This window comes from Selenomonas sp. CM52 (assembly GCF_000292955.1).
Lineage (GTDB): Bacteria > Bacillota > Negativicutes > Selenomonadales > Selenomonadaceae > Selenomonas.
The window spans coordinates 1-57671 of the sequence record NZ_ALNM01000013.1 but is presented as its reverse complement, the minus strand read 5'-3'; the positions used below and the strand labels follow the sequence as shown (position 1 = coordinate 57671).

At 59.3% G+C, this 57671-nt stretch carries 49 protein-coding genes and 1 riboswitch (1 of these 50 running past the window's edge); of the genes, 2 read left to right on the top strand and 47 right to left on the bottom strand.

Going from position 1 to position 57671, the window contains the following annotated elements:
- The 4 genes from HMPREF1153_RS03065 to HMPREF1153_RS03050 form a co-directional block, all read right to left on the bottom strand.
- Window positions 1–2077, bottom strand: partial view of a glycosyltransferase gene (locus HMPREF1153_RS03065; protein WP_009645471.1) — the 5' portion only. It extends 896 nt beyond the left edge of the window; only the first 2077 of its 2973 coding nucleotides appear in the window; it begins with the start codon at window positions 2075–2077; its stop codon lies beyond the left edge, outside the window.
- A 147-nt stretch (window positions 2078–2224) separates the two neighbouring features.
- The gene (locus HMPREF1153_RS13005) at window positions 2225–2404 is read right to left on the bottom strand and encodes a hypothetical protein (protein WP_037369628.1); all 180 of its coding nucleotides are present in this window, start codon (window positions 2402–2404) and stop codon (window positions 2225–2227) included.
- Window positions 2405–2597: 193 nt separating this feature from the next.
- The gene (locus tag HMPREF1153_RS03055; RefSeq protein ID WP_009645482.1) at window positions 2598–5630 is read right to left on the bottom strand and encodes a glycosyltransferase; all 3033 of its coding nucleotides are present in this window, start codon (window positions 5628–5630) and stop codon (window positions 2598–2600) included.
- A gap of 61 nt (window positions 5631–5691) precedes the next feature.
- Entirely contained in the window at window positions 5692–7038 is a 1347-nt protein-coding gene (locus HMPREF1153_RS03050) for an amino acid permease (protein WP_009645478.1), read from the bottom strand.
- Between the two features lie 225 nt (window positions 7039–7263).
- Here HMPREF1153_RS03050 and HMPREF1153_RS03045 point away from each other — a divergent pair, with 225 nt between their 5' ends.
- Complete coding sequence (locus HMPREF1153_RS03045; protein ID WP_009645509.1) at window positions 7264–7680, top strand: hypothetical protein; 417 nt, start codon at window positions 7264–7266, stop codon at window positions 7678–7680.
- Window positions 7681–7771: 91 nt separating this feature from the next.
- Here the strand turns inward: HMPREF1153_RS03045 and HMPREF1153_RS03040 are convergent, their stop codons facing one another.
- The 3 genes from HMPREF1153_RS03040 to metG form a co-directional block, all read right to left on the bottom strand.
- Window positions 7772–8506: a G5 and 3D domain-containing protein gene (locus tag HMPREF1153_RS03040; RefSeq protein ID WP_009645475.1), complete on the bottom strand. Its 735-nt coding sequence runs from the start codon at window positions 8504–8506 to the stop codon at window positions 7772–7774.
- A 209-nt stretch (window positions 8507–8715) separates the two neighbouring features.
- Window positions 8716–9486: a TatD family hydrolase gene (locus tag HMPREF1153_RS03035; protein WP_009645487.1), complete on the bottom strand. Its 771-nt coding sequence runs from the start codon at window positions 9484–9486 to the stop codon at window positions 8716–8718.
- Entirely contained in the window at window positions 9486–11450 is a 1965-nt protein-coding gene (gene metG / locus HMPREF1153_RS03030; protein WP_009645466.1) for a methionine--tRNA ligase, read from the bottom strand. Before metG ends, HMPREF1153_RS03035 begins: the two co-directional genes overlap by 1 nt.
- 577 nt (window positions 11451–12027) lie before the next feature.
- Here metG and HMPREF1153_RS03025 point away from each other — a divergent pair.
- A complete protein-coding gene (locus HMPREF1153_RS03025; RefSeq protein ID WP_009645428.1) occupies window positions 12028–12282 on the top strand; it encodes an AbrB/MazE/SpoVT family DNA-binding domain-containing protein in 255 nt (84 codons plus the stop codon).
- A gap of 58 nt (window positions 12283–12340) precedes the next feature.
- Here HMPREF1153_RS03025 and rsmI read toward each other — a convergent pair whose 3' ends face one another.
- The 40 genes from rsmI to thiS form a co-directional block, all read right to left on the bottom strand.
- The gene (gene rsmI, locus HMPREF1153_RS03020) at window positions 12341–13225 is read right to left on the bottom strand and encodes a 16S rRNA (cytidine(1402)-2'-O)-methyltransferase (protein ID WP_009645454.1); all 885 of its coding nucleotides are present in this window, start codon (window positions 13223–13225) and stop codon (window positions 12341–12343) included.
- A gap of 1 nt (window position 13226) precedes the next feature.
- Window positions 13227–14051 (bottom strand): PSP1 domain-containing protein, encoded by an 825-nt coding sequence (locus tag HMPREF1153_RS03015; RefSeq protein WP_009645485.1) that lies wholly within the window; start codon window positions 14049–14051, stop codon window positions 13227–13229.
- 48 nt (window positions 14052–14099) lie between these two features.
- Window positions 14100–15110: a DNA polymerase III subunit gene (locus HMPREF1153_RS03010; RefSeq protein ID WP_009645453.1), complete on the bottom strand. Its 1011-nt coding sequence runs from the start codon at window positions 15108–15110 to the stop codon at window positions 14100–14102.
- Window positions 15110–15562 (bottom strand): YaaR family protein, encoded by a 453-nt coding sequence (locus HMPREF1153_RS03005; RefSeq protein ID WP_009645461.1) that lies wholly within the window; start codon window positions 15560–15562, stop codon window positions 15110–15112. Before HMPREF1153_RS03005 ends, HMPREF1153_RS03010 begins: the two co-directional genes overlap by 1 nt.
- An 84-nt stretch (window positions 15563–15646) precedes the next feature.
- Window positions 15647–16513 (bottom strand): lysophospholipid acyltransferase family protein, encoded by an 867-nt coding sequence (locus HMPREF1153_RS03000; protein WP_009645504.1) that lies wholly within the window; start codon window positions 16511–16513, stop codon window positions 15647–15649.
- Window positions 16510–17538, bottom strand: a complete 1029-nt coding sequence (gene lpxD, locus HMPREF1153_RS02995) for a UDP-3-O-(3-hydroxymyristoyl)glucosamine N-acyltransferase (protein ID WP_009645494.1) — start codon at window positions 17536–17538, stop codon at window positions 16510–16512. The genes HMPREF1153_RS03000 and lpxD overlap by 4 nt, the downstream gene beginning before the upstream one ends.
- Window positions 17539–17552: 14 nt before the next feature.
- Window positions 17553–17996 carry an OmpH family outer membrane protein gene (locus HMPREF1153_RS02990; RefSeq protein WP_009645492.1) on the bottom strand — a complete coding sequence of 148 codons (444 nt, stop codon included), beginning with the start codon at window positions 17994–17996 and terminating at the stop codon, window positions 17553–17555.
- A gap of 16 nt (window positions 17997–18012) precedes the next feature.
- Complete coding sequence (locus HMPREF1153_RS02985; RefSeq protein ID WP_009645491.1) at window positions 18013–19065, bottom strand: hypothetical protein; 1053 nt, start codon at window positions 19063–19065, stop codon at window positions 18013–18015.
- A 95-nt stretch (window positions 19066–19160) separates the two neighbouring features.
- Complete coding sequence (locus HMPREF1153_RS02980) at window positions 19161–19622, bottom strand: OmpH family outer membrane protein (RefSeq protein ID WP_006191103.1); 462 nt, start codon at window positions 19620–19622, stop codon at window positions 19161–19163.
- A gap of 120 nt (window positions 19623–19742) precedes the next feature.
- The gene (locus HMPREF1153_RS02975; RefSeq protein ID WP_009645476.1) at window positions 19743–21044 is read right to left on the bottom strand and encodes a hypothetical protein; all 1302 of its coding nucleotides are present in this window, start codon (window positions 21042–21044) and stop codon (window positions 19743–19745) included.
- On the bottom strand, window positions 21044–22966 hold the full coding sequence (locus HMPREF1153_RS02970; RefSeq protein ID WP_009645459.1) for a BamA/OMP85 family outer membrane protein: 1923 nt from the start codon (window positions 22964–22966) through the stop codon (window positions 21044–21046). The genes HMPREF1153_RS02975 and HMPREF1153_RS02970 overlap by 1 nt, the downstream gene beginning before the upstream one ends.
- Before the next feature lie 113 nt (window positions 22967–23079).
- Complete coding sequence (locus tag HMPREF1153_RS02965; protein WP_009645467.1) at window positions 23080–23649, bottom strand: hypothetical protein; 570 nt, start codon at window positions 23647–23649, stop codon at window positions 23080–23082.
- An 18-nt stretch (window positions 23650–23667) separates the two neighbouring features.
- Window positions 23668–24294: a sigma-70 family RNA polymerase sigma factor gene (locus tag HMPREF1153_RS02960; RefSeq protein WP_009645444.1), complete on the bottom strand. Its 627-nt coding sequence runs from the start codon at window positions 24292–24294 to the stop codon at window positions 23668–23670.
- Between the two features lie 17 nt (window positions 24295–24311).
- On the bottom strand, window positions 24312–28646 hold the full coding sequence (locus tag HMPREF1153_RS02955) for a translocation/assembly module TamB domain-containing protein (RefSeq protein ID WP_009645456.1): 4335 nt from the start codon (window positions 28644–28646) through the stop codon (window positions 24312–24314).
- Window positions 28647–28715: 69 nt separating this feature from the next.
- Window positions 28716–30287 carry a TolC family protein gene (locus tag HMPREF1153_RS02950; RefSeq protein WP_009645425.1) on the bottom strand — a complete coding sequence of 524 codons (1572 nt, stop codon included), beginning with the start codon at window positions 30285–30287 and terminating at the stop codon, window positions 28716–28718.
- A gap of 11 nt (window positions 30288–30298) precedes the next feature.
- Window positions 30299–31582: an MlaD family protein gene (locus HMPREF1153_RS02945; protein ID WP_009645450.1), complete on the bottom strand. Its 1284-nt coding sequence runs from the start codon at window positions 31580–31582 to the stop codon at window positions 30299–30301.
- On the bottom strand, window positions 31579–32328 hold the full coding sequence (locus tag HMPREF1153_RS02940) for an ABC transporter ATP-binding protein (RefSeq protein WP_037369624.1): 750 nt from the start codon (window positions 32326–32328) through the stop codon (window positions 31579–31581). The genes HMPREF1153_RS02945 and HMPREF1153_RS02940 overlap by 4 nt, the downstream gene beginning before the upstream one ends.
- 18 nt (window positions 32329–32346) lie before the next feature.
- Window positions 32347–33114 (bottom strand): MlaE family ABC transporter permease, encoded by a 768-nt coding sequence (locus tag HMPREF1153_RS02935; RefSeq protein WP_037369670.1) that lies wholly within the window; start codon window positions 33112–33114, stop codon window positions 32347–32349.
- Entirely contained in the window at window positions 33114–35459 is a 2346-nt protein-coding gene (locus HMPREF1153_RS02930; protein WP_369791795.1) for a SpoIVB peptidase S55 domain-containing protein, read from the bottom strand. Before HMPREF1153_RS02930 ends, HMPREF1153_RS02935 begins: the two co-directional genes overlap by 1 nt.
- A gap of 78 nt (window positions 35460–35537) precedes the next feature.
- Complete coding sequence (locus HMPREF1153_RS02925; protein ID WP_009645435.1) at window positions 35538–35837, bottom strand: hypothetical protein; 300 nt, start codon at window positions 35835–35837, stop codon at window positions 35538–35540.
- A 65-nt stretch (window positions 35838–35902) separates the two neighbouring features.
- On the bottom strand, window positions 35903–37330 hold the full coding sequence (locus HMPREF1153_RS02920; RefSeq protein WP_009645436.1) for a phosphodiester glycosidase family protein: 1428 nt from the start codon (window positions 37328–37330) through the stop codon (window positions 35903–35905).
- 196 nt (window positions 37331–37526) lie between these two features.
- The gene (gene ftsZ / locus HMPREF1153_RS02915) at window positions 37527–38642 is read right to left on the bottom strand and encodes a cell division protein FtsZ (protein ID WP_037369620.1); all 1116 of its coding nucleotides are present in this window, start codon (window positions 38640–38642) and stop codon (window positions 37527–37529) included.
- Between the two features lie 157 nt (window positions 38643–38799).
- A complete protein-coding gene (locus HMPREF1153_RS02910) occupies window positions 38800–39135 on the bottom strand; it encodes a small basic family protein (protein WP_006191080.1) in 336 nt (111 codons plus the stop codon).
- Entirely contained in the window at window positions 39132–39833 is a 702-nt protein-coding gene (locus HMPREF1153_RS02905) for a DUF881 domain-containing protein (RefSeq protein ID WP_009645448.1), read from the bottom strand. Before HMPREF1153_RS02905 ends, HMPREF1153_RS02910 begins: the two co-directional genes overlap by 4 nt.
- A 74-nt stretch (window positions 39834–39907) precedes the next feature.
- A complete protein-coding gene (locus HMPREF1153_RS02900) occupies window positions 39908–40696 on the bottom strand; it encodes a cell division protein FtsQ/DivIB (protein ID WP_009645443.1) in 789 nt (262 codons plus the stop codon).
- A 34-nt stretch (window positions 40697–40730) separates the two neighbouring features.
- Window positions 40731–41669, bottom strand: coding sequence for a D-alanine--D-alanine ligase family protein (locus HMPREF1153_RS02895; RefSeq protein WP_009645421.1), 939 nt, complete (start codon window positions 41667–41669; stop codon window positions 40731–40733).
- 4 nt (window positions 41670–41673) lie between these two features.
- Window positions 41674–43047 (bottom strand): UDP-N-acetylmuramate--L-alanine ligase, encoded by a 1374-nt coding sequence (murC, locus tag HMPREF1153_RS02890; RefSeq protein ID WP_009645419.1) that lies wholly within the window; start codon window positions 43045–43047, stop codon window positions 41674–41676.
- Window positions 43048–43059: 12 nt separating this feature from the next.
- Window positions 43060–44169, bottom strand: coding sequence for an undecaprenyldiphospho-muramoylpentapeptide beta-N-acetylglucosaminyltransferase (gene murG, locus HMPREF1153_RS02885; protein ID WP_009645442.1), 1110 nt, complete (start codon window positions 44167–44169; stop codon window positions 43060–43062).
- 45 nt (window positions 44170–44214) lie between these two features.
- Complete coding sequence (gene murD / locus HMPREF1153_RS02880; RefSeq protein ID WP_009645511.1) at window positions 44215–45597, bottom strand: UDP-N-acetylmuramoyl-L-alanine--D-glutamate ligase; 1383 nt, start codon at window positions 45595–45597, stop codon at window positions 44215–44217.
- Window positions 45598–45670: 73 nt separating this feature from the next.
- Window positions 45671–46645, bottom strand: coding sequence for a phospho-N-acetylmuramoyl-pentapeptide-transferase (mraY, locus tag HMPREF1153_RS02875; RefSeq protein WP_009645481.1), 975 nt, complete (start codon window positions 46643–46645; stop codon window positions 45671–45673).
- The gene (locus tag HMPREF1153_RS13215; protein WP_369791794.1) at window positions 46642–49548 is read right to left on the bottom strand and encodes a UDP-N-acetylmuramoyl-L-alanyl-D-glutamate--2,6-diaminopimelate ligase; all 2907 of its coding nucleotides are present in this window, start codon (window positions 49546–49548) and stop codon (window positions 46642–46644) included. Before HMPREF1153_RS13215 ends, mraY begins: the two co-directional genes overlap by 4 nt.
- Window positions 49549–49570: 22 nt before the next feature.
- On the bottom strand, window positions 49571–49942 hold the full coding sequence (gene ftsL / locus HMPREF1153_RS02865; RefSeq protein WP_009645447.1) for a cell division protein FtsL: 372 nt from the start codon (window positions 49940–49942) through the stop codon (window positions 49571–49573).
- An 84-nt stretch (window positions 49943–50026) separates the two neighbouring features.
- Entirely contained in the window at window positions 50027–50962 is a 936-nt protein-coding gene (gene rsmH, locus HMPREF1153_RS02860) for a 16S rRNA (cytosine(1402)-N(4))-methyltransferase RsmH (protein WP_009645510.1), read from the bottom strand.
- A 9-nt stretch (window positions 50963–50971) separates the two neighbouring features.
- Entirely contained in the window at window positions 50972–51403 is a 432-nt protein-coding gene (gene mraZ / locus HMPREF1153_RS02855; RefSeq protein ID WP_009645462.1) for a division/cell wall cluster transcriptional repressor MraZ, read from the bottom strand.
- Between the two features lie 245 nt (window positions 51404–51648).
- Window positions 51649–52455, bottom strand: a complete 807-nt coding sequence (locus HMPREF1153_RS02850) for a polysaccharide deacetylase family protein (RefSeq protein WP_009645434.1) — start codon at window positions 52453–52455, stop codon at window positions 51649–51651.
- Window positions 52456–52466: 11 nt separating this feature from the next.
- Window positions 52467–53990 carry a flotillin family protein gene (locus HMPREF1153_RS02845; RefSeq protein WP_037369664.1) on the bottom strand — a complete coding sequence of 508 codons (1524 nt, stop codon included), beginning with the start codon at window positions 53988–53990 and terminating at the stop codon, window positions 52467–52469.
- Window positions 53991–54090: 100 nt separating this feature from the next.
- The gene (locus HMPREF1153_RS02840; protein WP_009645418.1) at window positions 54091–54750 is read right to left on the bottom strand and encodes a thiamine phosphate synthase; all 660 of its coding nucleotides are present in this window, start codon (window positions 54748–54750) and stop codon (window positions 54091–54093) included.
- On the bottom strand, window positions 54743–55999 hold the full coding sequence (gene thiH, locus HMPREF1153_RS02835; RefSeq protein ID WP_009645479.1) for a 2-iminoacetate synthase ThiH: 1257 nt from the start codon (window positions 55997–55999) through the stop codon (window positions 54743–54745). Before thiH ends, HMPREF1153_RS02840 begins: the two co-directional genes overlap by 8 nt.
- Complete coding sequence (locus tag HMPREF1153_RS02830; RefSeq protein ID WP_009645470.1) at window positions 55996–56793, bottom strand: thiazole synthase; 798 nt, start codon at window positions 56791–56793, stop codon at window positions 55996–55998. Before HMPREF1153_RS02830 ends, thiH begins: the two co-directional genes overlap by 4 nt.
- 87 nt (window positions 56794–56880) lie before the next feature.
- The gene (thiS, locus tag HMPREF1153_RS02825; protein ID WP_009645463.1) at window positions 56881–57075 is read right to left on the bottom strand and encodes a sulfur carrier protein ThiS; all 195 of its coding nucleotides are present in this window, start codon (window positions 57073–57075) and stop codon (window positions 56881–56883) included.
- Window positions 57076–57125: 50 nt separating this feature from the next.
- Window positions 57126–57230, bottom strand: a riboswitch (TPP riboswitch).
- Between the last annotated feature and the right edge of the window lie 441 nt (window positions 57231–57671).

Below are 57671 nucleotides of genomic sequence, written 5' to 3'. Positions count from 1 at the left end.
CTGCGAGCAGCTTCTTCAGCATCTTCGGCCCCGCTGCCGGCAGCCACTTGCCTGCTTTCGGCGAAAAAGCGAAAGTGACTCGCGCGGGACTCCCTTCGGCGATGCAGTAAGCAGGGATATCCTGCTGCACACAACTTCCCGCGCGCACGACGCTGCCGCGCCCGATGCGCACAGCGCCCTTGATCAACACGTTCTCCTCAATGCGCACGCCACGCTCAATATGGACGCCTCTCTCTTTTGCGATGATCTCGCAGTCTTTGAGCGATAGTCCGATGCCGTTGTCATCGTACGCAAAATCCTTGATATGGACATTCTCCGCCACGCTCACAGCGTTTTCAATCTCGATGCACTGCGCCGCCGTGAGCGTACTACGATCTCCGATCTCACAACAATCACCGATGATGATGCGCGGCTTTCCCGCGAAGTTGGACATGGCAAGACGGCACAAAGCCGTCTTGTGGATATGCGTCTCCTTGCCAACAGCGATTCCTTCAGGATGGGAAAAATCCTGCCAGGAGCAGACCTCGCTTCCTTCGCCGCATGCATAGAGCATGCTGATTTCCTTCGGCTCTGTGCCGTCGAGGTATGCATGGTATTTTCCCAAAAACTTTTTCCGATCGACTTCATCAGCATCGAAGGAAATGCTTTTCATCTGGCAGGCACACCAGATGTTCTCGGGCAAGGGAACGACGACGCGCACACCAGCGTCCTCCATCGCACGGCAATGATCCAGCACGGCGTAATACTGCTTTTCGTAGGCTTCGTCCCAAGGAACGTCCCGCTGCGTCGCAAAGAACGACGGCAGGAGGCCGCGAACGTCCGCAGCTTCTCCTGTCGCATCTCCAAAACGCAGCTCGGAGAAGTCGTCTTCCGACGGTACATAGACGGTGCCACGCTTATACGGTGAATCCATGAGATTGCCGCTCACGGGCAATGATTGACTGCCGAGAATGCCAACCATGCCGATGCTTTCATCTTGAAAAATCGCCAGCATCTCCTCGATCACTTGCGGATGAACGACGCACATCTCGTCATTGATGTAGACTTTGTACTTGGCATCCGTTTCCGTCAAAATTTCGTTGACCTGCGCTGCATAAGGCTTTGCCGCATCCAGAGTGAACGCCTGCACATCATATCCTTGCGGCCACTGCACATTTTTTAGGGTCTCCATGCAAACTTCATAGCGTCCCGCGTGACTTTTGCGGATGATTACGGCGATCTTTTTTTCTTTTGAGGGATAGTGCTCATAAACCGGTTTCCCTGCACCTTCTTGATTCTGCAGGCAGCGGCGAAGTTCTTCCACATCCATAACCTTATACATCTCAGATACATGCCATTTTTTTAAAAACAAGGCTGCGTTTCGTTCATTCAAAGCTTGAAAGCGTTTGGCTTTTTCTGCCTCATCTTGATCGTCGTATCCTTGGGAAAAACTCGCATGACCAAAATGATGGATGAAAGTATCGCGGCAGACGAGCAGATCATAGCCCTGCTGCAAGATACGCAAAGAGTAATCATCATCCTCGAAGTTACCGGAGCTGAACTGTTCATCGAGGAAGCCTATCTTATGGAAAATTTCTCTCTTGAAGAGATAGCAGAAGCCCACAAGTGTTGTTTTTTTCTCCCAAAGCATGGGATTCGACTTATTGTAGTCTGCGGCGAACGCCTGCATATCCTCTATGCTTTTATAGCTTGTCTCAATCTGTTGGCCGTTGGAGCAGCAGTTCGTAACGCAGCTCACAGCACCGACCTTGGGGCTGCTGTAAAGGGCGCAGCGCAAATTCTTCAACCAGTTCTTCGTGACGACGGTATCGCTCTTAAGAAGCAGCAGATCCGTCCCCGTCGCAATCTCAAGCCCTTGATTGCACCCCTTGGGGAAACCTTGATTCTCCTCGTTGTAAACGCCTTTAATATCATCCTGTTCCTTGAGCCACTCGGCCGATCCGTCCTTCGAGCCATTCTCGATGACAACGATTTCATACGTTCCTTCCTCAGTATATTCGCGTATGCTTTTGATGCAGAGCTGCAGAAGGTCCAATGTGTTGTAACTCAGAATAATAATGCTCGTCTTATGACTCATTTTTTCTCTCCTAAACAAATCTGTCACTGATTCCATGCCGTCATCAGATGAATGTTTCCTTCTGGGCTGATATTCTTCTCGTAAGGCAGCTTCCGTTTCCGGTCCTTGCCGTATGCCAAACAGCAAAGCTGTCTTGTCTGCCGAATGCTACGCTTTCAGATAATTTTCAAACACCCTTTGCCAGCCCCGCTCCTGCACATCAAAGTCAGCGATGCAATAGCAGATCGTATAGCCTTGCGACTGCAGTTCCTTCATTGAAGCCCTCAGTTCCGCATCCTCGTCATCCTCTTTCATGTCTTCGCTAAATGTATCGACAAAGCGCCACACATCCTTCAGTTTCGACAGTAAGGACAGAATTTTTTCCTCGAGCCAGTTCCACCACTTGATTTTCTGCAGCTTGTCAATGATTTCTTTTAGAAATCGATGCTTGATGCCGCGCGCCAGCTTCCTTTCGTCTTCTCCTCGTCCTCGAAGATATTTTGCTCCGCAAGAGCAAACTCCGTCATACTGAGTCTTTTTATCATTTTTGGTTCACCGCATCTTTCTTTTCTGCGTCCGCTTGACCTCCTGCATCTCCCGCTTCCTGTAATATCTCCTTCATCTTCGCCACGACTTCTTCGTAGTAAGGCTCCTCACCGTAATACTCATGCATGATGTCAAAAATTCCATCCAAAGGCAAATCGTAATGATATTTCGTAATCTTCTGCAGACGATCATAAATCATATCTTCTGCCAGCCGCTTCTTTTCCTGCGACAGGAGATATGCCGGTATACCTGCCGCCATCAATATATCGAGATAATTCTTAATAAACACCTCGCCGAAGTTGAATCCTGATGCCATGCGCTCTCCCGAGCCTTCCGCCAGAACACGCCCGTAGAGTACAGCAAACTCAGGATTTTGTTTCAACATCTCCAGCTGCAGATAGACCTGCGGTATGCGTGTATCGTCATCTTTCTGCGGTTCTTCGACAGAAAGATAGAGATCGCGCCGCATAATGATGCCGCTGATCCATGTCATCAGGAAACCTACATACGAGATATATTCCAGTATTCCCGTGCCCCGCCGTACCCAGCGTGGCACGGCCTCCTTTTTCAAGCAAAACAGCGCGACGCCACGGTGCTTGACGATGGCGGAAAGCACGAAACGCAGGACGCCATCGAGGATGTAGTCATCGTCACCCGCTACAATCACATATTCGCCGCGGCTCGCCCGCATGGCGCAATGAATGTTTCCCTCTGCACCAACATTCGTCTCGTTGCAGTGATAGCGCAGGTTCTTGAACCTTTTTTGTTGTTCCTCTACGAGGCTTCGCGTCTCATCCGTCGAGGCTTTGTCCGAGACGAGAACCTCGACAAGCGGATCGTTTCCGACCTGCTGCAGCACACTTCTGAGCGACTTCCTCAGATACCGACTGCGATTATATGTGATGAAAGCATAGGTAAGGAGCGGATCCGTCTTCTTCCGCTCTTCCAAGAGGCTCGTGAGCACCCCTTCATCGGGTGTCGCAAGCCATTTCCCTTCACGCGAGGAAAAGGTCTTGACGATGCGCGCGGGATTGCCCTCGGCGATGCAGTAAGCGGGGACGTCGCTCTTTACGACACTTCCCGCACGGACGCGTGCGCCGCAGCCGATCTGCACAGCGCCCTCGATGACGACGTTCGCTCCGATCTCTGCCGCACAGCCAATCCGGATGCCGCATGCATGCCCGAGAAGCTCGCGATCCTCGGCGGCAAGGCCAAGATCCTCTTCTGCGCGAATGTAGTCCTTAATCTGAACGTTCGCACCCACAGTCACAAGGTTTTCAAGAACGATGCGATTGTGTGCCGTCAGAGTGCTGTAAGCGTCAATCGCACAGTCGTCGCCGACAGAGATACGCGGCTCGCCCACGAAGTTGTCCGAGAGCAGCCGGCAAAGCGCCGTCTCATGTATCCTCGTCCGAGCGCCGACGGCGATTCCCTCAGGATGAGAAAAACTCTGCCAGCCTTCGACGTGTGCATCCTTGCCGCACGCATAGAGAGCCAATCGCGCCCCAGATGACAGCACATCATCCAGTCTGGAATGATAGGCTGCAAAGTAGCGCCGACGATCTCCCTCGGCAGAGTCAAACGATATATTTTCCATCTGATAGGCGCACCAAATCTCGCGCGGCAGCGGCACGACCATCTTCTGTCCGCCCTCCTCCATAGCACGGCAATGCGCAAGGACGGCATAATACTGCTTGTCGTAGTCTTCATTCCAAGGAATATCAACCTGCGTCGCAAAAAAGGACGGGCAGAGGAATCGCACGCCCGTCGTGAATTCGTGAGTGGCTGCCTTGCCGAAGCGGATTTCCTCAAGGCTTCCCTTCATCGGCATATGGACACTGCCCCATACATCGGGCGCCTCCAAGAAGTTGCCACTCACGGGCAGCGAGCGACTGCCCATGAAGCCGACCATGCCAATATTTTCCTTGCGGAAGATTTCCAGCATCTGCTCAATTGCCAACGGCGAGACAAGGCAGATCTCATCATTGATGAAAATCTTAATCTTCGCATCCGTTTGGGAAAGTATCTCGTTCACCTGTGCCGCATAGGGCTTGTTCGCAGCCAACGAGAAGATTTCCAACGCATATCCTGCGGGCAGCCTTGATGCGCGTAAAGACTCCACGCAGAGGCCGTAACGCTTCTCCTGCGTCTTACGCACAAGGACGGCAATCTTCTGCGCCACAAGCCCTGCGCCAGAACTTCCCTCTTCTTTCTCCACCACCTGCTGTCGCAGGTAAGGCAACAGTTCCTCGGGAGCCATCTTCCAGCAATCCCTCGACACATGCCACTTTTCTTCAAAGAGTTTTCCGTTTCTCTCCAAAAGGGAATTGTAACGCTGAGCTATTTCATCGACGTCCTGCGTACTGAGATTCTTCTTGAATGATGCCTTCCCGAAATGATGGATGAACGTATCCCGGCAAAGAAGCAGATCGTATCCCGCCTGCAGGATACGCAGCGAGTAGTCGTCATCTTCGTAATTGCCCGGACTAAACCGATCATCAAGAAATCCAACCTTTTCAAGCACCTCGCGCTTGAAAAGATAGCAAAAGCCAATCAGCGTCGTTCTCTTCTCCCAAAGTTCAGGATTAGACTTATTGTAATCTGCAGCAAAATCCTGCATGTCCTCAAGGTTTTCATAGTGCGTAGCAATCATTTGATTGTGCGGGCAGCAGTTTGCCACGCAGCTCACGGCGCCAACCTTCGGACTGCTGTAGAGAGCGCATCGGAGATTCTTGAGCCAATTCTTTGTGACAACGGTATCACTGTTCAAAAGCAGAAGCTCCGTTCCCGTCGCGATCTCCAAGCCTTGATTGCAGCCCTTGGGAAACCCTAGATTCTCTTCGTTATAGATGCAGCGAAGATCCTTCTGCTCCTTCAACCACTCAGCAGAGCCATCCTCCGATGCATTATCGACGACGATGATCTCATACGTCCCCGACTCCGTGTACTCATGGATGCTCGCGATGCAAAGCTGCAGCAGTTCCAACGTATTGCAGCTCAAGATGATGATGCTCGTCTTACGGTGCATGTCTTCCTCCCCAACGCTTTTTCTCATCATATCATAAACACGCGATAAAAACCAATTTTTTCTAGGAAATACCGCGCTTCTTCCTGCGATAGCCGAGCCACAGCACGAAGAGCCAAACGGGCAGGACGAGGACGGCGAACTGCATGTCGGGAATCTGCGTCATGAGGGCGTACATCATGACGAGGAACGCTAGGCAGATGTAGTTGACAACGGGAAAGAAGGGTGCACGGAATTTCGCCCTGCGTCCTTCTCTCGCATAGAGGCGACGGAATTTCAAATGCGTGATGACGATCGTGCCCCAGCTGATGATGACGGACGCCATGGCGATGGAGAGAAAGAGCATGAATACCTGTCCGGGGAACAGGTAGTTGAGGAGTACAGCGAGAAGCGTCACGCCCGAGGAGATGAGGATGCCGACGACGGGCACGCCCTGACGCGACAGACTCGCGAGAATTTTCGGCGCATCGCCGCCCGCAGCGAGTCCGTAGAGCATGCGCGAGTTGCTGTAGATCGCCGAGTTGTAGACGGATACCGCAGCGGTCAGGACGACGAAGTTCAGGATGTGCGCGGCGGCAGGGATGCCGACGTTCGAGAAGATCTGCACGAAGGGGCTTGCCTCCATGCCTACCTCGTCCCACGGCCAAAGCGCCATGAGCACCGCCATGGCGCCGACGTAAAAGATGAGAATGCGCCAGATGACCTGATTGATGGCGCGCGGAATCGAACGATCAGGGTCGGCGGCTTCTCCCGCCGTGATGCCGATCAGCTCGATGCCGCCGAAAGAGAACATGACGACAGTGATCGAGAGCAGCATGCCCCAAACGCCATTCGGAAAGAAGCCGCCGTGCGCCCAGAGGTTGGAGAAGTTCATCGGAAATGCCTCGGGGCGTGAAAAGACGAGATACAGCCCGAGGACGATCATCGAGACGATGGCGGCGACCTTGACGATGGCAAGCCAAAATTCCATCTCGCCGTAAGCCTTGACAGCCGCGAGGTTCAGCGCCGTGATGACGACGAGAGTGACGAGCGCCGAGAGCCACTGCGGCAGGTCGGGCAGCCAGTAGTTCATGTAGATGCCAATGACGGAAAGCTCCGCCATGCTGACGATGACGTAGTTGAACCAGTAGTTCCAGCCTGAGAGGAAACCCGGAAAAGCGCCCCAATACTTCGCGGCGTAGTGACTGAAGGAGCCGGACACCGGCTCTTCGACCGCCATCTCGCCGAGCATGCGCATGATGAGAAAGATGACGACGCCGCCCGTCAAATAGGCGAGCATGACGGAAGGTCCCGCGAGCTTAATGGTCGACGCAGAGCCATAGAAAAGCCCCGTGCCGATGGCACCGCCGAGCGCGATCATCTGCAAATGGCGATTCTGCAGACCGCGCCGCATTTCTTTTTGTTTCTGCATGGTATCATATCACCTCAAAAAATTACACGCACAAACGTCCACTTTGTGAACAAAAGTGCGCCACTCTCAATGAAAGTTGCCCAATCCGTCTGCGCCCTTCGGCTTGACTTCTTGGACTTTTATAGAAAATTACTCTTTTTATTATAGACTGTGCATCCTACTCTGTAAACAAAAACGGAATGATGCTATACTAGGGAAGTCCGAAGTGAGGAAGGAGAGGCAACTATGGCAGAAGAAATCCACCACGAGAGTATCGACTACACGCTCTTTGAGAACATCAAGATGAAGATGCTCGGCATGATCAACAGCGCCGCCAGTCCCTATGACATCATCTACGAGATTGCCAAGGAGCTGGAAGCCGTCACGCACGAGGCGGGCTATGCGCACGAGGTGCGCCAGGGGCTGCGCTCCGTCTACGGACTTGCCATGCACGACCGAAAGCTCCTCGCCGACGAACTTGCCGACGTCGAGGAACGTTTGAAGCGCATCGAGGAATCGCACGAAACGGGCGACTTCACGGACGAGGAGAGGACGCGCATCGAGTTCGCCATCGTGCTGCACAAGAAGAACATCGAACGCCTCAAGGGCCTCATACAGCATGCCGAAGCCTTCCACGAAGAGCCGTATATCGAAAAGATCTGACCGCGCGAAGGCACACGTCATACGTTTTCGCAGGTAATGCACATACGAAAAGAGGACTGCCGCTTTCGCGTACAGTCCTCTTTTTATGTCGTTATTCCAAGACATAAACCTTGACCCAACGGCGGCCGAATTCCATCGCCTCACCGTAGGATTCCATACACAGGTCGATGCGCTCGCCATTGATGGCGCCGCCCGTATCCCCTGCGATGGCCACACCGTAGCCCGGGATGTAGAGGCGCGTTCCCAAGGGAATCACGTCCGTATCCACAGCTACGACGCCCCGCTCTGCGAGCATACCAGAAGCCGTGATGCCACTGCCGCCGCCGTCGGTCGGCAGGTAAGCCGTCGCTTCCATATCGTACTCACGCACATAGCGCATAGCGCCGCGCGATGTTTCTACAGACTGGGCACGTCTTGCTTCTTCTTCTCTTTCTTTTTCTGCGACCAAATCGTGTATCTTGATGTTGAGATTTTTTTCAAGTCGTGTTGCCCCGTCCAGCTCCGCCGAGAAGCGGTCGCCGACGTATCCGTAGTCCTTGAGTACCTCGCCCACATTGCTGCGAGTCGTATAAACCTTCTGCCTGTCGCCCTCGAACTCAATGACGACCGGCACGGCACGTTGCACAATAATTTTTTCTTCTTTGTCCGATTTCTTTAACTGAAACTCATCCTTGTGCCTAATCTCGACGCCTGCCTGATGCAAGATCAGCTCCGGGCTCGAGTATCGGGTGCTTACCTCCAAAGTCTTGCCATCGACGTCGATGCTGACATTGCGCATCGCGTCCGTAAAACCTGTCGTGAATACGACTCCGAGGATCAACACCATGCAAAGTGCTAGTTTCCTTAAAGTCATTCAATCCCCCCTTAGAAATCTAACGACAGGCTTATTCTAGCACCTTTTTCCCCCCTTGTCAAGATATGCCCCACTTTGGCAGAATTAACCACCATATTTAGGGAAAAGAGAAGTGGTGAAAGCCCTTTTACGACAGGCTTTCACCACTTCTTTCTTTGTGTCATATTAAATTAAATTTTCTCTCAAATCCCGTACAGATCGCGCGTATTCTCGCGCGTCGCCCGTGCGAAGGCTTCAAGGCTCTCGCCGCGCAGTTCCGCCGCCTTCTTGGCGACGTAGAGTACATGGGCAGGCTCGTTGCGTTTGCCGCGAAACGGCATGGGAGAAAGGTAGGGGGAATCTGTCTCAACGAGAATGCGCTCCGCCGGCAGGCGCTGCACGATTTCGGGCAGCTTCGCGGCGTTCTTGTACGTCAAAGGCCCGTCGATGCCGAAGTACCAGTCGCCCTTCAAGAGTTCCGCCGCCATCTCCCAGCTTCCCGAGTAGCAGTGCAGCACGCCGCGAAGCCCTCTGCCCTCCGTCTTGAGAATCTTCATCATGTCGCCGTGCGCCTCGCGGTCGTGGATGCAGACGGGCAGCCTGAGCTGACGCGCGAGATCGAGCTGGCGCACAAAGATCGCACGCTGCAGCGCACGCTTTTCCTCGTCCTTCTCCCAATAATAGTCGAGCCCGATCTCGCCAATGGCGACGACCTTTTCCTGCGCCGTCCATGCGGCAAGCTGGTCGTCCGTCGCCGCCGTCATCGGCTGCACCTCCTCGGGATGGATCCCGACCGCCGCATAGACCGGATCGAACTCCTCCGTGAGCGCGACGCTCCGCGCCGAGGACTCGAGGCTGTCGCCCATCGTGATGATCTTCACGACGCCGGCTGCCAGTGCACGCTCAACGACAGCGGCGCAGTCGTCCGCGAACTTCTCGCCGTCGAGATGCGCATGAGAATCGATGAGCTCCATCACTTCACCTTGCTCCCTGCGGATGCGGCAGGCTCGACGAGGCGCAGTCCGCTCTCGTCCGCCGTGCACAGGATCATGCCGTGCGAGCGAATACCACGAATCTTCGCGGGCTTCAAGTTCGCGACGAGGACGACCTTCCTGCCGACAAGCTCGTCTGCCGCGTAGAACTCAGCGATGCCCGAGACGACCTCGCGCTCCTCCGTGCCGAGGCTCACGGTAAGGCGCATAAGCTTCGCCGTATCGGGCACGCGCTCCGCCTTTTGAATCTCGGCGACGCGCAGATCGACGCGATTGAAATCGTCGATCGTGATGACGCCGTCCGCAGGCGCAGCAGCGTTCGTCTTTTCCGCTTTCCCCTGCTTTTTCTGCGCCTCCTGGGACTTTGCGGCAGAGCCTTTCCTCCCCTGCATCGTAGGCTTTTCCTCTGCCTCGACCTCGATGCGCGGGAAAAGCTGCTCGGGGCTTCCCACATGCGTTCCCGCTAGGAAGCCGCCCCACGTGCGCACGTCAACAAAGCGCACGCGAGAGAAGTCTCCCTCAAGGCCGAGCTGATGCCAGATCTTCGCCGCCGTCTCCGGCATGAACGGCTCGATGAGGACGCTGATGCGGCGCAGACTCTCGGCGAGATTGTAAAGCGTATTCGTCAATTCCTGCTTCTTCGCCGCATCCTTGGCGAGCGCCCACGGCATCGTCTCGTCGATGTACTTGTTCGCACGGCTGATGAACGCCCACGTCGTCTTGATGGCGCTCTGCAGCTTCATCTCTTCCATCTCGCGCTCGTAGGCGGCGATTGCACTTTCCGCGTCCGCAAGGAAGGCGCGGTCAATCGCGCTCTCTCCCTGCGCCTCTTCCACGACGCCGTCCTGGAACTTGCCGATCATGTTCAGCGTGCGGTGCAGGAGGTTGCCAAGGTCATTCGCAAGGTCAGCGTTGATGCGCGTAATGAGAGCGTCGCGCGAGAAGTTGCCGTCCTGTCCGAGGTTGATCTCGCGCAGCAGGAAGTAGCGGATGGCGTCGGCGCCAAACTCATCGATGAGCTGCACGGGATCGATGACGTTGCCCTTCGACTTCGACATCTTGTCCCCGTCGACGATGAGCCAGCCGTGGCCGTAGACCATCTTCGGCAGCGGCAGATCGAGCGCCATGAGGATGCACGGCCAGATGATCGAATGGAAGCGCACAATCTCCTTGCCGACGAGGTGAACGTCGGCCGGCCAATACTTCTCAAATTTCTCGGGATCATCCAAGAAGCCGATCGGCGTCAGGTAATTCGTCAGAGCGTCGAACCAGACGTAGATGACATGATCGGGTGCGATCGGCACGGGGATGCCCCAGTCGAACGACGTGCGCGAGATGCACAGATCTTCAAGCCCCTGCTTGATGAAGTTGATCATCTCGTTGCGCCTTGAGACGGGCTGTATGAAGTCGGGATTCTCCTCGATGTATGCGAGGACGCGGTCGGCATAGTGCGACATCTTGAAGAAATAGGCGTCTTCCTCGACCTCCGCCACCTCGCGCCCACAGTCGGGGCACTTGCCATCTATGAGCTGACGCTCCGTCCAATAGCTCTCGCACGGCGTGCAGTAAAGCCCCTTGTACTTGCCCTTGTAGATGTCACCCTTCTCGTAGATGCGGCGGAAGACCTCCTGCACAACGCGCTGGTGGCGCTCCTCAGTCGTGCGGATGAAATCGTCGTTCGAGATGTGGAGCTTCTGCCAAAGCCCCTGAAATCCCGCAACGATCTTGTCGACGTAGGCAAGGGGCGTCACGCCCTCCTCCTCTGCCTTCTGCTGAATCTTCTGCCCGTGCTCGTCGCTTCCCGTGAGAAAGAACACATCGTGATCGGTCAGCCGCTTGAAACGTGCGACAGCGTCGGCAATCGTCGTGCAGTACGCGTGTCCAATATGCAGCTTCGCGCTCGGGTAGTAGATCGGCGTCGTTATGTAGAATGATTTCCTTGTCATCAAAAAGCCTCCTCAACGGCATGATGCCGCATTTATATATCCTCACTATTATAGAATAAATTTGTCCTCCTATGCAAGATTTTCAAGTTCCGCACATCGAGAAAGTGCCGATCATTTCAATCATTGCTTGAAGATTTGGCAGCAAAATACTTTCTCTCTCGCCATGTCCTTCATCAAAAGCACAATGTCCTTCTTGTATAGATTTATTATTTCTTCTTAATTATTTCACTTGAAACATTTCCTTGGAAATGCTATACTGTAAGCAAAGGAAAAAGTATACATTTTTAGTCAAAAAATGTTTCTTCATGTAAATGTTGTAAACTTTCAGGACATATATTCAGCCGTCGCACGAAGCGGCATGCATTGCTTTTTCTCCCGTTTCCTGCATGGCATCATCAAAGAGGCACGTTGTACATATGTTCTCACGCTTTACAGGAGTCTAACCGATCAGTCTGCGCCTTCGGCTTGACTTCTCGAGGCTTCTTGTAAACATGTAATAATCACTCAACCCTGCTTTTGCACGTTGAATGACTATTTCCCCGCAGTTGGCTGGCCTGCTTCTAAGGAGGAGATAGCTATGAAAGCCACAGGAATCGTCAGAAAAGTCGACGAACTCGGTCGTGTCGTCATACCGATCGAGCTGCGCCGCACGCTCGGCATCGCAGAGCGCGATGCCTTGGAGATCTACACCGATGAGGATCGCATCGTGCTGCGAAAGTACGAACCGACCTGCACGTGCATCTTCTGCGGCAGTGTAGACGACGTGTCGCTCTTCAAGGGGCGCAACGTCTGCAAAAAGTGCGCGAGAGATCTGCAGAAGGAAGCCGTATAGATTTTGCGCAAACATCCAGAAACCCGCCCATTCCCGCAAAGGGAGTGGGCGGGCTTTTTCATTCTTCCAGCAAGGTCTGATAAACGTCGCGACGACTTAAGTTCAGTCGCTTCGCTGCTTCGCGCATGGCTTCCTTTTTCGACCTGCCCTCTCGCATAAAGCGTGCGACGAGTTCCTGCGGCGTCTCCTGCGATGTCGCCTCCTGTACCTCTCCATCTGCCGTACCCGCGACGATGAGGACAAACTCGCCGCGCGGCTCTTCTGCGCTGTAGTGCGCGAGCAAATCGGCGAGCGTACCGCGCCGAAACTCTTCGTAGCGCTTCGTAAGCTCACGCGCAGCTGCCGCAGGCCGCGCTCCGCCGAAAACAGCAACGAGCGCCTTGAGCGTATCCTTCAGATGGTGTGGCGCTTCGTAGAAGATGAGCGTTTCCCTTCGCGCGGCGACTTCGGTGAGAAGATCGCCGCGCTTCACCGTCGTGCGCGGCAAAAAGCCCACAAAGGTGAAGCGCCGCGTGTCTAGCCCCGAACAGATGAGTGCCGAGAGTGCGGCGTTCGCACCGGGCAGGGGCGATACGGTGACTCCTGCGTCTATGGCCAGAGCAGCGAGGTGGCTGCCGGGATCAGCGATGCCGGGAAGCCCCGCATCACTGACACAGACGAGATCGTTTCCTGCGAGCAGGAATTCCACGAGGCGCGGTCCCTTCTCAAACTTGTTGTGCTCATGGTAGCTAAGGAGGCGCGTGTGGATGTCGTAACGTGCGAGAAGCTTGCGCGTGTGGCGCGTATCTTCGGCCGCAATCAACGGCACTTCCTTGAGAATCCGCACGGCACGCAGCGTCATGTCCTCAAGATTGCCGATGGGCGTCGCCGCGAGGTAGAGCGTGCCCTTTGCATGCCGAGCTTCCTTTGGCGGCGATCCCTGCGCCCCTTCCGTGCGCTCCATCTTACGCCTTGTCTCCCTTTTCTACGGCAATGACGTCCTCCCACGCTGTCACGAGTGTCTTGTGCGAGTCGAGCAGGATCGTCGCCGTGCGTCGCTGCGCATTGATGGAGATGACCTTTCCCTCTCCTTCCGCCGACGCGACGCGGCTTCCCTGCTTCGGCGGCTTCGGACGGCGCTTGGGGCAGCTCTTTTTGTAATCCGAGCACTCATATTTGAGGCAGCACATGAGCCTGCCGCAGATGCCCGAGATCTTCGTCGGATTCAAAGAGAGGTTCTGCTCCTTCGCCATGCGGATGGACACCGGCTCGAAGTCGCCGAGGAACATCGAGCAGCACAAAGGCCTGCCGCAGCAGCCCATGCCGCCCATGAGCTTCGCCTCGTCGCGCACACCGATCTGCCGCAGCTCGATGCGCGTGCGGAACACGGAGGCCAGATCTTTGACGAGCTCGCGAAAGTCAATGCGCCCGTCCGCCGTGAAGTAGAAGATGATCTTATTCAAGTCGAACGTGCACTCGACATCGACGAGTTTCATCGGCAGACCATGCAGCTTGATCTTCTTCTCACAAACCTTGAACACCTCTTTTTCCTTGCGATGGTTTTCCTCGACCTTGCGAAGATCCTGCTCCGTCGCCTTGCGCTGTACGGTCTTCAAGACTTGAGAGCCATTTTCCTCCACCTCTCGCACCCCCAGGACGACGCGACCGCACTCCATGCCACGCACCGTCTCAACGATGACATCGTCGCCGAGTACGAGTTCGTATTTTCCCGGGCTGAAATAATAGATCTTGCCCGCTTTCTTGAAGCGGACACCCACAATCGTCTGCAACCCCTTGCCTCCTTCATCTATTGAAAGCGCGTTCTTTCGCGCCCAGCGTCACCTTTCCGACTCTCGTGCATCCCGCAGGCGCATCAGTAATCCTTCAAAGAGGAGCTGCACGCTTGCGTTGCTCCGAAGCCTCCCGAGCGTCTCCCGCACGAGGGCGAGACAGGCGAAGATGCGCGTCTCGGGAAAATCCGCGAGCACATGAGCCAAAGCTCCGCGCTTTTCCTCATGGTAGAGCGTACCATGCCCCGAAAGGAGCGCGAGCATGTCGCGAAGAAGGCGAGAGAGCGCGAGCAGCCATTCCTCAGCGCGATCGCGCGGCAATTTGCCAAGTTCTTCTGCCTTCGCCCAAAGGCTGAACATATCGAGCGCAGAAAGCGAAAAGAGTGTCTGTGCCGCATCCTCCATGAGCTGCAACCCACCCCCTTCGAGCAGGAGCAGTGCGTGACCAAGGCTGCCGTCCGCCGCCATGGCGAGAGAATGTGCCTTCCGGCTTTCCACGCCGCGCGCGAGGAGCGCCTCCTCAATTACCTCGGGAGAGAGCGCACCGAAATGCATGTCACGCACGCGCGATAAGATCGTCGGAAGAAGTGCCGTGCGCTTCGCCGTCACAAGCAGGAAGAAAACTGCGCCCTGCGGCTCTTCCAAAGTCTTCAAAAGGCTGTTCGCCGCTGCCTCGTTCATCGCGTCGACATCGTCCACAAGGACGACGAAGCATCCCGAGAGCAAGGGCTTTCGCGCGACCTTCTTCTCAATCTCACGCACGGCGTCGATGCGCAGGACGCGCACGCCCTTGCCGCGGCTTTCAGGCGCCGCCTCAACGTAATCGGAATGCGTACCTGCGAGAAAAGCACGGCACGACGGACACTCGCCACAAGGCGCATCCTTCCTGCCGCACAGCAAAGCTGCGGCCAAGAGGTGCGCAACCTTTTTCTTGCCCACGCCGGAGATCCCCGAAAAGAGGAGCGCATGGGGCAGGCGACCGTCACGCAGCATGATCCGCAGCCTATGGATATTCCCTTCGTGCCCGAGGACGTCCTTCCAGGAAAGCGCCTCCTCCATCACATATAGAGGTCGACGAGCATACCGCGAATCGCATCGTGACTCGCCACGATGTCCAGGGCGTCCGTCTGACCCGTGCGAATCTTCTCTGCAAGTTCTTCGAGCTTCCGATCGATCTTACGCACCGTCGTGTAGACCTTCTGCCGTCCCATGCGATCCCATCCCGCCTGCACATGAAGCTGATACATGCGCCCGACTGCTTCGTCAACGAAATCCTTGACGAGATCGCGATACGCCTTGAGTTCATCGTACGTCGGCGTATTCGTAAGGCGCGCGCCCTGCTCGTCAATCTTCTTCAGAATTTCCTGCAGTTGGCGATCAGAAAACGCCGCATGCTGGTCGGCAAGTTCCGTTCCGAAATCCGCATCACTGCGTGAGGGTTCATGTACAGCGATATCACGCTCAAGTGTCTGCAGCGCAGATCGCTGCGAGCTTAAGGCATCTATCTTCATAAATTCACAAGCCACCTTCCGCCTGCAATTTTTGACTCTCCTTGAATTATAAAGGTTTTTTCATCTTCACGCAAGCAGAAGCCCCTAAAACGCCTTACGCATCGACTTCCAGCGATCGTGCAGCCAGAACCACTCCTCGGGATGCTCGCGGATGTGCTGCTCCAGAACGCGGTTGACCGTCTGCTCGGCCGTGCGGATGTCAGCGCGTTTGTCCTTTGTACGAGGCACCTCGATGGGCGCATAAAGGACGATCTTATGCGTGCCGTCCTCCTTGCGCGTGATGTAGCCGGGGATGACGCCGATCCCTGCCGAGCGAGCCATCGCAGCGGGGCCAGGCACGCAGTTCGTCGGCTTGCCAAAAAAATCGAGCACGATGCCATCGTGCCGATTCGTATCCTGGTCGGCAAGAAGTCCGACGACCCAGCCGTCCTTCATCATGCGAAACATCTCGCGCACGTCGTTCTTATAGATGATGTGCATACCGACGAGCCGCCGATACTCGTTGATAAAGCGATCCATCGCCGCATCCCTCTGGCGCATGGCGACGCCGATGAGCGGAAATCCCGCCTGCGACAGTGCGCCGCCCATGAGTTCCCAGTTGCCGGTGTGACCCGTGGCGATGACCGCGCCCTTGCCCTGGGCGAGGACTCCTTCGAGATGCTCTCTTCCCTCGATCTCGACGTAATCTGCCATATGGCGCACGATGACGGGAAAGCGCAGAACCTCGAAAAGCATGGGGCCGAAACGCAAGGCACTCTCCTTGGCGATGCGCTTCGATTCCCGCTCATCCGTCCCAAGACACATGGCGACCTGCGAGACCGCGAGCTTCTTTCTGCGCACGGACAAAAAAGGCCAGAGGGCGAGCGCCAGAGCGCGTCCCAAACGATCGCAGAAGCGCCCGGGCAGAAGGCAGGCGACGCGGCTCAAAAAGCGCACGAGGTAGTACGTCATGTCTTCGCTTCCCTCTCTTTGAGCGCCTTTTCCAGCTGTTTGACCTTCTTGACGAGATCGGGCAGACGCTTCATAGCCGCCTGCATGCGCAACCATTCCTGATGGCTCTGCACGGGGAATCCCGCACAGAACACGCCTTCGGGCATGTCGCCGATGATACCTGAACGCGCTGCATAGACGGAATGTCCGCCGATGTGGATGTGTCCGACCGTGCCGACCTGTCCGCCGAAGGTCACATTCGGCCCTGTCGTCGTCGAGCCGGAGATGCCTGTCTGCGCGACGATGAGATTCCCCTCGCCGATCTTACAGTTATGCCCGATATGGACGAGATTGTCGATCTTTGTGCCGCGTCCAATGACGGTCGATCCCGTCGTAGCGCGGTCGATGCCGACATGCGAGCCAATCTCGACATCATCTTCGAGGACGACGTTGCCGACCTGAGGCACCTTCGTATGAACGCCGCCCGACGTCGTGAAGCCGAAGCCGTCGGAGCCGACAACCGAGTTCGCATGAAGCACACAGCGCTTGCCGACGCGGCAGCGCTCGCGCACCGTGACGCTCGCGTAGAGGACGCTCTTCTCGCCGATTTCAGCGTACTGCCCGACGTAGACGTGCGGGTAAATGACGGCACCCGCAGCGATCTTCGCGTGCTCATCGACGACGGCAAAGGGAAGAATCGAGGCACCCTCTTCTACCTCGGCGGTCTTCGCCACGAAAGCCTGCGGACTGATCCCATCGGGAATCTGCAGCGGAGGCGTGAAAAGCTCCAAAAGCTTCGCAAAGGCGGCACGCGGCTCCTTCACATGGATGGCGGGCAGAGGAAAGCCCTGCACATCTTCGGGCAGGAGGACGGCGGCCGCCTGCGACGCCTTGGCCTCCTCGATATGGGGCGGGGCGGCAAAGGTGATCTCCGTCCTGCCCGCCGCCTCGATGTTCGTCGCGCCCGTGACGACGATGTTTTCATCGCCTGCAAGCCGTCCTTCCAGGAAGTGAGCGATTTCCCCCAACGTCTTTTTCATCGTCATGTCCTCTCCCAGTCTCACTGAAGCGCTTTGATCACATCGTCCGTGATGTCCGTGCCGCCGAGATGGACGAGCTTCTGCTCATCCACGTTGAAGAGAACAGCATCCAACTTCTTCGTGCGTGCAATCTCGCCGACGGCCGTCTGCAGTTTGATCGTCTTCTGCTGGTCGTAAATGCTGCTCGTCTGCTGCATCTTGCCCATCGCCTGCTGCTGCGCCTTCTGCATCTCCTCGGGCGGCGCACCCTGCGCCTGCTTCTCCTTCAAATCCTCTTGCGCCTGCTTCTGCACTTCTTCCACTTTTGACTTCATCTCGGCATCAATATTCATGATGGCCGGCGCTTCCTTCTCGATGCGGCTTGGATCGACATAGCCGATCTCTGTCTTGCCGCAGCCTGCGGCGAGCGTCATGATGGCAAAGGCACCTGCGAGCATCGCCATGCGCTTCTTGTTCTGCTTCATGATTTTCCACTTCTTTCTAAGTATTTCCGGGCGCAAGCTCGGCAATCAATTCTTCTGTCAGATCGAGTGCGGCAGGAGCGACGACAGGAAAGCGAAGCGAGGGAGCGTCTGTCTCTTCTCGCCGCAGATCTGCAGCTTCATCCGTTTCCTTCGCAACGACGAGAGAAAGATGATGAAGGAGCGCGAGCTTCGCCGTCTTGCTCTCAATATCCTTGCGAATGTGCTCGCGAATGATGCGTACTTCCTCGCCCTTCGCCGCGAGCGCCGCTCTCTTGCGGCGCAGGATCTCGTCGATCTCGACGCCCTGCATCGCCTGCAGGAGCGCCTCGCTGTTGCGCCTTTCCGCTTCTGCCTTTTGGCGTGCGGCTTCTTCCTGTGTGCTTGCTGCGGTAGACTTTGCACTCTTTGCGTCGCGCGCGATGAGCGCGTCAAGATACTTCCGCTTCTCCTCGTCGTGGGCGGCAAAGAGCGCCCGTATGCGCTCGCCACGCTCCTCGCGCAAAGCCTTGAGTTCGTCGAGCAGGCTTTTTACATCAGCCTCCGAAAGGAACATCGCCTCTCGGTTGTCAATCTTCATCTCGATGTTAACGATGCGATTCTGATAGGCGTCTTCTAGCGCCTTCTTTTCCTTGAGAAAGGCGTCCTTCGTATTTTCCTCCCAGGCAGCGAGCGCCTTGCGGCGCTCACGCGCCTGCTCTTCCGCCGCGAGACGCTGCTGCTGCAGATTCTTCTCTTTCGCTGCAAGCTGGAACGGCTCATCTGCAAGCGCAGGCGGCTTCAGGGCGCGGCGCGCACGACTCAGTCGATCAATGTCGGCGGCGAGCGATGCATACTGCGCTTCAAGATCCGCCAGCTGCACATACGCCTCATGCGCCTTCTCAGCTCGCGCCACATCGACGACGCCGATCCCGCCCTCTTCCTGCTTCGTTGGAGCGGCTGGCGGCGGCGCATCTCGAAAGAAAAAGAACGCGCCGCCAAGAGCCGCCAAGAACAGGACAGCAAGAGCACCGCAAATTTCCTTCCGGCGCTTTTTCCAAAAGCCGCCGCCCTGCGCCTTTTCCTGCGGCATCTCATCCACCTCCCGAAAAGCCCCTGCATTTAAAAGTACCGGGCAGGAAGCCCGCCCGGTACATCATGCGCTCGCGCGCGCATATCCGTATTTTCTTATTTGAACTTCTTCATGACATCGTCCGTGATGTCCTGACCGCCATAGACGACAGCGCTCTTGTCGATGACGACGGAAAGTCCCTTGGCTTCAGCGACCTGCTTGACGGCATCGTCGATCTTCTTCTGGATGCCGGAGATAAGATCCTGTTCCTTCTGCTGCAGCTCCATCTGCGCCTGCTGCATCGCCTTTGCCTTCTCCTCATCGCTCTTATTTGCATTATCCGCCTCGAAGCGCATCTGCGCTTCCTGCATCGCCTTCTGCATCTCGTTTGAAGCCGAAGCGTAATCCGGATGGCTCATCATCACCTTGCGATAATCGACGACGCCGACGGACGAAGATGCTGCAGACGCTGTGCTCGTGCCGAGCTGCGAAAGGCCGAGAGCCACGACTGAGCCAATGAATACGAGCGCAAGCGCCACGCAAAAGATCTTGACCTGCGTCTTTTGAAGTTTTACCATTTCTTTGTCTCCTTTTCCCTTTTGAAGAACGCTGCATCGCGATCCTTCCTCAAATACCCAACGATAAACATTATAGCAAACTCTTTTGGGGGATTCAAGCCCAAGAGGGCGCGGACGCCCTTAAAAATCGCCAATCAGGCGCAGCCAGTTACCTGAAGAGTCCCACACGAGCTCGACACGCAGAAAATCGTGCAGACGATAGCTGATTCCAGCCTCACCCGTATGATCGGCGCGGCGGTACTCCCAGCGCACTTCAACGCGCGGCAGGGGGTCTGTGCGCACCCCCGTCGTCCACGCATGTTCGCGCATATCGTAGCGAAGGCTTGCGAAGATTCCAGGAAAGACGCGTCTCTCGTAGGCCGCTTCCCAGCCCCAGTCAAAATTCTGCGGCAATACATCGGCCTGCACGAAGATTTCATCCGCTGCCGACAACATCGCTCCGGCATGGGCGCGAAACGTTATGTCATTGCCGTCGGCAGAACGTCTGCCAATATCGCTCCATCCTTCGAGGCGCAGGCGGTATCGCGAAGTATCGCTGCGACTCATAACCGAGGTCTGCTCACCTGCTGCAATCGTCGCATGTGTCTTTAAACCGAGCGTGCGGAACTCGCCTGATGTGTCGAGAACTTCTTCCATGCCCCGCGCAAATTCCTTCTCGTGACGAGCCACGAATGCAACGGGAACACCGAGCATCTCGTTCGCCTTCGCCTGCAGAACGCTGCGCTTTTCCAGCAGAGCGAAGTTCGCGATCGTATCCGAACGCATGGCGAGATCAATCGTACGCACGACAGGCATCTTCGGATAAACCGTCAGCGTGACGTGCGTGTGCCCTGCCGTCTCGACATCGAAGTCAGCGCGAAACTCGGGCAGATGCTCCGCCATATAGGCGTTCAGACTCTCCTTCAGGACGCCGTTCGTCCAGTCGACAGCGGCCACTGGAAGCCCTTCGAGGCTTTGTCGAAACACCGTCTCGACACCTGCGAGATCTTCTTTCGCCATCTTCCCTATGACAGGCGAGACACCATCGACCACAACTTCGACCTCGACCGCCTCAACGCGATTCGCCCAAGAAGCAAGAGTCACACGGACGTACGTCTCCTCGCCAGGCTCAATAGCGACGTCCGTTACAGAATAGCCGACGAGTACCTTGTCGAATACCTCACGGATTGTCGCCTCGTCCGCCGCCCTGCGCCCTTCATACGAAGAAAGCGGTTTTCCCTCGATGATTTGTGAGGAAATGGCGGCGACGCTCTTTTCCATGCGCACCTTGACCGTGGGTGGCAAGGCTTCGCCGTCCGCTACAACTTCGGCATGAACCGCCGTGACCGTGCCCGAAGCAAAGGCGTGTCCACCACCCATCCAAAGGAACACGAAGGCGAAGAGCGCGAGGAGCATCTGCGCCCTTGCCCTTCGCCCAAGCATCAGAAGGAACCGCCGACGCTGAAGTGCACGCGCCCGCCGTCCGAGCCACGTCCGTAGTCGAGGCGAATCGGGCCGATCGGCGTCTCAAGCTGCAGCCCCATGCCGATGCTGCCCTTGATCCTATTCGGCCAGCGGTCGTTGCTCCAAGCATTTCCCCAGTCGGTGAAGACGGCGCCCTGCACCTTCTTCACGATGGGGAAGCGGTATTCGACCGTCGCGAGCAGTAGATGCGTGCCGCGGAACTGGTCGTCACGGTAACCGCGCAGGGAGTCCTGTCCGCCGATTTTGTAGAGGTTCGATTCGGAAATCGAGCCGTGCGCGTAGCCGATCTGTCCGCGTACAGCAACGGTCTGCGCTCGACCGACCTTGAAGAAGCGCTTGTCCTCTGCCGTGAACTTCTGGTAGTTGAAATCGCCGCCGAAGCCCGCAAACTCTGCTTCAAGGCTCATACGTCCGCCAGATGTCGGATTGTAGATGTTGTCGCGCGTATCGTTCACGCGCGACAACGTGACGCTGCGCGTCGTGCCGAAGTTCGCATCGCGCCACGCCTTCCATGCCGGCGTGCTGCGATCGCCCTGATTTCCGCTGCTCTTATGATTTTCATAGCTGTCCTTGCGATTGCGCAGCGTGATGAAGTTCGTCGCATATTCGTTGACGGGACGGCTCAAGGTGATCTCGCCGCCCGCGTACCTGCGCATGTACTCTTCCTCCAAGTTACCGTCCGTATCATAATCGTCATACTCGTAGGTGCGGTTGTAGATACGCAGAGAAGCCGCTGTCTCCTTGCTGTCAAGCCAAGGACGGCGATAGGAGAAGACGAAGCCGTGCGCGTCCGTATCATCGCCGCTCATCTCGTAGAGAAGACTCACGGCATCGCCCGTGCCGCGGAAATTCGTATCGCCAACATTGATCATGCCGACGAGGCCGTCCGATGAACTGTAGCCGGCACCAATGCCAAAGTTACCCGTGCGCTTTTCGACGACGTCCGCTTCAAGGACGACGGATCCCGACTCCTTCCCGGGATTGAGCTTCATGTTCACGTCCTCGAAGAAGCCGAGGTTGTAGATGCGCTGCATGCTGCGGCGAGCCTTCTTCACGTCGAACGGCTCACCGATCTTCAGGCGCATCTCGCGCAGGATGACGCGATCCTTCGTCTTCGTATTGCCCTTGACAGCGAATCCTTCGAGCTTTCCCTCATTGATCTTGAGCGTGAGGTCTCCCGCAGCATCAATATTCATGTCTTCGATCTTGGCGAGGATGAAGCCGTCTGCCCTGTACTTTTCCTGCACGGCAGAGACGTTCTTTTGCAGTTCGCGGCGGTTCAGCACCTTGCCCGGCTCAAGCGTGACGAGCTTTTCGAGATCTGCCGTCGTCTCAACCGTATTTCCCTCGATCTTCACGGAATGAAGCACGGGGTTTTCCAGGACATGATACGTAAGAACGACGCCCTCAGGCACATATTCCCACGACGGGTAGAGGTCGTAAAAATAGCCCGTATCGAAGATGGCGGAGCGATCGCCCTGCGCCTTCTTCGCATCATACACATCACCTACGCGCTGCACGAGGGCAGCGCGCGCCGTCGCCATCGTATCCTTGCCCGCGCCGTCGATAACGATGTCGACGATGGTTTTACCATCAGCGATCTTCGCCTCCTCGTCAATCTTGCGCTCCTCGGGGCGCTTAGCCTCCCACGCCTCGACACGCGCATCCTTCAGCTGCGTCTTAGCAGCAGCGCTTTCAGCAGCAGTCTGCGCATCCACGCGCCGGATTTCTTCGGCGTCTGCAGCGGCGTTCTTCATCTCCTGATCGCCTTGCATCGTACCCACGACGGCGACGGCCGCAGAGGCATCTGCGGAAAAGCCGGCAAAGCTCGCAGCCAGTGCGACGGCTCCGGCGAGGATTCGCGTTCTTTTCATATCCAAGTTTTCAACCTCCTATGCTTCACATCCTCTTTATTGTACCATGAATGCCCACGAGGTCAAGGGGGACGCAAAGACTTAACAACAGACTCATCGAATTATAGGAAACATAAGAATCATTCGCGCAGCACACGCCCCGCAGCGACCATGAGCTCCTGCATGTCTTCGGTCGGCGGCGAAGCGGCAGAGGTCTGCTTCGGCTTCTCCATCTGCTGCTCCAAGGCAGGCTGCGGCTCGGTAGACTGCGCCTGTTCTTGTGCCTGTACAATCGGGCTTTCCTGCACCCGAACAGGCATGACGGGCAGCTCGATCTCACGAGATTCCGAAAGATTCGCCGCAGATCCCATTCGTTCGGCGAGAGTCTCACTTCCCTTCTCCTCGTGAATCATCGTCCCCTGTCCGACGATCGGTGCAGGACTTTTCTCGGCAGGTGCCGCCGTCGGCTCTGCACTCCTCTGCAGGGCGACGCCGCCCAAGGCGAGGAGCACGGCAAGCGCCGGCGCTAAGAAACGTGCGAAGCGCTTCCCTTTGCGCGTCTCTCTCACACGCTGCAGTTCCGCCTCCGCCAGCATGAGATTGAGTCCGCCCCGGACATCCTCTTCCTTCTCCAACGAGGATTCTGCACGCCCCAGCCAGTCCTTCGCCGCCTTGACGTGCGCACAGATCCTTTCTCTTTCCTCCGCCATCTTCCTCTCCCTCCTTCCCTAAAAGCGCATGAAGCGCGAGAGCATGCCGCGCACGCGGCGTATGCCATTCTTCTGCAAGCGGTAGATGTGCGAAGCGCTGACGTCGAGCACATCGGCGATCTTCGGAATCGTTTCGCTCTTCAGGTACACGCTTTCGAGGACGACGCGCTCCTTCTGCGGCAGACGTGCGAGCGCCCGATGAAGCTCCCGCGTCATGAAGCCCAGTTCCGCTTGCTCAGCGACGGAAGGCGTCGTGTCGGGCAGAAGTTCCCAAGGCACCTTGCCGTCGGCGCGAGGCGCATCCATACAGGTGACATCGCGTCTGCCTTCTTTCTGCAGGAAATTCAGCATCCTGCCGCGTATGCGATGGACGGCGAAGAGACTGAAGGCAACGCCGCGCTTCCAGTCGAAGTTTTCTGCCGCCTCGATGAGTCCGACCGTGCCTTCCTGTATAATGTCCATGATGCTCTCGCTCGTGCGCCACGGCAGCGCCGTCTTGAACACGAGCGGCTGGTACGACTCGATCAGGCGCTGCCTCGCCTCCCTCTCGCCGCGCTCCTTGAAGGCCTGCCACAAGGACTTTTCTTCCTCGGGCGCAAGGAGTTCGACCTTTTCGAGTTCCTGCAAATATTCCTCAAGTCTCATGACAATCCTCCTCGCGCTTAGAATTTGATGCGCGCTTCGATGCCAACGACAGATTTCGCGTCCTCGTCGCGATTCCAATAGATGCTCATGCGGTCATTGAAGTCGTAGCGCACACCGAATTCGCGCACCTTGTTGCCGATGCCTTGCTTGTAGCGCAGCATGACCCTGTCGTTGATGTACTTGCCCACTTCCAGCATGTATTCGAGTCCGTGCGCCGTTTCACCCGGCTTCATGACGTCCTTATCCGTCGTCGTCACGTCCTCGCCCGCGATGCGGAATTCATCGAGGCCGAGCGCATTCTTCACGTTCGTCTCGAATTCGCCGAGAACCGTCATGGAAAGGCCGAAGGTCAAAAGCGATGTGAGCGCCTGGGAACTTTTCAAATCGGGCGTCTGAAAGGTCAGGAGACTTACGATCTCCGTCTCACTCATCTCGGGCATCGAACTGAGGTGCGTTTCCATCGCCCCGATAGGACCTTTCGAGTGCAGGAAGATGCGCACTTTGCCGACGTGCGCCTCCGCTTCGAGCGTGAGGCTCGGCAAGAACGAACCGATCTGGTTGAAGTACGCCTCACCGTCGCGGATTGTAAAGCGCGTCTTGTTGTAGGTGATCGTGCCGCGCTCGACGAGGATCGTGCCGGAAGGCTCGACGTGCTGCGTCGTACCGCCGTAGCGGAAAGCACCCGAAAGGCGCATGTCGTAGAGTGCGGGATCGTAGAAGCGCACGCGCTCGCCAAGTGTCACGCCGACGTCCAAGATCATCTCGGGCAGTGCGCTCTCGGCATCGGGAAGGGAGGGAACGGAAAGCGTCGCATGATGGATGCGGACATCCCCCGTGATTTTCGGCATCTTCTGTCCGAACATCTCACCCTCTTCGATGTGAAAGTCTGCACTCAAGGGGCCGTCATAGAAACTGCTGACGACAGAAAGCTCATCCGCCTTAAAATCGAGCGCATAATCGCGCCACCTGCCGCCGCCGAACGACGTCCTGCCTGCGATGCGGTAAGAGCCCGTGCCCATCTTGCCCGTGCAGTCCTCAAGCGTGATGCTGCTGCCAAAGAAGCGCAGCCGCGCCTTCATCTCCGTGACGGGCGTCGCGACGTCCTTGAACTTCAGCGCTCCGTCCGCGAGACTGACCTCACCGGCGAACTGCGGCCTTTCGAGCGTCCCTGTCACGCGCACCTTGCCCTTCGTCGGACCGATCGCCCACTCGACGGCGGGCGAGAGGATCGGCAGAAGCGAAAGATCGGCATCGTCGAGCGCGAGCGAAAGATCGATCTGCTCGGACGACGCAACCGTTTCATCGGCGGCCGCCGTCAGGCTTCTCACGGGGATCTTACCCTTGGCGCTCGCGCTGTATTCGCGCTCGCCAAGTTTCTTCTTCACGCGAAGCTGCTCGATGTTGATGACGCTGTCCTTGAGACTCGCCAAGCCTGTCATATCGTCGAAGGTCGACGCGCCCACGCCGCCGTTCTTCACTTCGACGGAAGCGTTTGCCTGCGGGTTCTCCAGCGTGCCGCCGAACTGCACGGCGAGATCGATCGTACCGCGCACGTCAGCGTCTGCCCCCGCCGCCTTCGCAACCATACCGGCAGGGATGCCGTTCGCGGCAAACTGCGCATCCATCACTGCACCGTCCAATGGAATGCGCCCCTTGGCGGCGAATACGCCGTCGCCCTGCCTGCCGTGCAGTTCATCGATCGTCACGACGTGGTCGGCGAGCTTGATGTCCAGAGCCATATCACGAATCTCGTAGCCTGCCGCCTTTCCCTCGACGACGACGGCGTCAAGCGCCGCCATGGGATTATCCAAAGTGCCCCCAAGGCGGATCGTGCCGTTCAGTCTTCCGTCGAGAATGTCATTCTTGAGGTTCGCAATCGCAAAGAGCGCGCGTACGTCACCGTTCTCGACGTTCAAGATGCCGTCAAGCGCCTGCGTTTCGAGATTCGCCGTGCATTTCATCGCGTAGGCGCCGCCGTTCTGCTGGAAGCGGATATTCTCGGCGCGCAGCACATCTGCGCCATAGACGATCTCGCCGTGCACGGACTCGATCGCCTGTCCGTTGAGTCGAAGCGTCTTTGCATCGAGCACGCCGATGAATTCAGGCGATTGCAGCGTACCCGCGATATGCCCGGCAAACGTGCCGTGGCCGCTGACCGGATACGGCAGTCTGCTGCCGAAGCGGTCGAGGCTCACATCGTGCACATCGGCATAGAGGTCAAGCGCACCGTCGCGCGTGACCGTGCCGTTGAGGTCGACGTCGACGAGTGGGGAGAAGATATGGAAGTCCTGCAGGCGCACGACGCCGTTCTCCAGATAATAGTCGCCGTCCATGCCCGAGAGGATGTAGCCATTGTAGCTGCCGCGATAGAGATGGATGTAGCCGACTGCCGACGGATTGTCGAGCGTGCCCGTGAAGCGGATCGTATTGTCGACATTGCCCGTGATCGGCTGGTCGGGAGCGACGAGAGCCGCGATGTCCTCCATGCGCGCACCAATGGAATCGACGCGCAGGTCGATGCGCCTCTCACCCGTAAGGCCGACGCTGCCCTCGGCGATCCACGTCTCCTTGCCCGCACGCTCCACGGAGAAGCGGTCAATGGCGATGCCGTCGGTGCTGCCGTGCACGGCGCCGTGGAATGCGTCGAAAGGCTGATGGAAGAGACTTCCCGCCGTTCCCTCGAAATCCGCCTCAATGGCAGGATTCGACGCGTCGCCGCGCACTGCGCCCGCGATGTCGAGCGTACCCGCTCCCTCGGCCTCTGGCACAAAGGCGTCGACGAGCGCCAGCGGCAATGCCGTACCGTAAAAGCGCAGGTCGAGCGCCGTGCCGCCCCGCACGTCACCCTCGACAACGAGCGTGCCGCCCGCCGCGAACGATGTATTGAGGTTATCGAAATGAAGAAGCTCCCCTTGCTTGAAGAATGATGCGGAAACCTTCTCGGCCGCAACGCCGCCGAAGGACGCGCCCTCGCCCGAAAAAGTGCCGTAAGCGAGAAGATCTGCCAAATCCGTCCCCTTGCCGCTCAATACGACGTCCGCAGCGCCTTTCCCTGTCAGGGAAAGGCCGTCCACAGGCAGTACGGCGGCGATTTCCTCGCCCGAAAGCCCCTTCGCTTCGACGTGTGCGCTGTAGGAGCCGTCCGCAGTGCGGAGCATCCCCCCGCCCTCGAACGTGCCTCCCAAGGCTCCTGCCTCGCCGCTCGCCGTCAGAAGGCCGTCCTCGTAGTGCCCCTTTGCCTTCACCGCTGAAAGCGATGTGCCGTAGAGCGTCGCGGCTGAGGCTTCGCACTCTCCGTCAACCTTCCAGTCCTGCGGCGTGCCGTAAACGGAAGCGAGGACGCGCACCGAACCTTGGAAAGGGCTCTGCGCCAAGATTTTCGACGGATCAAAGGCCGCGGACTCGACGACGAAGTTGAAGCTCGGCACTTCCTCCTGCCAAGCGACCTTCCCATGAATGGACGCTTGCTGCTCTTCGGCAGAAGCACGCAAAAAGATGCGCGCCTCCTTGCCCGAAAAGACGACGAGTCCACGCGACGCCTCAACCTCCATGCCATGGACGAGCGCCTTCGCACCCGAAAGGCGCACGTCGCCCGCAAGCGAAACGTCATCCGCCTCGCGCACGAGCTTCAGCGCCGTCTCGTCGACGTGCAGCGCCTGCGGCTCGATCTCGTCGGGAAGCACGCCTTCGGGCAGGAATGCGATATAATCCATCGCATTGATATTTTCCCCCTGGAGCTTCAGTTCCTGCCGCTCTTTCGAGACTTCTCCCTTGACAGCGAGCGGTGCGCCCTTGCAGCTGGCCTCAGCTTCGACGGAGACAGAAGACTTGTGCACGAAGTCAAGCTCCGCCCCGATATCTTCCAAGGCGATTTCCTTGCCCGAAACGGCAACGTTCGCCTTTCCTTCCTTCACGCTGACCTTGCCGCAAAAATCATTTCCCCCTGCTTCCTGCTGCACGAGGTCGGCGACGTTCCAGCTTCCGTCCGCGCGCTGCTGCAGGGAAAGCTCTGGCTCTATGACCGTCACATGGGAAATCGCGGCAACAGGCGAGGCGGAAAGAGCCGCAAAGAGACTCATTTCCACCTCGGCGTGCGCAGCGCGCAGGATCTCCTCTCCCGCCCTGTCCTGCACCGCGATGCCGTCAAGGGCAAGCGTATGCCAAGACTCGACCCGCACGGCGTCGATGGCGACGGGAACGCCGAGCGAATCGGACGCCTTTGCAGAAAGCGTCCTGCCAGCCTCCTCAACGTAAGCGCCCGTGCGGGCGATGTAAGCCACCGTGCCGCAAACGAGCGCAAAAAGGAAGAGCGCGATGACGACTGCAGCGAAAACAATGTGCCCCTTCTTCATCGGCTCTTCCTCCTCGTTGTCTCTTTTTCAAGTTCTGCGGCACGAAAGGACATCGCGGCTCGATGCGCTTTACATCTCCCCCGCTGCAGCCGCTTCAGCTGCCGCATCCTTCTCTGCGGTCTTGACGGGTGCGGTCTTGACGGGTGAGCCGTGCGTCACGGGAATCATCGCATCGTCCTTCGCCGTGCGGCTCTTCCTGCTCTTCTCATCGAGCAGCTTCTGCTCAGCGGCCATCTTCTCCGCCGCCTCATCCGTATGGTAGAGCGCTGTCTCGGCCTGTTCCTTCGCCGCCTTATAGTACTTGCCGTCGACTTTCTCACGGTAGGAAACGGTGTCGAGATCGACGGGCAGGCCCATGGCCCGATCGAGCGCCGCCTTGCTGAGGTTGTAGTTGTAGAGCGCATCGTAGTAATTCGTCTGCGCCGCGACAAGCTTTTCGTCGGCGTCCGTCACGTCGAGGTTCGTGCCGACGCCCGCCGTGTAGCGCACCTGCGCGATCTTGAAGTCCTCCATGGCATGCTCGACGGCGACACTTGTCGTCTCGATGTTCTTCTCTGCCGCCAGGAGACTCAGGTACGCCGTCTGCACGTCGAGCGCAATCTGCTCGCGCGTGTCCTCCGCCGCCTGCTGCAGCTTGTGCACCGCCGCACGCTTCCGGTTCACCTGCGCCTGCGTCACGTTGTTGTCAAAGGCCGCCCAGTTCGCCTGTATGCCGATCGACCAAGTGTCCGCCGAATCCGTGTTGTTGGAAAAGAGGCTGTCGCCGCCGACCGTGCGGGATGCCGCTGCGCTGACCTGCGGCAGCGAAGCGCCGCGCGTCGCCTCCATGGCAGCGTTCGCCTGACGCACGGCATAGTCCGCCGCGATGCCATCCGCACGGTGCGCGAGCGCATACTCCGTGCAGTCCTCAAGGCTCAGATCATACTTTCTGTAGGCAAGCTCGTCCGCCAGCGAGAGCTTCGTGCCCGTCGGCAAGCCGATGATCTTATTGAGTTCGGTAATGGCGACGTCGTAGTTGTTCGTCACGTTCACGAGACTCTGCTCAGCGTTCGCGAGTGAGACCTGGGATGCGAGCACATCGGAACGCGCGACCGTTCCCACCTTGTACTGCGCGTTGACATTTGCCAGATGACTCTTCAAATTGGCGACGGACATCTCTCCGACCTTGATGAGATTGCGATATTCGAGCGCCTTGAAATATTGTCCCGTCGTCTGGTAACGCACCGCCTGCTTCGTGCCTTCGAGCGCGAGATCGGCATTGTTCACGCCGTAGCGCGCCGCCTCGATGCCGCGCTCGATGCTGCCCCCCGTGTAGAGCGGGAAGGAAAGCGCCGCGCTGCTCCGAAAAGCATAGTCGTGGTCGTACATCTTGTACGCCTTGCCGCCGACGCGGTTGCCCTGCGTCGAAAGCGTGAGCTTCGGGCCTGCCGTGCGCCGCGCCTCATGGTATGCCCAGTCCGCCGCATCCACATCAGTCACGGACGACTTGATCGAGCGATTGTTCTCAAGCGCCAGTTCCACGCTCTCGGAGAGCGCGAGAGAGCGCGTCTCCGCTGCGGATGCAGATGCGAAGCTCAGGGAGAAGAGTCCGCCCGCGACGAGTGCCGCAAGCTTCTTGGAAAAATGTTTTGACTGCTTCACAATGATTCCTCCTAAAATGACTGGTGCAGACCGAAGTACGCGGCGCGCCGCTCGCTGCGGTTGAGATCTTTGAGTTGGCCCATCAGATACGTACTTTCACGCAGACGATACTGCGCGGAAAGGCGCAGGCGGAAATCGTTGGGGTCGTAGGCGTCGGCGGAGAAGCACCAGCGATTTCCCACATTCGCATCAAGTCCGATGCCCGGCTCGCCAGCGATGAGTCCCACGCGTGCGCCGAGCCTGCCCTTCGTGCGGCCGACCTCAAGATTCAAATCGTTCCCCTCGCCGATATCCTCGACGCCGACGCGCAGGAAGCGGTCGGGCCTGTCCTCCTTGGAAACGTCAACATTGAAGTTCGTGATCCAGTCGCGATCCTTGCCGCTGTAGAGAATGTCAACCGAAGGCTGCGTCTCTATGCTGCTTAAGTTATCAAGCGTGTCGTTCGCCTTCTCTGTGACGGCACGCGCCTGATGGATCGTCGCCTTGAGATCTTCGCGCACCGTGGGATCGCCCGTGACGTCGTGCAGTTCCTCCGCCACTTGCCGAATGTTCTCGCTCGCCTTGGCGACGTTCAGCAGCGTCAAGCGAAGATTTGCAGCCGTCGCGCCGCCATCGGAGACGTCTGCCGCCATCTGGCGCACCGTCTCCGTCGTCGCGGCAAGATTCGCCAAGATTGTGCGCATCTCCTGCATCATCGCGTGCATATTGCCCTCGTTCTGCAGCGCGACGCGCCCGAGCACAGCCGTGAGATCGCGGATGTGCGCCGTGACCTCGCGCACATTTTCCGCCGAGCCGAGAACGGACTCTTTCATGCGCGGATTGCCGAGGATGTCGTTCAACGAACCGAGAAGATCGTGCACGTCGGACACCGCCTCGCTCACGTTCTCAAGCACGGAATCGACGCTCGTCTCATCCGTGCCGATGACGAAGTCGCCGTCCTTCAAGTAATCCGTACTCTTCGATCCCGCCGGTGAGATGAGGACGAACTTGTCGCCGAGGACGCTGTTCGCTGAGAGCGAGATTCTTGCATCACGCGGGATCTGAATGTCGGGATGGACGGAGAGCGTCACGCGCACGCCCGTTCCCTCCGGCTCAATGGCTTTGACCTTGCCCGCGGGCACGCCCGCATAGCGCACGTCCGCTTCTGGAGCAAGCCCCACGACCTGCGTAAAGCCTACATAAATCGTATAATTGCGGCTCGTCGAAAAAGAAAATCCTTGAAGCTGCAGGAGCACTGCCGTCAAAATCGCGATGCCGAGAAGCGTGAACGCTCCCACCTTCGCTTCCGTCGTCATAAACCCGCCTCCTTCTCTTCCGTCTCCACCGCGCGAAAAAACGCGCGGACGCGCGGATCCTCGAGCTTTCTGAACCCTTCGACCGTATCGAGCGCGATGAGCGATCCCTTGTGCAGCATGGCGATGCGGTCGGCGATGCGGCAGGCGCTCGCCATGTCATGCGTCACGACGACGCTCGTCACGCCAAGCTTCCTCTGCGTCTCGATGATGAGGTCGTCGATCTTCGCCGACGTCAGGGGATCGAGTCCCGAACTCGGCTCATCATAGAGGATGATGGACGGGTCGATGGCGATGGCGCGCGCCAAGCTCACGCGCTTCTTCATGCCGCCCGACAATTCCCCCGGCATCATGCGCTCGCTGCCGTCGAGGCCGACGAGATGCAGCTTCTCGCGCACGATGCGCATGATCTCCGCCTCCTTGAGGCGCTTGTGCTCGCGAAGCCCGAAGGCGACGTTCTCCCCTACGGTCATGGAGTCGAAGAGCGCCGAATACTGGAAGACCATGCCCATCCTCAGGCGCACCCGGTCAAGCTCGGTTTCCGTCATCTGTGAGATTTCGGCGTCATCGATCCAGATCCTGCCCGAGGTCGGGCGGATCAGCCCGATGATGAGCCGAAGGAGCGTGCTCTTTCCCGAGCCCGAGCCGCCGATGACGGCGAGCGTCTCGCCGTCTTCAACGCAGAGATCGAGAGGGTGTAGCACCTCATGGGAAGCGAAGCTCTTCGTCACACCTTCCAGCCGTATCATATCTTCCACCTCAGCCCGTCAATAAAGCAAGAACGACAGGAACACATTCAAAAAGAAAATGCAGACGATCGCCGCCACGACGCTCTTCGTCGTGGCGCGTCCCACGCCCTCCGCCCCTTCGGGCGCATGAAGCCCGTACCATGCGCCGAGGACGGCGATGACGACGCCGAACACCGCCGCCTTGATGAGTCCGCCCGTGACGTCGTGCGGCACAGCAAAGACATGGATGGAGTTCGTGAAGGTATAGGAGGCGATGCCCGCATACTGCGTGGCGACGAACCAGCCGCCGAAGACGCCGATGACATCGCCGAAGACCGTCAGGAGCGGCACCATGCACATGCACGCGATCATGCGCGGCACGACGAGGTAGCCGATGGGACTCGTCGCCATGACGCGCAGGGCGTCGATCTGCTCCGTGACCTTCATCGTGCTGATCTCCGCCGTGATGGCAGACCCCACGCGCCCTGCGCAGACGACGCCGACGAGCACGGGGCCAAGTTCGCGCCCGACGGCGATGGCTATGACGCCGCCGATCGTCGACTGCGCGCCGAAGCGGATGAACTCATGCGCGACCTGCAGCGTCATGACCATGCCCGTGAAAAGCATCGTCAAAGAGACGATGGCGAGCGAGTCGACGCCAAGATGCGACATCTGCGCGAAGATGTGTCGGAAGCGCAAGGGGCGGCGCATCTCTTTGACGGCGGCGGCGAGGAGCAAAATGACGGAGCCGACCCACTCGAATCTTTCGAGCACGAACGAACCGATTTTCTCCAACAGCCGCGTCATCATCTCTTGTCCTCTTCCTCGATCAGCAATGAAGTATGGATCACATTGTCTATGACATAGCCCGTCTCGAACTTCGCCTCAAAGGGATTGCCCTGCTTCTTCGCCTTCTGCCCGAGGAGGTCAATGCGCTTCTCCTGCTTCTTACGCGGTGCGCCCTCCTGCTTCTTCAGGCGCTTCTTCGCTTCCTTCTTCTCCTCCGCTGAAAGGGGCAATTTGGGCGCGATCGCAGGCGCTACGATGATCTCATTGTTCCTGCCGAGCTGCAGGAACTGCTTGAGCTTGTCCGCCGTCGTCTGCGTCTTGTCCTCCTCGGCGCTCGTATCGATGCCGAGTGCGTTCTGCAAAAGAGCTGCCGTCACGGGGATGAAACTGCCGCCGCGCACATCGAGGCTCAGGATGCCCGGCGCTTGGCTCTCCGGCACATGGTAGGGAATCAGCAGCTCTTCCTTCTCCCTGCGGAAGGGCTTGATCGTCGTGCGGAAGTTCACCGTCTCGCCCGGCTTTGCCGAGGGCTTTTCGGGCACAGCGGAAATCAAAGAGGCCGTCTTGCGCGTACTTTCCATCTCGATGTCGACGTCAATCGAAGTCACGTCGGCTTCCTCCTCCGCATTCTGACAGAGGAGCGTCATGACCTGCGCCAACTCGCCCACAGAAGCCTGTCCAACATCCGAGGCCGTATAGTACATGTTCGAGCGCTCGATTTTGCCATCCTCGCCCGCCGTCGTGCGAATCGTGAACTTGAGGTTCGCCGTCGCCTCGCCGAGCGTATCCGACGTCTTGCCCATCGCCGCGTAAGCGATGCCAGGCACGAGAACCGGCAGAAAATCCTCGTCATAGGCGATCTGCGCCGCAAACTTCCTGTCGTAGCCGAGCGACGTGTCCTTCACGCGCACGCGCATCGGCACGCTCTCGGGAAACGCGCCGATGATGCCGGCGACGCCCGCCTCCCGATCCTGATTGATGCGCCCGATGATGTTGCCGATGCTCGCAATCTTCATGCCGTCCGTCGGGCCGCTGATCGTGCCGACAACCTTGGCATCCGTCATGAAGTAGTTGACATTTCCCTTGTGCAGGAACGGATGACCAAAGGCGAGCACGCGCTTTCCGTCGACCGCCGTCACCGTCCCCGTCGCTCCGACGGAAAAATCGCCGTAGGAAACGGCGACGCCGACGGCGCTCCCGGGCGCGAGAGCCGCATCATAGACGACATGCGCACCTGGCGTCGGCGTGCCGAAAGCCGGCATCTCGCCCGCCTTGAAACCGAGGGCGGAAAGCTTCTCCTTCATATAGGCGGAACCGCTTCTGCCGAAGCCTGCGAGATAGAGCGCCGACTTCGCCTGCGTCTCGTGCTTTTTTGCTGCGGGCTTCACGCCTTCTTCAGCGACGGGCTTCTTCTCCGCAGGTTTCTCTTCCGCCGGTTTCTTTGATGCTCCTGCCGGTTCTTTCGTCTCCTTCACTGGCTCTTTCATCGCCTCGGCGGGTTGCTTCTCTGTCTCAGCAGGATCTCCCTTCGCCTTGGCAGGCTTCTTCCTCGCTTCTTCGGATCTTTCTCTTTCCGCTGCAGGCCTCTTCTCCGCTTCTGCAGGCTTTTTCTTTTCTCCCGCAGGCTTCTTTTCTGCCTTTGCAGATTCCCCCTTCTCAGCCGCAGATTTCTTCTCTGCCTTTGTCTTCTTTTCTTCAGCAGCTGCAGCTTTTTCCTTCTCTGCTTTCTTTCTCTTTTCGGAGTCTTTCCCCTGCTTTCCTGCCGGCTTCTTGTCGGGCTTTTCCGCCGTTTCCTTGGCTAGCTCAGGCAGTTCTTCCTTTTCGAGCTTGGCACGCTTTCCTGCCGTCTGCTCCGTCCCACCTTCGCCGCCTTCGCCAGCACCTTCACCGATGCCCTCGCCCATGCCTTCGCCCATCGGCTCATCGGCGTCCGCTGCCTTTTCCTTCTTTTCCTTCTTTAGATGAACCGCCTTGTAATCGGGCATATCCCAGATGGGCAGCATCTCATCGATCGGTGTGATGAAAAACGTATAGAGGCTCATGCCCTTGATGCCTGCCGAAAGCGCCCCGACAAGTGCCCCGTCCACATAGACGGGGCTGCCGCTCATGCCCTGCAGCGTGCCGCCTGTGCGTTCAACGACAGGGCCTGATGCCTTCGCCATGATGCGGTTCGTCGACGATCCTTCCTCGTACGTGCCGACGACATCAACATGGAATGGCACGATCTCGCCCGACTCATCGACCACGGTGTACGCCGTCCCCTCCATGCCCGGGTATACCTCCGAAAGCGGCAGCGTCGGCGGCAGGGAAGCCGCTGCCGCCACTCCCATGGAAAGAGACAGGGACAGACCGAGCGCGAGCATCTTCTTTTTGAAATTACGCAAATATATCACCTCGTACAGATTGGAGAGCAGCACAAAAGAGGAAGCCTCCCCTCGCAATCATTCATCTTGTTTCTTCAAGCGCGCGACGACCTGTCCCGCAGCGATGTCATCACCGACGGAGACGAGCATCTCACTCACGCTGCAATTCTCTTCGGCACGCGCCGCCGCGACCTCGCCCGTCAATGTGCGCACGCGCACGATCTCCGCACCCGCCGCAAGCATACTTCCCGGCTCAGCCCGCCATGTAACTGTTCCAGCAATACCGGACGTTGCGTCCACTGCCGCCTCTGCCGTCAGCGCATGGACAGCAAATATCATAACGCCAAGAAAAAGGCCTAATGCCAGTATTTTTTTCATTTACATCTCCTCCATTATAGCGAATTCTTTCTGATGTGCCAACAAAAACTATAAGAAGACCGTCGTCAGCGCGGCAAGAGCGCGAGCGCCGAGCCGACGGCGCGCTCCTGCCCGTCGGACGGACTGTTTTCGAGCTCGCCACCGACGACGAGCGCACTCGAACCGCCGCCATCGAAGTTGATCGCCTGAACGGCGCCGAACTGCAGCATGAACTCCGCCATCTCCTGCAGCGTGCAGCCAATGCTGTGCGACTGGCGTCCGTCAACGACAGCGAGCAGGTAATGCCCGGCCGCCGTCACGCCGAACGCCGTGCGCGGCGCACGGCCGCGTGCGATGTCGGGAGGAAATTCCTCCTCCTCCGCCGTCACATGAGCGATGCCGTCCTTGACAAGCATCGGGCCTGCGCCGATGACTGTCGGCAGGCTCTCCCAAGGCGCACCGATCGCCTCCTCCACACGCACGGCGTCGCCGACCTTCACTTGGGCGAAGGCGTCCTTCGCCTTGCCGTGCACTGAGATGACGAGGCCGTCTTTCGGAATTGGGCTGTCCGACAAGTTGACCGCAGCGACCCTGCCGCCTCGAACAATGTACTCCTGTCCATATTCATTCGTGCGCGTCGTCGAGCCATAGTAATGATTGTAAATCACGAGACTGTCCTCGCCGCGCTCCGCATCGACGCCGCCCACGGGCCAGCTTCTCTTGCCGAGCGTCACCGTTCCGCTGTAATCGACAGGGCCGAAATATGTCCTGCCGTCAGCGGCAAACCCCACGGCGCTGCGCCGAAAGTACGTCGTGCCGACGATCGTGCCGTCCAGCTTCAAAAGGCCAAGGATCTCGCCGCTCGGTGCAAAGTAGGATGCATTGATCGCCGCGGCGGCTTCTGCCATATCCGACATCGCGCTGACCGTGGCGCGTCCTGGCACAGCTCCCTTGGCGAGTACAGGCACAACGCGGTAGCGAGCAGGATCAGCCTCCAGCACCCATCCCGTCAGGCGGCCGCGAGCGTCGAGCCTCTTGAGCGTCGAGAGCTTCAAACCGGGCGCAGGCGTCTCCTCAGAAACGACCTCATACTCTTTCTGTACATCGATGAAGAGGCGCGTCGGGTTCGCCAGCGTCTTGACCTCGTAAGATGCCGGCGCCGCAAGATCGATGACGACCTTGACGCCCTGCGGCACGGCCGATACACGCACGTTCTCGACCATGCTGCCCGAAATCTCCGGCTGCACGGCCTGACTGCGTGCGCCCGCAAGGAAAAGCACGATCCTCTGTCCGTCGTTTTCCGTATGGACTTCGTAGGCGGGCAGCGTCGTCAAGTCGAAGACGACGCGCTCACGCTCGTCGCTCGTACCAAAGCGCACGCCCGTCAGCGTCTTCGCCGCTTGCTGCTGCACCTGCACACGAGCCTGCGTTTGCGGCAGTGCCGCAAAAGAAACGGCATCTGTTCCCAAGGCCACCGCCAGAGCCAAAGCCAGACTCAGCGCCATCTTCCTCATACTCTCGCCATCCCCTCAAAATCCATCTAGTGAAGACTATTATAGCACGGATTCAAGTGAATCGGTGGAAAATCTTTGACTGAAAATCCTTTAACGAAGGAACGGAACATGCGCCGCATCATGCACACGCAAAACAGGCATCCTTCCATCATCGGAAAGATGCCTGTTGTTTTTCGCGTTATTTCTCCGCACGTCCTCAGTCGCGCTTTCGATTCATCCATTCGGGGATGTCGAAGTTGCTGAAGCTCGGCGCCTTCGGCAGCGGCGTGTCGGCCTGGGGGACGGGCTTTGCGCCGGGCTGCGCGGGCTTTCCCTGGGCAGCCGTCGCAGCGGGACGCTGGATGCCTACCGTATCGTTGTCAAATCCCGTCGCGATGACGGTCACGCGCACGGTATCGCCGAGCGTTTCGTCGAGGGAAGCGCCGAAGATGATGTTCGCATCGACGTTGACGGCCTCCTGAATCGTCGACGAGGCTTCGTTGACTTCGTACATGCTGAGGTTCTCCGCCGAGCTGGAGATATTGAGGAGAACGCCGTGCGCCCCTTCGATGCTCGTCTCCAAGAGCGGCGACTCGATCGCGTACTTGGCGGCGGCGACTGCGGCGTTCTCGCCCGTCGCCTCGCCGATGCCCATGAGCGCCGAGCCTGCATTGCTCATGATGGACTTGACGTCAGCGAAGTCGAGGTTGATCAGCCCCGGCACAGCGATGAGGTCGGAAATGCCCTTGACGCCCTGGCGCAGGACGTCGTCGGCGAAGCTGAACGCATCCGTGATCGAGGTCTTCTTGTCGACGACCTGCAGCAGGCGGTCATTCGGAATCGTGATGATCGTGTCGACGTGCTGCTGCAGCTTCTCGATGCCCGCCTCCGCCTTCTTCTGGCGCAGACGTCCTTCAAACGTGAAGGGGCGTGTGACGACCCCGACGGTCAGAGCGCCGATCTCACGCGCACACTCGGCGACGACGGGCGCCGCTCCCGTGCCCGTGCCGCCGCCCATGCCGGCGGTCACGAAGACCATGTCCGCGCCCTGCAGCGACTGCAGAATGTCATCGCGGCTCTCCTCCGCCGCCTGCTCGCCGATCTCAGGACGCGCACCCGCACCGAGGCCGCGCGTAAGTTTCTCGCCGATCTGGATGCGTTTCGGCGCCATCGCGTGCAAAAGAGCCTGCGCGTCCGTGTTGACAGCGATGAACTCCACGCCCTGCAATCCCGCTGAAATCATGCGGTTCACAGCATTGCTGCCGCCGCCTCCCACGCCAATGACCTTGATCTTGGCGAACTGGTCCAAACCCATATCATCCAATTCAAACACGATAGCAACCCCCAAAATATAGCATAGTCCGCCTTTCGTCCCACCAGAGGGAGTACGGCAGTCGTCCTCAAAAGTTTCCCTACCATTCTATCATTATTTTAATACGTACGCCATAAAAAAATTATGAAAATGCTTGCTTTTTTCTCTTTTTGCCTCTCTAATTATGCTTTTCGAAGAAATGACGGCGCAGAATCGCCAGATTCTGGAAGACACGCAAGCCGAACGCCAAGAGCGCCACATAGTAGAGGTCGATGCCGAGGCGATCGCCGATGTAGACGAGAAAGGCGGCCATGAGAGCGTTCATAAAGAAGCCCGAGATGAATACGGCATTGTCGAAGTGGTTTTCCGACGCCGCCCGCAGGCCGCCGAAAACGGAATCTAGCGAGGCGAGCAAGGCGACGGAGGAGAGCTTCGCGTAGGCGAGCGGCACAGTGATCGGCGAGAGCATGCCGACGGCGACGCCGACGAGAAGTCCGAGAACGGGCAGGATCATCTTGCTCCCTCCTTTTCATCCGAAAGCGTTTCGATGGCTTTCGCGTACTTGAACGACGCCGCGCCCTTGTAGGCGGGCACCTCGACATGCTCTTCCTTCTTGACGTCGATCTGTATGCCCCAGACCTTCAGAGTGTCCTCGACGCCGCCACGCATCTTGATCGACTTCTCCAAACTGTCGGGGTCGCCGATGGCATGAATCTTGTAGGGCGGTGCCGAACGCACATTGTTGACGGAGAGCGTCGGCCCCGCGCAGCGGATCTCCGACGTGCCCGTGAGCCTCTGCCCATTGATGGACACGGCCTCTGCTCCTGCGGCACGCAGTTCGTTGATGACGCGCAGGAGATCGTCGTCATGAATGAGATAGAGGTTCGGATTCTCGCCCGCCTTCGACGTCGCCTTGCTGTCGTCGAGCGTGACGATGACGCCTGGTCCCGCGAGCGCCGTGAAGCCGCCCTTCATGCGCTGGTAGTCGTTGCTTGGCCCTTCCGCCGTTGCGTCCTTCGTATCCTTCAGTTCTTCCTGCAGACGGTCACGCTCCTTCTCCGTCTCCAGAAGGCGCGTGGCGAGCTCCTCCACGCGCTGCTGCGATACAGACTGGCGCATGTCCTCCGTCGCACGGAACTGCACGGCGAGCATGAAGCCCAGCACCATGCAGACAAAGGCGATGGACCACCGCCCCTGCTTGAAATTGATCATAAAATGCCTCCCGAACTGTTGCTGAAATGAGATAATAAAGGAATTATAACGCAAACTCAAATTTTCTTCCACAACTATTGCTTGAGCTTAATGAACGGCGCCGTGTATTTGAAGTCGACGTACTCGACGGGACGCTGCTTGACCTCCTGATCGACGATGAAACTGTCCGTCAGATGCGCCTTTTCTTCCAAGCGGTCGAGCGCACCGAGACGAATCTGCACGCCGCCCGTCGTATATGCCATGACGTCGTCCGGCTTCTTCAGCGACACCTCGGAGATCTGCGCATTCGTCTCAGGCTTCAGGGCATTGAGATAGACGAGCGCCGCTTTGAGATTTTCATCCGTCGTTTTGTCGCCGATGTAGATGTCCTTGAGCTTGATGCCCGTGACCATGGGAATCGCCATCTTCTTCAGCGTCTTGTAGGCGTCGATGACCGTGCCTTCACGGTCGAGATCGACGTAGCCAAAGTCGCAGTCGACGGTGGCGACGGGGCGGCGCTCGACGATCTGGATCTCAAGCGTCGAGGGCAAGGAGCGTCGCACACTCGCCTGCTCGACGCGCAGATCCTTCATCAGGAGCTGCGCCATCTCTGCCGTCTTCACCTGGAAGAGCGGCACGCCCGGGTAGACGCCGGCGACGCGTCGGATGTCATCGGCTGGCATGTAGTGGTTGCCGATGATGCGCACATCGCGCACGGAAAAGAGCGGCGAGTAGACGGCAACGGCGAGGAGCGCGCCCGAGACGACGAGGAACAGGAATCCCTTGAGGACGCGGCGCGGGCTGCGGCGGCGCACGATATGCGTCTCGCCCGGCAATGCGCCGGGCTCGGTAAAGCCGAGATTCTCCTGCCTTTCCTCTGCCATCGTCCCGCCTCCTTTCCGTACCTTCGCTCATTTCTTACTTCTCATACCCTGCCATTTCCAAGATCCTTTCGCAGAGTTCGGGGAACTCGACGCCCATGGCGCGTCCTGCATCGGGCACGAGCGAGGTCTCCGTCATGCCGGGCATCGAGTTGATCTCGATCACATAGGGCGTCATGTCCTCGCCGAGCATCATGTCGGCACGCGCCACGCCGCAGCAGCCGCAGGCGCGGAAAGCGTCGACGGCGAGCTGCTGCACGCGCTCCGTCACATCTGCGGGAATGCGTGCGGGAATGATGTGCGTCGAAGCGCCCTTCGTGTACTTGCTCGCGTAGTCGTAGCGTCCCGAAACGGTCGTGATCTCGATGACGGGAAAAGCCTGCGCTTCTCTCGCGTCACCCCAGACGGCGACGGTCAGCTCCTTGCCGCGAATGAACTCCTCGACGAGCACTTCCTCGTCGTAGCGGAAGGCGTCCTTGAGCGCCGCCTCAAGCTCCCCCTCCCTCTCGACGATGGCGACGCCGATGCTCGATCCCTGCGACGACGCCTTGATGACGACGGGCAGGGAAAAGGCCTTTCGAATGCGTGAGGAAAGCTCCGCGTCAAATTCAAAGCGATGAAACGTCTCGGAGCGCGGCGTCGAGATGCCGGCGCCGAGGAACACGCGCTTTGACATGACCTTGTCCATCGTGACGGCGGCGGCGAGGACGCCCGAACCCGTATAGGGGATGCCAAGCATGTCGAGCGTGCCCTGCAGCACGCCGTCCTCGCCGTACCTGCCATGCAGCGCGTTGAAGACGATGGCGCAGTCGCTCTTTCTTATCGCCTCGGCAAAGTTCGGCGGATCGAGTTCCATGCCCTCGACTGCATAGCCCTTCGACTCCAAGGCGCTGACGATGGCGGCTCCCGTGCGGCGCGAGACTTCCGCCTCGCTCGACGGCCCGCCCATGACGACGACGATCTTTCCCTGCTTCATGAAATTACTTCCCCTCCAAAAGAGCGACCAGTTCCTCGCCCGTTTTCCATATATCGCCCGCCCCCATCGTGAGGATGATGTCGCCGGACTGTGCGATGGCGGCGAGGTGCGCGGCAATATCTTCCCGATGCGGAATATAGACTGCGTCCTGCCCCGTCGTCTGCCGCACGGCGTCGAGGATCGTGCGCCCCGACACGCCCTCGATCGGCGCTTCTCCCGCCGAATAAATATCCGTCAGTACGAGCACGTCCGCCTCGCGGAAAGCGCCGCCGAATTCAGCGGCAAGAAGCTTCGTGCGCGAGTAGCGATGCGGCTGAAAGGCGCAGATGATGCGGCGCGGCTTCGTCTGACGAGCCGCGAGGAGCGTCGTCGCGATCTCCGTCGGATGATGCGCGTAATCGTCGACGACCCATACGTCCTGCACGCGCCCCTTCGTCTGGAAGCGCCGCTTCGCGCCGTGAAAGAGCGCCAGTCCCGCCGCCATCTGCTCGACCGTCAAGCCGATGGACAGACCCGTGACGACGGTCGCGAGTGCGTCGAGCACGTTGTGCCTGCCGGGCAGATTGAGGCGCACACGGCCGAGATCTTTTCCTTTGTGCAGAACGGAGAAATCAACGCCTGCGCCGTGCATCTCGATCTTGCCCGCGCGGTAGTCCGCCTCATGGTCGATGGCGTAGGAGATGACCTTGCGGTCGAGCGTCTGCGCGATGTCTCGCACGTTCTCGTTGTCAAAGCACAGGACGGCGTGGCCGCCGGGCTTGATGTTTTCCAGAAATTCGCGGAAAGCCTTGCGAATGTTCGCGAGCGTGCCGTAGTGATCGAGATGATCGTCCTCGATATTCGTGACGACGGCGATGTGCGGCCGGAGCTTCAAGAACGAGCCGTCGCTCTCATCGGCTTCGGAGACGAGATACTCGCCCTTGCCGAGCTTCGCGTTGCCGCCAAGGACATCGACCTCGCCGCCGATGATGATCGTCGGCGAGATGCCCGCATGGTCGAGCGCGACGCCAAGCATCGAGGTCGTCGTCGTCTTGCCGTGCGCTCCCGCCACGGCGATGCCCTTCGCCGCGTTGAGGAGCGCGGCATTGATGTCCGAGCGATGGAAGCGACGCAGACCGAGCCGCGCCGCCTCGACGATCTCAGGATTCGTCTCAGGGATCGCCGTTGAGACGACGATGGCTTCTGCCCCATGCACGTTCTCTGAGCGATGCCCGTGATGGATGTGCGCACCGAGACCCTTGAGCTGCTCGATCAGCGCGGAAGAGCCGAGATCGGAGCCTGTCACCTCATAGCCCTTTTCCAGCAAAATGTGCGCGAGCGCACTCATGCCCGCACCGCCGATACCGACAAAATGTATCTTATGGATGTCCTTCAGCAACTCTTTCTCCTCCTAATCCTTCGCAATCTCCAGCACGAGATCGGCAATCTCATCGGCCGCCTCGGGGCGGCCGAGCGCACGGCTCGCCTGCGCCATGCGGCGGAGCTTTCCTTCTTCCGACAAAAGCTCGCCGAGTAGCGCCGAAAGCGTCTTGTCCGTGAGATCGCGATCCAAGATTACGCGCGCCGCGCCCGCTCGCTCCAAGGCGCGTGCATTGTACTCCTGATGGTTCTCCGCCGCGTACGGATACGGCACCAAGATCGCGGGCACACCGCGTGCCGTAAGTTCGGCAAGCCCCGTCGCACCTGCGCGGAAGACGGCGAGATCCGCCATCGCCATCGCCTCGGGCATATTGTAGAGGTAAGGCTCGACCTTGATGTGCGGCGCGGCGGCGAGATCCACGCCCGCTTCCTCCAGACGGCGCATGACGTCCTCATACTCGCCCCTTCCCGTGACGAGAAGGAACTGCACCTTGGAATACTTCTGCGCCGCCTGCAGGACGCCGACCATCGCGCGGTCGATGCTCCTCGCGCCGCGGCTGCCGCCCGAGACGAGCACCGTGCGCTTTGCCGCATCGAAACCGAACGTTTCGAACGCCTTCTCGCGGCTCGCCGTCATGACCTCGCGGCGGATGGGATTTCCCGTAAAGACCGCCTTCTTGCGCGGGAAGCGGCACAGAGCCTCTTCCGTGCCGACGGCGATCTTCGTCACGAACTTCGACAAGATCTTGTTCGTCACGCCGGGCACGACGTTCTGCTCCTGAATGAGTGTCGGCACATGCGCGAGGCTTGCCGCCATGAGGATCGGCCCGCAGACGTAGCCGCCCGTGCCGATCACGACGTCGGGGCGGAAGCGGCGCACGATGGCCGCCGCCTCCGCAACGCCGTGCATGGCGCGTCCGAGCCGCACGATGTTCGCGGGCGAGAAACTGCGCTTGAGCCCCTCGATATCGACGGTTTCAAAGGGGATACCTTCCTTCGGTATGATGTCGGCTTCCAGGCCTTTCTGCGTGCCGACGTAGAGAAATTCCGCCGTGCGCTCCTTCTTGGCGAGAGCGCTCACGAGAGTCAGCGCCGGATATATGTGGCCGCCCGTACCGCCGCCCGAAACGATGATCTTCATGCCAGTTCCCCTTTGCCTTCCATTTCTGCGTCTTCCTGCAAACTCCTATGTCAGCTCGCGTGCCAAGCGCTTGAACACCTCGCCGCGCTCCTCGAAGCCGTCGAACATGTCGAAGCTCGCGCACGCGGGCGACAAGAGCACGACGGCAGGCGGCTTCGCGAGACGCCGCGCGATGTAGACCGCCGTCTTCATCGAGTACGCGGCGTCGTGGATGTGCGCGGCGGGAAATCCCGCTGCGCGCGCGGCTTCGGCGAAGCGAACGGCGGCGTCGCCGACGAGGATCAGTTCCGTGCAGCGCTCCGAAACGAGATGCATGAAGTCCGTCAGATCCGTCATCTTGTCGTCGCCGCCCGCAATCAGCACGATGCCGTTCGAGAAGGATTCGAGCGCCTTGATCGCCGAGTCCGTATTCGTCGCCTTGGAATCGTTGTACCAGGCGACGCCCGCGAGATCGAGAAAATGCTCGATGCGGTGCTCGACGCCCTTGAAGGAGCGCAGCACGCGGCGGATCGCCTCAGCCTCGACGCCCGCGAGGTGCGCCATCGCCGCCGCCGCGAGCGCGTTCTCGACGTTGTGCGCCCCCTTGATGCCAAGCTCCGCCGTCGTCACGAGCGCGATCTCCTCGCCGCCCCGGCGCAGGACGAGCTTGTCGCCCAGGAGCAAAGCGCCCTCTTCGAGCGCCTCCCTGCGGCTGAAGAAAAATACGGGGCACGCGGCACGCTCCTGCATCGAGCGCGTCCTCTCGTCGTCGTAGTTCAGGACGAGCCAATCGCCTGTTGCCATTTCGCGGAAAAGCCGCTCCTTCATCGCCTGATAGACTTCCATCGAACCGTGGCGCTTGATGTGGTCGGGCGTCACGTTGAGGACGGCGGCGACCTTCGGACGGAAGTGCTCCGTCGCCTCCATCTGGTAGCTCGAAATCTCGGCGGCGACCGCGCCGCCCTCGCCCGCCTCCAGCACCGCTTCTGACAGCGGATAGCCGATATTGCCGCCGACGCGCGTCTTCTCCTTGCCGAACTTCTCGGCGAGCAGCAGCCCCAGGAGCATCGTCGTCGTCGTCTTGCCGTTCGTCCCCGTCACGGCGAAGATCGGCGACTTGGCAAGTGCCGCCGCCAATTCCACTTCGCTCGTGATGCGGATGCCGCGCCGCTTCGCCTCCTCGGCGAGCGGGATGGCGATGGGAACGGCGGGCGAGAGCACGAGAAGATCGCAGCCGTCCAGGAGCGCGGCTTCCTGTGCGCCGAAGATCAGCCCGATGCCGAGTGCGCGAAGCTCCGAGACGTCTTCTTTGATCGCCGCCTCGTCCTTCGCATCGGAAAGCGTGACCTTCGCGCCGAGCCTCTTGAGAACCTTCGCCGCCGCAAAGCCGCTGATCCCGGCGCCGATGACGAGAACCTTCTTTCCTTTGAAATCCGTATCGAGATGCAATATGCTTCCTCCTCGCTTTATCTCTTCCCCGCAGCCGAGGGAGGCGTCCCAAGATGTCAGACGTCTGCCTGCGTCAATATGCAAGCCATGCGCCGAGCGCCGCAAAGACTGCGCCGACGAGCCAAAACGTATGGACGACGCGCGTCTCCTGCCACCCCTTTAGCTCGAAGTGGTGATGAATCGGACTCATGAGGAAGACGCGTTTTCCCGTCGTCTTGAAGGAGATGACCTGGATGATGACGGAAAGCGCCTCGGCGACGAAGACGATGCCGATGACGGCGAGCAAAATTTCCGTATGCGTGAGAATGCCGAGCGCGGCGACCGCGCCGCCGAGCGCCAAGGATCCCGTATCGCCCATGAAGACGCGAGCCGGATGATGATTGAAGCGCAAAAAGGCGCACGAAGCGCCCGCAATCGCCGCCGCGAACACGGCAAGCCCCGTCGCGCTGAAGGCGAGCGCGACCGCCATGTAGGCGAGCGCGGCGACCGTGACCGTGCCCGCCGCGAGCCCGTCGAGGCCGTCCGTGAGGTTCACGGCGTTGCTCGTGCCGACGAGCACGAAGAGCACGAGCGGATAGTAGAAGAGTCCGATGTCAAGCTCCGCGTGTACGAGCGGCAGCCAGACCGTCGTCGCAATGCCGAGTTCGTGCTGTGCGAAAAAAATGACGACGACGGCGATGACGATCTGCCCCAAGAGCTTCTGCCGCGCCTTGAGGCCAAGGTTGCGCTTCTTCACGACCTTGATGTAGTCATCGAGGAAGCCGAGCGCGAAGTGCCCGAGCATCACGAAGAGCGCGAGCCATACGCCCGCCGTCAAGGGCGCGGCGGCAAGCGTCGCGAGCGTGATGGCGGCGATGATCATGATGCCGCCCATCGTCGGCGTGCCGCTCTTCGCCTGATGGCTCTTTGGCCCTTCCTCGCGTATGCTCTGCCCGAACTTCAACTTGTGCAGCTCGGGAATCACGAAGGGGCCGGCCGCGAGCACGAGGACGGCGGCGAGCGCCGCCGCTCCTGCAAGAGAAAGCGCCGTCGTATTCACATCCATCATTTGCCTGCCTCCAGCGCCTTCTTCAACAGGGGGATGATCTCATCCATCTTCATGCCGCGCGAGCCTTTGAAGAGCACGGCGTCACCCGGCTGCAGGATCTCTTTGAGCCTTGCCGCCGCCGCTTCGTGCGACGCCATGCGCTCGACGAGCGGCACGCCGCCCGCCTTTGCGGCCTCTGCGATGAAGCGGCTCTCCTCGCCGCGCGAGAGGACGGCGGCAAAGCCCAGATGCGCCGCCTCCTCGCCCACGCTCGCGTGGCCGCTCTTCGACGCGCTGCCGAGTTCGAGCATGTCGCCGAGAACGGCGATCTTCCTGCCCGCGAACATCTCGGCGAGCGTCTTCAAGGACGCGCGTGTCGATGCAGGACTCGCATTGTAGGCGTCGTTGACGAAGGTGTATGCGCCGCACTTTTCGACAGCGAAGCGCATCTTCTGCGCAGGCGGCACGGCGAGTCCGCGCCGAACATCCACGAGCGAAAGGCCGAGCACGCGGGCCGCAGCGATGGCGGCGAGCGCATTCGACACGTTGTGTCGACCGGGCATCGGCAGGAAGAGCTCGTGCCGTTCCAGTCGCCCGCGCTCGTTTTTCCATTCCAGCATGAATCTCATGCCGCCCTCGGCCTTGCCGACGGCGACGGCACGCACATCGGCACTGCGCGAAAGCCCGAAGGTCACGACGCGCACGCCCGCCTTCGCCTTCTCGCGCATCACGAGGACGCGCGCATCGTCGGCGTTCAGTATGACCGTGCCGCCCGGCTCCACAGCTTCGACAAGCTCCGCCTTCGCCCTCGCGATGTTCTCGATCGAGCCGAGAAGCTCCATGTGCACCTCGCCGACGTTCGTCACGATGGCGACGGTCGGCGCGGCGAGCGGCGCGAGCGCGGCGATCTGCCCGAGTCCTCTCATGCCGATCTCGACGACAGCCGCCTCGTGCGCGGCGCGAAGGCCAAGGAGCGTTAGCGGCAGGCCGATCTCGTTGTTGTAGTTCGCCGCCGTCTTCTGCACAAGAAGGCGTGCGCCGAGCACGGCGGCCGTCAAATCTTTGGTCGTCGTCTTGCCGTTCGAACCCGTGATGGCGACGACGGGGATGGAAAACTTCCTGCGCCACGCGGCGGCAATCTGCTGATAGGCGAGCAGGGTGTCCTTCGCCTTGAGCACGACGCCCGTCTTCGGCAGCTTCGCCTCGGGCGTATCAGACGCTACGAGCACGCCTGCCGCGCCCTTTTCGACCGCCTGCGCCGCGAAGTCCGCGCCATCAAAGCGCTCGCCTCGAAGCGCGACGAAGAGCGATCCCGCCGCAATCTTTCGCGTATCCGTCACGATGTCGGAAAACATGATGTCCGCCGCCGTGCGCACGGCTTCAGCCTCCGCCGCACGCTCGACGTCGGCGAGCGAAAAGCGCATTGCATAGCTTTGCTCCCGCGCGGCGACGGCCTCGCGTGCGACTTCCTTGTCGTCGAAGTGGATCGTCTTGTCCTTCAAGATCTGGTAATTCTCGTGCCCCTTGCCCGCGATGATGACGATGTCGTCCTTTTCGGCGAGCGCCACGGCGCGCACGATCGCCGTGCGGCGGTCGGCGATCTTTTCATGGCGCTTGTCGCCAATCTTCTCGAGCACGCCGACCTCGACCTCATCGAGGATGCGCGCGGGATCTTCCGTGCGCGGGTTGTCCGAAGTCACAAGCACGACATCGGAAAGCGCCGCCGCAATGCGTCCCATGATCGGCCGCTTCGTGCGGTCACGGTCGCCGCCGCAGCCGAACACCGTAAGGATGCGTCCTGCCGTAATCTCCCGCGCCGTATTCAGGATGTTCTCCAAGCCGTCAGGCGTATGCGCATAGTCGACGATGATGGAGAACGCCTGCCCTGCATCGACGAGTTCGAAGCGCCCAGGCACGCTCTTGAAAGCTTCGAGCGCCCTCTTGATCGCCTCGGGCGCGATCCTTTCCGCGAGCGCCGCGCCGACGGCGCTCATGACGTTGTAGACATTGAAGATTCCCGTGACGCCGAGCGAAAGATCCATCCTGCCGAAAGCGCCTGTAAGCGTCAGCTCCATGCCCCGCGCATGGACGCGGATATTCTCGGCGCGAAGGGCAGCTTCCTTCTTCACGGCATACGTGAGATGCGCACACTTCGCATGGGCGAGCATCGTCTCGCCCGCCGCATCGTCGATGTTGACGATAGCCGTCTTGCCCGCCTTCGCGCCCTTGCGGCTCACAAGGTCGAAAAGGCGCGCTTTCGCGCGCTTGTAGTTTTCGAGCGTCTTATGGTAGTCGAGATGATCCTGCGTGAGATTCGTGAATACCGCCGTATCGAATTCGATGCCCGCCACGCGGTTCTGATCGAGCGCATGCGAAGAAACCTCCATGACGACGAAATCCATGCCGCGCCGCGCCATATAGGCGAGCGTTCGCTCCAGGACGACGACGTCGGGCGTCGTATTGTGAATCGGCAGAACCTCATCCTCGACGAGGATCTGAATCGTGCCGATGAGTCCGACCTTGTACCCCGCCTCGCGCAGGATGGCACGCGTCATGTAACTCGTCGTCGTCTTGCCGTTCGTGCCCGTGATGCCGATGATGCGCATCTTTCGCGACGGGTAGTCATGGAAAAACGGCACGATGACCTCAAGCGCCGCCGCAAGATTCGGCACGCGAAGAACCGCCGCCGCACCCTCGGGAATCTCAATCCCACGCTCCGTCAGAATCGCGCACGCGCCCTTCTCGACCGCCTGCGCGATGAAGGAATGACCGTCGACATGCAGCCCCTCGATGGCGACGAAGAGCGTCCCCTCCGTCACCTCGCGCGAATCGTGCACGATGTCCGCGATCTTCGCAGCTGCATCTCCCTTGATTTCAGCGCCCTCGACGAGCGCCGCCAACTCGGCAAGCGTCTTCATTGCCATCCCTCCATGAAATTTATCGGATCTATTCCTTCGCACCTGTCGCAAAATAGACCGTCTTCGGCGTGCTCATGCCGAGCTTTTCCGTCGCGATGCGGCGCACGCGCTCGGGCGATTTCATCTGCGCGATCTCGATCTTCAGATGCTCATTTTCCTTTTCGAGCGTTTCCGCCTGCTGCTGGATCTTCACGAGATCGTAGCCGCGGCTCGCCGTGATGCCGCTTCGGATCGTCACCGCCATCGCCATGATGCAGACCAGCGCGAGCAGCAAGAAGCAGCGGGAGCGCAGATGCGTGTTGAGCGTCGGCCGCCTCTTAGGAGGCGGCGCAGGCTTCTCGATCCGCTGCGGCTGCAGCTCCTCCTCATAATACTCATACTCCCTTTGTCTTGCGAGCATCTGTCGATCCCTCCTTGATAGCGGTGCTGCCGCTTCCTGCGACCTCCGCCTGCTTCCTCATACGCCCTACCGAAGAGCGGCTTCCTATAATTTCTCAGCCACGCGCAATTTCGCGCTCTTGGCGCGTGGATTCTCTGCAGATTCTGCAGCGCTCGGCTTCTGCGCCTTGCCCAAGAGCTTGACCTTGGGCTCGTGACCGCAAACGCAGACGGGAAGTCCGGGCGGGCAGATGCAGCCGCGTGCAAGTTCCTTGAATGCCTGCTTGACGATGCGATCTTCGAGCGAGTGGAACGTGAGGATGGCGATCCTGCCGCCGGGCGCGAGCGCGTGCACCGCATTCTCAACGCTTGCCTGCAGGATGCCGAGTTCGTCATTCACCTCGATGCGGATCGCCTGGAAGATGCGCTTCGCCGGATGGCCGCCCGCCGCGCGGCGCACGCTCTTGGGCACGGCGCGGCATACGATGTCGACGAGTTCGCCCGTCGTCTCGATGGGCTTTCCCTGCCGCGCCGCTGCGATAAATGCGGCGATGCGCTTCGCCCAGCGTTCCTCGCCGTAGTCGCGGAAGATACGCCAAAGCTCCGCCTCGTCATATTCGTTGACGACCTCGTGCGCCGACAGGAGGCGCGACGTGTCCATGCGCATGTCGAGCGGCGCGTCCTGCATGTAGGAAAAGCCGCGCTCTGCCGTATCGATCTGATGCGACGACACGCCGAGGTCGAAGAGTACGCCGTCGACAGATGTGACGCCGAGACTTTGCAGAACCGAGTCGAGCGCCCGGAAATTCGAGCGCACGACGTCGACGCGGCACGAGACGCCGGCAAGCCGCTCCTTCGCCGCTCGGATCGCCGCCTCGTCCTGATCGAGTCCGATGAGCCGTCCTGCGGGAAAGAGCCTGTCAGCGATGCGCCGCGCGTGACCCGCGCCACCCAGCGTACAGTCGACGTAAGTGCCCGCAGGCTTCACGGCGAGAGCCGCCAGAGTCTCCTCCGGCATCACGCTCGTATGGCGAAACTCCATGCACTCACCTCAAATCCCGAGATCCGTCAGCGTCTCCGCGATCTTCGTGACCATCGGATTCACCTCGGCGTTGTAAGCATCCCAAGCCGTGCGGCTCCAGATCTCGGCGCGCGTCATGACGCCGTTCAGGACGACGTCCTTCTTGAGACTCGCATAGGCGCGCAGGTTCGCAGGCACGAGGAAGCGTCCTTGCCTGTCCAATTCCAGCTTGCGTGCGCCCGCAAAGAAGAAGCGGGCAAAGGCGCGAGCCTCGGGCTTCGACATCGGCAGCGCCTTGAGCTTTGCCGACAGCCGCTCCCATTCCTCCTCGCCGTAGAGAAAGAGGCAGTTGTCAAGCCCCTTCGTGATGACAAACGAGCTGCCGAGCTCCGGGCGAAAATCCACAGGCAGGATCACGCGCCCCTTCGCGTCGATCGTATGCGTGTATTCGCCCATCAACATCTCGCTTGCCACCTCCTTCACCAGTGCTCTCTATATTAAACCACATTTCCCCACTTTTCGCCACTTCATTGTCTAGTTTTAATTCTTTCTTTCCCCTCTTTTTCCTGCCTCTCTCTTTCATTTTTTTCCTCATGCGCCCATTTGCCGCAAAAAATAAAGAGAAAGCACCCCCTTTACCAAAGACAAGGGACTGCTTTCCCACAAACATATTTTCTTTTTTAGGCAAGAAGAAGCCGCGCTTTTCCCTACCGCTTCTGCCAGCCGGAATGCTCGAAAACCGGCAAATAGCGCAGACGCTTCTGAAACGATCCTTCCGTATTTTCCGTATGGAAGATCGGCACGCGGTCGATCGCATAGAGATTGCTCGCGCGATCCGCGTTGCCGTAGCGCACGGTGAACGCCATCTTGTAGCCCGCTTCCTTCACGAGATTCGCGATGTGCAGGTTGTACGCGCCCCCCGGGTAGGCGAAGCATGTGACCGTCTTGCCCAGCTTCTCCTCGATCATGCGCTTCGAGGCGGAAAGCTCCTCCTTGACTTCATCATCCGTGAGGCTCGTCAAGGCGCGGTGCGTCATCGTGTGCCCCTCGATGGAAAAGCCGTTCTGTTCCATCTCGCGCAGCTGCTCCCACGTCAGATAGCCCTTCTTCTTTCCCACCATCTCCGTGACGACGAGGATCGTCGCCTTGAAGCCGTACTTCTTGAGAATCGGGTACGCCTTCTCATAGTTGTCTACATAGCCGTCGTCAAATGTAATCATCACGGGCTTTTCAGGCAAATCGCCTGCTCCCGTCAATGCGCCGTAAAGCTCTTCAGGCGTGATCGACTGGAAGCCGTTCTTCTTGAGCCACGCCATCTGGCGATCAAAGTCCTTCGGTGCGACGGCGAGTGAATGATTCATGTCGTTGACCATGTGGTAGTTCAGAATGCGCACCTTCGCCCCCTGCTCGACTTCCTGCGCGATACGCGCATTAATATCTCCCGTACCCGCCGCCAGAAGCAGCGCAAAGGACAGCACGAAGAGCGGCAGAAACCGCCGCAGAAATTTTGTCATCTCTTTCCTCCTCAGTCGCGAATCGCATTGGCAATCGTCGCCGCCTTGACGGCAGCCGCCTTTATAGCATCAGCATCCGCCCCCGTGACGTTGACATTCTTCGTGACCTTCGCCTCGTAGCTCTCGCCGCGCACGATGTCCGCGAGGTCGATGCCCGTCGCCGCCTTGACCGTCTGAAACGTCTTCGCCATGACGAGCGGCACGTTATCTGCCATCGGCTCGACCGCAGAGGCGCTGCTGCCGCCGATGATGGATACATTGCCGATGCGCTCAAGCGGCTTTGCCACTTCCGAAGCGATCTGCGGCAGAATCTCAACGATCATCTGCGCCATAGCCGCCTTGCCGTATTTCTTCAGCGCTTCCGCCTTGCGATCCATCGCAGCGGCTTCCGCCTCGCCTTTCGCCTGGATTGCGGCAGCTTCAGCCTCGCCCTGCGCCTTGATTCCTGCCGCTTCCTGCTCTGCCGCATAGCGCGAGGCCTCCGCCTCAGCCTTCTTCGCCTCCGCCTTGCGCTGCGTTTCATAGAGCGCGGCTTCCGCTTCACGCTGACGCTTGGCAAGATCGGCAGCCGCCTTCTGCTCGACGGCATACTTTTCTGCGTCCGCCTGCTTCTGAATCTGCGCCGCAAGCTCCTGCTCACGCACGGACACCTGCTGCTTCTTCAGCTCCTGCTCACGCTCCGCCTTCGCGATCTGCGCGTTGACCGTAGCGGCCTGAACGGATTTCTGCTGCTCCTGCGCCTGAATTTCGTAGGCTGCATCCGCCTCCGCGCGCTTGATATCAGACGCCCGCTTAAGCTCCGCCTGCCGGATGGCAAGATCGGTCTGCCTCTGGGCAATCTCTAGATCCGCCTCGACCTGCGCATCGTTCGCTTCCTTCTGTGCCTGCGCCTTGGCCACAGCGACATCGCGCTCCGCCTCGGCACGTGAGATGGCCGCGCGTTTCTTGATTCGCGCCGTGTTGTCCGCACCGAGGTCGACGATGAGACCATTGTTGTCCGTGACATTCTGTATGTTGCAGGAAATGATCTCGATGCCGAGCTTCTTCATATCCTGCGCCGCCTTGTTGACCACCTGATCGGAGAAGCTGTCACGATCCGTATTGATGGCTTCCAGCGTCAACGTGCCGATGATCTCGCGCATGTTGCCCTCAAGGGAATCCTGCAGATCCTTCGCGATCTGTTCCCCCGTGAAGTTCAGGAAGTTCCGTGCTGCAAGCTGCACGCTCTCCTCGTCGCGTCCGACCATGACCTTGGCAACAGCATCGACATTCACATTGATGTAATCGTTCGTCGGCACGGGCGTCTCCGTCTTGATGTCCACAGAAATCTGCCCGAGGAAAAGCTTGTCCATGCGCTCAAAGAAAGGGATGCGCGCCCCGCCCCGCCCGATGAGGATACGCGGGCGCTTCTTGATGCCGGAAATAATGAGTGCCGTCGACGGCGAAGCCTTCACATAGCCGCCCACTAAAATCGCCAAGAGCGCGACGACCAACACAACGGCGCCAACAATTCCTCCGATAAATAAGATTCCCATACACTTCGCGACGCATCGCACAGGCAAGGCGCCGCTTTCACCTCCTTGAAAGCAGCACAAAAGGATACGGCGGGAAAGGACATCGTCCTCTCCCGCCCTTCTATTTTATTGTACCATGAACCTTCAAGAACTCAAGCCCCAAAGGTACAGCGCGGATCGAATAAATGCACCGCATCAGCTCCGACATCATGCAGCAGCCCGCCGCGCCGGCTTCGATACAAGCGTCGAGCTTGTCCATGCCGATGCCGCCGAGCGCGAATACGGGGAGCGGCGACGCCTTGCAGACGGCGGCGAGGGCGGCCGTGCCGAGAGGGGCAACACCCGGCTTGCACGCCGTGGCGAAGATGGGGCTGAGCGTCGCGTAGTCTGCGCCAAGGGCGGAGGCTTCGGCAAGCTCGGAGGCGGAGTGTGCCGATGCGCCGACGAGCTGCACAGCGCCCACTTGCGGCTCTGATCGCCGCCCGCTCGCTGCTCGCCATTCGCGCAGGGCGTCAAGCGGCAGATGGAGGCCATCCGCGCCGAGTTCTGACATCATGCCGAGCGCAATCCGACCGTGCGCGAGACACTTCTTGCCACCCTTATGCGCGATGCGAGCGACCTGCACGAAAAGCTGCCGATACTCCTTCGCGCTCAAGTCCTTTTCGCGCACGATGAGCCAGTCCACCATCTCCATCGCCGCGACGCACTCGATCTGCGCGAGGAAATCGCCCTCGACCAGATGGCGATTCGTGATGCACGCGATGATTCTTCCCCTATACATAGACGTAATCGTTCAGCACGGGCTGCAGTCCGCCGCGCGAAAGCCCTGCGTACATCTCAGCGAGCGAGCGTGCGTCGGCGATTTCAAACTGCTCGTCGCCCGCCGCCCGCGCTTTCTTTCCCTCGTACTTCTCCTCGTGGTCGCCGATGCCCGTCGAGACGCCCGCCGACACCTTCGTCGCCGCGATCTTCACGATGCCGTCGCGAAAGCTCGCCGACTCGCGCGAGGAGACCGTGACGCCGACGTAGGGCAGGAAGATGCGGTAGGCGCATAGCACCTGGCAAAGCTCCCTTTCATGCACGTCGCGCGGATTGATTCCCGCGTTGTTGACGATGGGGCGAAGCCTTGGACAGGAGAGCGAGTATTCGACGTGCGGATATTTGCGCTGCAGGAAGTAGACGTGCAGCGCCGTCGCCAGGGCGTCGCGCCGAAAGTCGGCGAGTCCCAGAAGAGCTGAGAAGCCGACGCCCCTCATGCCGCCGAGGATGGCGCGTTCCTGCGCCTCGAAGCGATAGGGAAAGACGCGCTTTCGGCCCGCGAGGTGAAGCTCCTCGTAGCGCGTGGCGTCATACGTCTCCTGAAACACCGTCACATAGTCCGCGCCGCACTCGTGCAGATAGCGATAGTCCGCCGTATTCACGGGATAGATTTCGAGTCCGACATTGCGGAAATGCCGCCGCGCCAGGCGGCACGCCTCGCCGATGTAGGCGATGTCGCTCATCGCGGGGCTTTCGCCCGTCAACAGCAAGATCTCCTCGATGCCCGACGCCGCGATGACCTCCATCTCGCGTGCGATCTCCGCCTCTGTGAGCCTTCGGCGCACGATGTCGTTGTAGCGGTTGAAGCCGCAGTAAATGCAGTAATTATCGCAGTAATTCGCGATGTAAAGCGGCGTGAATACGTAGACCGTGTTGCCGAAGTGACGCCCCGTCTCCTGCTGGGCACGCCTCGCCATGCGCTCCAAAAAGGGCGCGGCGGCAGGAGCAAGGAGCGCCGCGAAGTCCTCGATGCTGCACCGCTCGTGCGCGAGAGCACGCTCGACGTCGGCGGCGCTGTAAGCGGCAGGATCGTACTCCGCTGCCGCAGAAAGCACCTTTTCGCGCACATCGGAATCAATCCGCTCCATATCGCTCGCATACGTCATGACGTCCGTGCGGCTCGTCGGATCGTTTTCGAGGCGGTGCTTCCTTTCGAGCGTCGCGCCGCTCAAGCGCACCGAATCTATGAAGTAGCTTGCATCTTCTCTCATCTCGTCGCCTCTCCCTCGTGCAGAAACCCCGTCAGCGGATCGGAAGCAGACGCGCCGCGCTCCAAGACGCGGCCAAGCCCCGCAAGATACGCCGCGCGCCCCGCCTCGATCGCCGACTTGAACGCCCCCGCCATCCGCGCCACGTCGCCCGCCGTCGCGATCGCCGTGTTCGCCATGACGGCGGCGGCACCAAGTTCCATCGCCTCGCACGCTTCCGACGGCCTGCCGATGCCCGCATCGACGATGATCGGCACGTCGATCTCCTCGACGAGAATCTTGATGAACGCCTTCGCCTGCAGGCCCTGATTCGAGCCGATGGGAGCGGCGAGCGGCATGACCGCCGCCGCTCCCGCCGCCTCAAGGGCGCGTGCCGCATAGAGGTCGGGAAACATGTACGGCAGGACGGTGAATCCCTCGGCGGCGAGCAGTTTCGTCGCGCGAACCGTCTCCTCGTTGTCCGGCAGAAGATACTTCGCGTCGCGCATGATCTCCACCTTGACGAAGTCGCCGCAGCCAAGCTCGCGCGCCATGCGTGCGATGCGCACGGCTTCTTCTGCCGTGCGTGCGCCCGACGTGTTCGGCAGGAGCGTCACATGCTCAGGAATGTAATCGAGGATGCTCTGCCCTTCGCGCGTATTCGTGCGCCGCACGGCGAGCGTCACCATTTCCGCGCCCGCATTTTCCACGGCGGCGCGGATGAGTTCGAGCGAATACTTGCCCGAGCCGAGAATGAAGCGCGAGCGGAACATTTTGCCGCCAAGCTTCAACATGTCTTCCTCTTGCTTCTTTTCCATACGATTTCCCCCTTCACCCTCCCTTTGGGAGAAGCCTTCCCTCCATCGACAGCGCACCCACGCAGAAGTACGATGCGCCTCATCGCCTCAGCCGCCGCCGACGAAGCTCACGATCTCCACGACGTCGCCCGCCGCAAGCCGCACCGATGCATACGTCGCTCGCGGCACGATCTCGCCGTTTCTCTCGACGGCGATGCGTGCGGGCACATAGCCGGCTTCTCGCAGATAGTCCAAGAGCATCCTGCCGTCCGCCGCAGCGTCCTCGCCGTTGATCTTCACCATCTTCATCCCTCCCAAAAAGAAAACCGCACACGCCAAAGTGGTGTATGCGGTCAGAATCGCCCTCTATTCCCTACGTTGGCATGATCCAAATCAGGTTTCGGGTCGGAGCGAAAAGCTCCCTCTCAGCCCATTCGTGGACTCCCCTTTTGCAATATTCATTATAGCGCAGTTGTGGAAAAATGCAAGGAAAATTCTCCCTAAGGCAGCAAGGCCTTAAGGAAACGCTGATAAAATGAGGTCGCCCAGATTTGCACAGATGCGCTGTATCTATCGAGGAGACAAACCACAGGCGTAGCAGTGCTACGTCGAGGATTTGTCGACGACGAGAGGACAGCGCAGATGTGTGAAGATGGGTGGCTGAATTTATCAGTGGTTCCTATTACAATAGATTTATAGATCAGGGAAGCGGTACGCGACCGCTCCTTGTCTACCTCATTACCTAAGCTGTAGAATGAGAGTGCATTGGTCTGACGCGTGATTCCTGGAACATTACGTCCGCAATTAAGTCCGTCATCCATCCTCCCATTCCCAGCAGTTCGTTTTATGCAGGTAGAACTGCGCTTCTGCACGTTCGTGTCAACCCTCAATAGATCGAA

Excerpts from the sequence above, each read along its gene's own strand:
- HMPREF1153_RS03055 (WP_009645482.1), bottom strand. The coding sequence starts at position 5,630 with ATGCACCGTAAGACGAGCATCATCATCTTGAGCTGCAATACGTTGGAA.
- HMPREF1153_RS03050 (WP_009645478.1), bottom strand. The coding sequence starts at position 7,038 with ATGCAGAAACAAAAAGAAATGCGGCGCGGTCTGCAGAATCGCCATTTG.
- HMPREF1153_RS03045 (WP_009645509.1), top strand. The coding sequence starts at position 7,264 with ATGGCAGAAGAAATCCACCACGAGAGTATCGACTACACGCTCTTTGAG.
- HMPREF1153_RS03040 (WP_009645475.1), bottom strand. The coding sequence starts at position 8,506 with ATGGTGTTGATCCTCGGAGTCGTATTCACGACAGGTTTTACGGACGCG.
- HMPREF1153_RS03035 (WP_009645487.1), bottom strand. The coding sequence starts at position 9,486 with ATGGAGCTCATCGATTCTCATGCGCATCTCGACGGCGAGAAGTTCGCG.
- metG (WP_009645466.1), bottom strand. The coding sequence starts at position 11,450 with ATGACAAGGAAATCATTCTACATAACGACGCCGATCTACTACCCGAGC.
- HMPREF1153_RS03025 (WP_009645428.1), top strand. The coding sequence starts at position 12,028 with ATGAAAGCCACAGGAATCGTCAGAAAAGTCGACGAACTCGGTCGTGTC.
- rsmI (WP_009645454.1), bottom strand. The coding sequence starts at position 13,225 with ATGGAGCGCACGGAAGGGGCGCAGGGATCGCCGCCAAAGGAAGCTCGG.
- HMPREF1153_RS03010 (WP_009645453.1), bottom strand. The coding sequence starts at position 15,110 with ATGGAGGAGGCGCTTTCCTGGAAGGACGTCCTCGGGCACGAAGGGAAT.
- HMPREF1153_RS03005 (WP_009645461.1), bottom strand. The coding sequence starts at position 15,562 with ATGAAGATAGATGCCTTAAGCTCGCAGCGATCTGCGCTGCAGACACTT.
- HMPREF1153_RS03000 (WP_009645504.1), bottom strand. The coding sequence starts at position 16,513 with ATGACGTACTACCTCGTGCGCTTTTTGAGCCGCGTCGCCTGCCTTCTG.
- lpxD (WP_009645494.1), bottom strand. The coding sequence starts at position 17,538 with ATGACGATGAAAAAGACGTTGGGGGAAATCGCTCACTTCCTGGAAGGA.
- HMPREF1153_RS02990 (WP_009645492.1), bottom strand. The coding sequence starts at position 17,996 with ATGAAGCAGAACAAGAAGCGCATGGCGATGCTCGCAGGTGCCTTTGCC.
- HMPREF1153_RS02985 (WP_009645491.1), bottom strand. The coding sequence starts at position 19,065 with ATGCCGCAGGAAAAGGCGCAGGGCGGCGGCTTTTGGAAAAAGCGCCGG.
- HMPREF1153_RS02980 (WP_006191103.1), bottom strand. The coding sequence starts at position 19,622 with ATGGTAAAACTTCAAAAGACGCAGGTCAAGATCTTTTGCGTGGCGCTT.
- HMPREF1153_RS02975 (WP_009645476.1), bottom strand. The coding sequence starts at position 21,044 with ATGCTTGGGCGAAGGGCAAGGGCGCAGATGCTCCTCGCGCTCTTCGCC.
- HMPREF1153_RS02965 (WP_009645467.1), bottom strand. The coding sequence starts at position 23,649 with ATGGCGGAGGAAAGAGAAAGGATCTGTGCGCACGTCAAGGCGGCGAAG.
- HMPREF1153_RS02960 (WP_009645444.1), bottom strand. The coding sequence starts at position 24,294 with ATGAGACTTGAGGAATATTTGCAGGAACTCGAAAAGGTCGAACTCCTT.
- HMPREF1153_RS02955 (WP_009645456.1), bottom strand. The coding sequence starts at position 28,646 with ATGAAGAAGGGGCACATTGTTTTCGCTGCAGTCGTCATCGCGCTCTTC.
- HMPREF1153_RS02945 (WP_009645450.1), bottom strand. The coding sequence starts at position 31,582 with ATGACGACGGAAGCGAAGGTGGGAGCGTTCACGCTTCTCGGCATCGCG.
- HMPREF1153_RS02940 (WP_037369624.1), bottom strand. The coding sequence starts at position 32,328 with ATGATACGGCTGGAAGGTGTGACGAAGAGCTTCGCTTCCCATGAGGTG.
- HMPREF1153_RS02935 (WP_037369670.1), bottom strand. The coding sequence starts at position 33,114 with ATGACGCGGCTGTTGGAGAAAATCGGTTCGTTCGTGCTCGAAAGATTC.
- HMPREF1153_RS02930 (WP_369791795.1), bottom strand. The coding sequence starts at position 35,459 with ATGCTCGCGCTCGGTCTGTCCCTGTCTCTTTCCATGGGAGTGGCGGCA.
- HMPREF1153_RS02925 (WP_009645435.1), bottom strand. The coding sequence starts at position 35,837 with ATGAAAAAAATACTGGCATTAGGCCTTTTTCTTGGCGTTATGATATTT.
- HMPREF1153_RS02920 (WP_009645436.1), bottom strand. The coding sequence starts at position 37,330 with ATGAGGAAGATGGCGCTGAGTCTGGCTTTGGCTCTGGCGGTGGCCTTG.
- HMPREF1153_RS02910 (WP_006191080.1), bottom strand. The coding sequence starts at position 39,135 with ATGATCCTGCCCGTTCTCGGACTTCTCGTCGGCGTCGCCGTCGGCATG.
- HMPREF1153_RS02905 (WP_009645448.1), bottom strand. The coding sequence starts at position 39,833 with ATGATCAATTTCAAGCAGGGGCGGTGGTCCATCGCCTTTGTCTGCATG.
- HMPREF1153_RS02900 (WP_009645443.1), bottom strand. The coding sequence starts at position 40,696 with ATGGCAGAGGAAAGGCAGGAGAATCTCGGCTTTACCGAGCCCGGCGCA.
- HMPREF1153_RS02895 (WP_009645421.1), bottom strand. The coding sequence starts at position 41,669 with ATGAAGCAGGGAAAGATCGTCGTCGTCATGGGCGGGCCGTCGAGCGAG.
- murG (WP_009645442.1), bottom strand. The coding sequence starts at position 44,169 with ATGAAGATCATCGTTTCGGGCGGCGGTACGGGCGGCCACATATATCCG.
- mraY (WP_009645481.1), bottom strand. The coding sequence starts at position 46,645 with ATGATGGATGTGAATACGACGGCGCTTTCTCTTGCAGGAGCGGCGGCG.
- HMPREF1153_RS13215 (WP_369791794.1), bottom strand. The coding sequence starts at position 49,548 with ATGGCAATGAAGACGCTTGCCGAGTTGGCGGCGCTCGTCGAGGGCGCT.
- ftsL (WP_009645447.1), bottom strand. The coding sequence starts at position 49,942 with ATGCTCGCAAGACAAAGGGAGTATGAGTATTATGAGGAGGAGCTGCAG.
- rsmH (WP_009645510.1), bottom strand. The coding sequence starts at position 50,962 with ATGGAGTTTCGCCATACGAGCGTGATGCCGGAGGAGACTCTGGCGGCT.
- mraZ (WP_009645462.1), bottom strand. The coding sequence starts at position 51,403 with ATGTTGATGGGCGAATACACGCATACGATCGACGCGAAGGGGCGCGTG.
- HMPREF1153_RS02850 (WP_009645434.1), bottom strand. The coding sequence starts at position 52,455 with ATGACAAAATTTCTGCGGCGGTTTCTGCCGCTCTTCGTGCTGTCCTTT.
- HMPREF1153_RS02845 (WP_037369664.1), bottom strand. The coding sequence starts at position 53,990 with ATGGGAATCTTATTTATCGGAGGAATTGTTGGCGCCGTTGTGTTGGTC.
- HMPREF1153_RS02840 (WP_009645418.1), bottom strand. The coding sequence starts at position 54,750 with ATGTATAGGGGAAGAATCATCGCGTGCATCACGAATCGCCATCTGGTC.
- thiH (WP_009645479.1), bottom strand. The coding sequence starts at position 55,999 with ATGAGAGAAGATGCAAGCTACTTCATAGATTCGGTGCGCTTGAGCGGC.
- HMPREF1153_RS02830 (WP_009645470.1), bottom strand. The coding sequence starts at position 56,793 with ATGGAAAAGAAGCAAGAGGAAGACATGTTGAAGCTTGGCGGCAAAATG.
- thiS (WP_009645463.1), bottom strand. The coding sequence starts at position 57,075 with ATGGTGAAGATCAACGGCGAGGACGCTGCGGCGGACGGCAGGATGCTC.